This window comes from Serratia sp. 201, assembly GCF_037027545.1.
Classification (GTDB): Bacteria; Pseudomonadota; Gammaproteobacteria; order Enterobacterales; family Enterobacteriaceae; genus Serratia; species Serratia bockelmannii.
The window spans coordinates 163609-220317 of record NZ_JAXCHC010000001.1; the positions used below are offsets into that span (position 1 = coordinate 163609).

At 59.4% G+C, this 56709-nt stretch carries 54 protein-coding genes and 1 other RNA gene (2 of these 55 cut by a window edge); 31 read left to right on the top strand and 24 right to left on the bottom strand.

Annotation, left to right across the window (positions count from 1 at the left end; all coding sequences use genetic code 11):
• Window positions 1–1357, top strand: the 3' portion of a protein-coding gene (gene malZ / locus WA302_RS00950; RefSeq protein WP_142590749.1) for a maltodextrin glucosidase. The gene continues 467 nt to the left of window position 1, outside the view; 1357 of the gene's 1824 nt are visible here — the last part of the coding sequence; its start codon lies off the left edge, out of view; the stop codon is at window positions 1355–1357.
• Window positions 1358–1410: 53 nt separating this feature from the next.
• On the opposite strand, the gene ggt is transcribed toward malZ, so the two are convergent.
• The 3 genes from ggt to WA302_RS00965 all read right to left on the bottom strand — a co-directional run bounded on the left by ggt (window position 1411) and on the right by WA302_RS00965 (window position 4823).
• Window positions 1411–3174 carry a gamma-glutamyltransferase gene (ggt, locus tag WA302_RS00955; RefSeq protein WP_089180597.1) on the bottom strand — a complete coding sequence of 588 codons (1764 nt, stop codon included), beginning with the start codon at window positions 3172–3174 and terminating at the stop codon, window positions 1411–1413.
• Between the two features lie 235 nt (window positions 3175–3409).
• Entirely contained in the window at window positions 3410–4012 is a 603-nt protein-coding gene (locus WA302_RS00960) for a peroxiredoxin C (protein WP_004940403.1), read from the bottom strand.
• 229 nt (window positions 4013–4241) lie between these two features.
• Complete coding sequence (locus WA302_RS00965; RefSeq protein ID WP_025301748.1) at window positions 4242–4823, bottom strand: ACP phosphodiesterase; 582 nt, start codon at window positions 4821–4823, stop codon at window positions 4242–4244.
• Between the two features lie 120 nt (window positions 4824–4943).
• Between WA302_RS00965 and queA the strand changes: the two genes are divergently transcribed.
• From queA to secF, 5 genes are all read left to right on the top strand, one after another.
• Window positions 4944–6014, top strand: coding sequence for a tRNA preQ1(34) S-adenosylmethionine ribosyltransferase-isomerase QueA (queA, locus tag WA302_RS00970; protein ID WP_004940394.1), 1071 nt, complete (start codon window positions 4944–4946; stop codon window positions 6012–6014).
• Between the two features lie 72 nt (window positions 6015–6086).
• A complete protein-coding gene (gene tgt / locus WA302_RS00975) occupies window positions 6087–7211 on the top strand; it encodes a tRNA guanosine(34) transglycosylase Tgt (RefSeq protein ID WP_016928877.1) in 1125 nt (374 codons plus the stop codon).
• A 33-nt stretch (window positions 7212–7244) separates the two neighbouring features.
• Window positions 7245–7577 carry a preprotein translocase subunit YajC gene (gene yajC, locus WA302_RS00980; RefSeq protein ID WP_004940391.1) on the top strand — a complete coding sequence of 111 codons (333 nt, stop codon included), beginning with the start codon at window positions 7245–7247 and terminating at the stop codon, window positions 7575–7577.
• Window positions 7578–7601: 24 nt separating this feature from the next.
• Window positions 7602–9449, top strand: coding sequence for a protein translocase subunit SecD (gene secD / locus WA302_RS00985; RefSeq protein ID WP_004940390.1), 1848 nt, complete (start codon window positions 7602–7604; stop codon window positions 9447–9449).
• 10 nt (window positions 9450–9459) lie between these two features.
• A complete protein-coding gene (secF, locus tag WA302_RS00990) occupies window positions 9460–10428 on the top strand; it encodes a protein translocase subunit SecF (RefSeq protein WP_004940389.1) in 969 nt (322 codons plus the stop codon).
• Between the two features lie 64 nt (window positions 10429–10492).
• Here secF and WA302_RS00995 read toward each other — a convergent pair whose 3' ends face one another.
• A complete protein-coding gene (locus tag WA302_RS00995) occupies window positions 10493–11053 on the bottom strand; it encodes a DUF3251 domain-containing protein (protein WP_025301749.1) in 561 nt (186 codons plus the stop codon).
• 176 nt (window positions 11054–11229) lie between these two features.
• Here WA302_RS00995 and nrdR point away from each other — a divergent pair, with 176 nt between their 5' ends.
• From nrdR to pgpA, 6 genes are all read left to right on the top strand, one after another.
• The gene (gene nrdR, locus WA302_RS01000; RefSeq protein WP_004940387.1) at window positions 11230–11679 is read left to right on the top strand and encodes a transcriptional regulator NrdR; all 450 of its coding nucleotides are present in this window, start codon (window positions 11230–11232) and stop codon (window positions 11677–11679) included.
• A gap of 10 nt (window positions 11680–11689) precedes the next feature.
• Complete coding sequence (gene ribD / locus WA302_RS01005; RefSeq protein ID WP_025301750.1) at window positions 11690–12799, top strand: bifunctional diaminohydroxyphosphoribosylaminopyrimidine deaminase/5-amino-6-(5-phosphoribosylamino)uracil reductase RibD; 1110 nt, start codon at window positions 11690–11692, stop codon at window positions 12797–12799.
• 107 nt (window positions 12800–12906) lie between these two features.
• Entirely contained in the window at window positions 12907–13377 is a 471-nt protein-coding gene (ribH, locus tag WA302_RS01010) for a 6,7-dimethyl-8-ribityllumazine synthase (protein WP_004940385.1), read from the top strand.
• Window positions 13378–13397: 20 nt separating this feature from the next.
• Window positions 13398–13814: a transcription antitermination factor NusB gene (nusB, locus tag WA302_RS01015; RefSeq protein ID WP_004940384.1), complete on the top strand. Its 417-nt coding sequence runs from the start codon at window positions 13398–13400 to the stop codon at window positions 13812–13814.
• Between the two features lie 51 nt (window positions 13815–13865).
• On the top strand, window positions 13866–14858 hold the full coding sequence (gene thiL / locus WA302_RS01020) for a thiamine-phosphate kinase (protein WP_043135634.1): 993 nt from the start codon (window positions 13866–13868) through the stop codon (window positions 14856–14858).
• Window positions 14851–15345 (top strand): phosphatidylglycerophosphatase A, encoded by a 495-nt coding sequence (pgpA, locus tag WA302_RS01025; protein ID WP_004940382.1) that lies wholly within the window; start codon window positions 14851–14853, stop codon window positions 15343–15345. The genes thiL and pgpA overlap by 8 nt, the downstream gene beginning before the upstream one ends.
• 33 nt (window positions 15346–15378) lie before the next feature.
• Here pgpA and WA302_RS01030 read toward each other — a convergent pair whose 3' ends face one another.
• From WA302_RS01030 to xseB, 4 genes are all read right to left on the bottom strand, one after another.
• A complete protein-coding gene (locus WA302_RS01030; RefSeq protein WP_147823674.1) occupies window positions 15379–16353 on the bottom strand; it encodes an aldo/keto reductase in 975 nt (324 codons plus the stop codon).
• A gap of 107 nt (window positions 16354–16460) precedes the next feature.
• On the bottom strand, window positions 16461–18326 hold the full coding sequence (gene dxs, locus WA302_RS01035; protein WP_261456719.1) for a 1-deoxy-D-xylulose-5-phosphate synthase: 1866 nt from the start codon (window positions 18324–18326) through the stop codon (window positions 16461–16463).
• 34 nt (window positions 18327–18360) lie between these two features.
• On the bottom strand, window positions 18361–19281 hold the full coding sequence (ispA, locus tag WA302_RS01040) for a (2E,6E)-farnesyl diphosphate synthase (RefSeq protein WP_043135638.1): 921 nt from the start codon (window positions 19279–19281) through the stop codon (window positions 18361–18363).
• 5 nt (window positions 19282–19286) lie between these two features.
• On the bottom strand, window positions 19287–19550 hold the full coding sequence (gene xseB / locus WA302_RS01045) for an exodeoxyribonuclease VII small subunit (RefSeq protein ID WP_261456720.1): 264 nt from the start codon (window positions 19548–19550) through the stop codon (window positions 19287–19289).
• 160 nt (window positions 19551–19710) lie between these two features.
• On the opposite strand from xseB, the gene thiI reads away from it, so the two are divergent.
• Entirely contained in the window at window positions 19711–21159 is a 1449-nt protein-coding gene (thiI, locus tag WA302_RS01050) for a tRNA uracil 4-sulfurtransferase ThiI (protein ID WP_025301756.1), read from the top strand.
• Between the two features lie 66 nt (window positions 21160–21225).
• Here the strand turns inward: thiI and yajL are convergent, their stop codons facing one another.
• Both yajL and panE read right to left on the bottom strand, forming a co-directional pair.
• A complete protein-coding gene (gene yajL, locus WA302_RS01055) occupies window positions 21226–21816 on the bottom strand; it encodes a protein deglycase YajL (RefSeq protein ID WP_043135643.1) in 591 nt (196 codons plus the stop codon).
• Window positions 21779–22690, bottom strand: a complete 912-nt coding sequence (gene panE, locus WA302_RS01060; RefSeq protein WP_049295137.1) for a 2-dehydropantoate 2-reductase — start codon at window positions 22688–22690, stop codon at window positions 21779–21781. The genes yajL and panE overlap by 38 nt, the downstream gene beginning before the upstream one ends.
• Before the next feature lie 182 nt (window positions 22691–22872).
• On the opposite strand from panE, the gene WA302_RS01065 reads away from it, so the two are divergent.
• Window positions 22873–23364 (top strand): YajQ family cyclic di-GMP-binding protein, encoded by a 492-nt coding sequence (locus WA302_RS01065; RefSeq protein WP_025301759.1) that lies wholly within the window; start codon window positions 22873–22875, stop codon window positions 23362–23364.
• Between the two features lie 34 nt (window positions 23365–23398).
• On the opposite strand, the gene WA302_RS01070 is transcribed toward WA302_RS01065, so the two are convergent.
• From WA302_RS01070 to WA302_RS01105, 8 genes are all read right to left on the bottom strand, one after another.
• Window positions 23399–24763 (bottom strand): MFS transporter, encoded by a 1365-nt coding sequence (locus WA302_RS01070; protein WP_325977920.1) that lies wholly within the window; start codon window positions 24761–24763, stop codon window positions 23399–23401.
• 198 nt (window positions 24764–24961) lie between these two features.
• Window positions 24962–25852 carry a heme o synthase gene (cyoE, locus tag WA302_RS01075; protein ID WP_025301761.1) on the bottom strand — a complete coding sequence of 297 codons (891 nt, stop codon included), beginning with the start codon at window positions 25850–25852 and terminating at the stop codon, window positions 24962–24964.
• A 17-nt stretch (window positions 25853–25869) separates the two neighbouring features.
• Window positions 25870–26208 (bottom strand): cytochrome o ubiquinol oxidase subunit IV, encoded by a 339-nt coding sequence (locus WA302_RS01080; protein WP_016928864.1) that lies wholly within the window; start codon window positions 26206–26208, stop codon window positions 25870–25872.
• The gene (locus tag WA302_RS01085; RefSeq protein WP_004940367.1) at window positions 26208–26822 is read right to left on the bottom strand and encodes a cytochrome o ubiquinol oxidase subunit III; all 615 of its coding nucleotides are present in this window, start codon (window positions 26820–26822) and stop codon (window positions 26208–26210) included. The genes WA302_RS01080 and WA302_RS01085 overlap by 1 nt, the downstream gene beginning before the upstream one ends.
• A complete protein-coding gene (gene cyoB, locus WA302_RS01090; protein ID WP_025301762.1) occupies window positions 26812–28803 on the bottom strand; it encodes a cytochrome o ubiquinol oxidase subunit I in 1992 nt (663 codons plus the stop codon). The genes WA302_RS01085 and cyoB overlap by 11 nt, the downstream gene beginning before the upstream one ends.
• Before the next feature lie 3 nt (window positions 28804–28806).
• Window positions 28807–29757, bottom strand: coding sequence for a cytochrome o ubiquinol oxidase subunit II (gene cyoA, locus WA302_RS01095; protein ID WP_025301763.1), 951 nt, complete (start codon window positions 29755–29757; stop codon window positions 28807–28809).
• Window positions 29758–30197: 440 nt separating this feature from the next.
• Entirely contained in the window at window positions 30198–31676 is a 1479-nt protein-coding gene (gene ampG, locus WA302_RS01100; protein WP_025301764.1) for a muropeptide MFS transporter AmpG, read from the bottom strand.
• A 51-nt stretch (window positions 31677–31727) separates the two neighbouring features.
• Window positions 31728–32306, bottom strand: coding sequence for a lipoprotein (locus WA302_RS01105; protein WP_033634001.1), 579 nt, complete (start codon window positions 32304–32306; stop codon window positions 31728–31730).
• Between the two features lie 314 nt (window positions 32307–32620).
• Between WA302_RS01105 and bolA the strand changes: the two genes are divergently transcribed.
• The 9 genes from bolA (at window position 32621) to WA302_RS01150 (ending at window position 43271) form a co-directional block, all read left to right on the top strand.
• Window positions 32621–32935 carry a transcriptional regulator BolA gene (gene bolA / locus WA302_RS01110; RefSeq protein ID WP_004940361.1) on the top strand — a complete coding sequence of 105 codons (315 nt, stop codon included), beginning with the start codon at window positions 32621–32623 and terminating at the stop codon, window positions 32933–32935.
• A gap of 367 nt (window positions 32936–33302) precedes the next feature.
• On the top strand, window positions 33303–34607 hold the full coding sequence (tig, locus tag WA302_RS01115) for a trigger factor (protein WP_004940358.1): 1305 nt from the start codon (window positions 33303–33305) through the stop codon (window positions 34605–34607).
• 438 nt (window positions 34608–35045) lie between these two features.
• Window positions 35046–35669, top strand: coding sequence for an ATP-dependent Clp endopeptidase proteolytic subunit ClpP (clpP, locus tag WA302_RS01120; protein WP_004940356.1), 624 nt, complete (start codon window positions 35046–35048; stop codon window positions 35667–35669).
• 143 nt (window positions 35670–35812) lie between these two features.
• The gene (gene clpX, locus WA302_RS01125; protein ID WP_004940354.1) at window positions 35813–37084 is read left to right on the top strand and encodes an ATP-dependent protease ATP-binding subunit ClpX; all 1272 of its coding nucleotides are present in this window, start codon (window positions 35813–35815) and stop codon (window positions 37082–37084) included.
• Between the two features lie 194 nt (window positions 37085–37278).
• A complete protein-coding gene (gene lon / locus WA302_RS01130) occupies window positions 37279–39633 on the top strand; it encodes an endopeptidase La (RefSeq protein WP_025301766.1) in 2355 nt (784 codons plus the stop codon).
• Window positions 39634–39849: 216 nt separating this feature from the next.
• Window positions 39850–40122 (top strand): nucleoid-associated protein HU-beta, encoded by a 273-nt coding sequence (gene hupB, locus WA302_RS01135; RefSeq protein WP_004940351.1) that lies wholly within the window; start codon window positions 39850–39852, stop codon window positions 40120–40122.
• 178 nt (window positions 40123–40300) lie between these two features.
• Window positions 40301–42184, top strand: a complete 1884-nt coding sequence (ppiD, locus tag WA302_RS01140) for a peptidylprolyl isomerase (protein ID WP_025301767.1) — start codon at window positions 40301–40303, stop codon at window positions 42182–42184.
• Between the two features lie 138 nt (window positions 42185–42322).
• Entirely contained in the window at window positions 42323–42703 is a 381-nt protein-coding gene (locus WA302_RS01145) for a ComEA family DNA-binding protein (protein ID WP_089180601.1), read from the top strand.
• A gap of 154 nt (window positions 42704–42857) precedes the next feature.
• Entirely contained in the window at window positions 42858–43271 is a 414-nt protein-coding gene (locus WA302_RS01150) for an acyl-CoA thioesterase (protein ID WP_049206198.1), read from the top strand.
• A 35-nt stretch (window positions 43272–43306) separates the two neighbouring features.
• Here the strand turns inward: WA302_RS01150 and queC are convergent, their stop codons facing one another.
• Window positions 43307–44005 (bottom strand): 7-cyano-7-deazaguanine synthase QueC, encoded by a 699-nt coding sequence (gene queC, locus WA302_RS01155; protein WP_025301770.1) that lies wholly within the window; start codon window positions 44003–44005, stop codon window positions 43307–43309.
• A gap of 115 nt (window positions 44006–44120) precedes the next feature.
• Window positions 44121–45836: an SgrR family transcriptional regulator gene (locus WA302_RS01160; RefSeq protein ID WP_260515490.1), complete on the bottom strand. Its 1716-nt coding sequence runs from the start codon at window positions 45834–45836 to the stop codon at window positions 44121–44123.
• Between the two features lie 103 nt (window positions 45837–45939).
• Here WA302_RS01160 and cof point away from each other — a divergent pair, with 103 nt between their 5' ends.
• Window positions 45940–46764 (top strand): HMP-PP phosphatase, encoded by an 825-nt coding sequence (cof, locus tag WA302_RS01165; RefSeq protein WP_260515489.1) that lies wholly within the window; start codon window positions 45940–45942, stop codon window positions 46762–46764.
• Window positions 46765–46825: 61 nt separating this feature from the next.
• Here cof and WA302_RS01170 read toward each other — a convergent pair whose 3' ends face one another.
• Complete coding sequence (locus WA302_RS01170) at window positions 46826–47866, bottom strand: PLP-dependent cysteine synthase family protein (protein ID WP_025301773.1); 1041 nt, start codon at window positions 47864–47866, stop codon at window positions 46826–46828.
• A gap of 122 nt (window positions 47867–47988) precedes the next feature.
• Between WA302_RS01170 and WA302_RS01175 the strand changes: the two genes are divergently transcribed.
• The 5 genes from WA302_RS01175 to amtB all read left to right on the top strand — a co-directional run bounded on the left by WA302_RS01175 (window position 47989) and on the right by amtB (window position 54031).
• Window positions 47989–48450 (top strand): Lrp/AsnC family transcriptional regulator, encoded by a 462-nt coding sequence (locus WA302_RS01175; RefSeq protein WP_004940330.1) that lies wholly within the window; start codon window positions 47989–47991, stop codon window positions 48448–48450.
• A gap of 92 nt (window positions 48451–48542) precedes the next feature.
• Entirely contained in the window at window positions 48543–50318 is a 1776-nt protein-coding gene (gene smdA / locus WA302_RS01180) for a multidrug efflux ABC transporter permease/ATP-binding subunit SmdA (protein WP_336062346.1), read from the top strand.
• Window positions 50311–52089, top strand: a complete 1779-nt coding sequence (gene smdB, locus WA302_RS01185) for a multidrug efflux ABC transporter permease/ATP-binding subunit SmdB (RefSeq protein WP_260515488.1) — start codon at window positions 50311–50313, stop codon at window positions 52087–52089. The genes smdA and smdB overlap by 8 nt, the downstream gene beginning before the upstream one ends.
• A 280-nt stretch (window positions 52090–52369) precedes the next feature.
• On the top strand, window positions 52370–52708 hold the full coding sequence (gene glnK, locus WA302_RS01190; protein ID WP_004940327.1) for a P-II family nitrogen regulator: 339 nt from the start codon (window positions 52370–52372) through the stop codon (window positions 52706–52708).
• Between the two features lie 36 nt (window positions 52709–52744).
• Complete coding sequence (gene amtB, locus WA302_RS01195) at window positions 52745–54031, top strand: ammonium transporter AmtB (RefSeq protein ID WP_144334749.1); 1287 nt, start codon at window positions 52745–52747, stop codon at window positions 54029–54031.
• A 90-nt stretch (window positions 54032–54121) separates the two neighbouring features.
• Here amtB and tesB read toward each other — a convergent pair whose 3' ends face one another.
• Window positions 54122–54985, bottom strand: a complete 864-nt coding sequence (tesB, locus tag WA302_RS01200; RefSeq protein WP_016928847.1) for an acyl-CoA thioesterase II — start codon at window positions 54983–54985, stop codon at window positions 54122–54124.
• A gap of 231 nt (window positions 54986–55216) precedes the next feature.
• Between tesB and WA302_RS01205 the strand changes: the two genes are divergently transcribed.
• A complete protein-coding gene (locus tag WA302_RS01205; RefSeq protein WP_025301777.1) occupies window positions 55217–55708 on the top strand; it encodes a YbaY family lipoprotein in 492 nt (163 codons plus the stop codon).
• Between the two features lie 64 nt (window positions 55709–55772).
• On the opposite strand, the gene WA302_RS01210 is transcribed toward WA302_RS01205, so the two are convergent.
• Window positions 55773–56087 (bottom strand): MGMT family protein, encoded by a 315-nt coding sequence (locus WA302_RS01210; protein WP_025301778.1) that lies wholly within the window; start codon window positions 56085–56087, stop codon window positions 55773–55775.
• A gap of 156 nt (window positions 56088–56243) precedes the next feature.
• Between WA302_RS01210 and ffs the strand changes: the two genes are divergently transcribed.
• Window positions 56244–56340: signal recognition particle sRNA small type (gene ffs, locus WA302_RS01215), an RNA gene on the top strand.
• A gap of 330 nt (window positions 56341–56670) precedes the next feature.
• Here ffs and WA302_RS01220 read toward each other — a convergent pair.
• On the bottom strand, window positions 56671–56709 hold the 3' portion of the coding sequence (locus tag WA302_RS01220; RefSeq protein WP_004940313.1) for an HHA domain-containing protein. The gene runs 165 nt beyond the window's last position; the window shows 39 of its 204 coding nt (coding positions 166–204); its start codon lies beyond the right edge, outside the window; its stop codon occupies window positions 56671–56673.

The window sequence follows — 56709 nt, forward strand, 5'->3', positions numbered from 1 at the left end:
CGACTGGCAGCATCCGCTGGAGGATCGTCACGCCGCCTCGACCTTTTACGGCGGCGATCTGGACGGCATCTGCGCCAAACTGCCGTATTTGCAGCAGCTGGGCGTGACCGCGCTGTATCTGAACCCGATTTTTACCGCGCCGAGCGTGCATAAGTACGATACCGAGGACTATTACCAGGTCGATCCGCACTTTGGCGGCAACGCGGCGCTGCAGCGTTTGCGAGTGAGCACTCACAAGGTGGGCATGAAACTGGTGCTGGACGGGGTATTCAACCACACCGGTGACTCGCATCCGTGGTTCGACCGCCATCGCCAGGGCGAAAACGGCGCCTGTCACCACCCCGATTCACCGTATCGCGGCTGGTTCAACTTTTACCCGGACGGCCGCGCGCTCGACTGGAAGGGCAACGCCAGCCTGCCGAAGCTCAACTTCGCCGAGCCGCAGGTGGCGGAAGCGATCTATCGCGGGGAAGGCAGCGTGGTGCGCCACTGGCTGCGCCCGCCGTACAGCATCGACGGTTGGCGGCTGGACGTGGTGCACATGCTAGGGGAGAACGGCGGTGCCACCGGCAACCTGCACCACCTGGCTGGCATCTATCAGGCGGTGAAGCAGGAGAATCCGCAGGCCTACGTCTTGGGCGAGCACTTCGGCGACGCGCGCCGCTGGCTGCACGCCGGCGTGGAGGATGCGGCGATGAACTACATGGGCTTTGCGCTGCCAGTGCGGGCGTTCTTGGCGGGGCTGGACGTGGCCTATCACCCGGTGCGGCTGGACGCCGCCGGGTGCGCGCAGTGGATGGACGGCTACCGCGCGGGGCTGCCGCACGGCCGCCAGCTGATCCAGTTCAATCAGCTGGACAGCCACGATACCGCGCGTTTCCTCACGCTGTTGCAGGGGAACGCGGCGCGCATGCAGATGGCGGCGGTGTGGTTGCTGAGCTGGATCGGCGTGCCTTGTCTCTATTACGGCGATGAGATTGGCCTGGACGGCGGCAACGATCCGTTCTGCCGCAAGCCGTTCCCGTGGGACGTCGGTGACTGGGAGCGGCCGCTGCTGGCGCTGTTCCAGCGTATGGCGGCGCTGCGTAAACAGAGCCTGGCGCTGCGTCGCGGCGGCTGTCAGGTGCTGTACGCCAGCGGAGAAACGCTGGTGTTCGTGCGCCTGTATCAGCAGGAGCAGGTGTTGGTGGCGCTGCAGCGCGACGGCAGCGGCCAGGCGCAGCTGCCGCACAACCCGCTGTTGGCCCGTGGCCCGTGGCGGCGTGTGGAAGGGCGGGGAGAGTTGAGCGAAACGGCCGGCGGGCTGCGCCTGCAGCTGGCGGAAGAGTCGGCCACCGTGTGGCGGTATGAAGGCTAAGGGAACTGCGGGGGCCGAAGGGCCCCCGCGATCAAGGTGAGTGGGCGTTTACATCAGTAACCGACCGCGGAGCCTGCCGGGCGACGCACGTCGTTGGCGCCGTACAGGTAGCCTTCACGCACTTTACCGGAAACCGCCGAATCGTTGCCGGAGTTGGCCGGGCTGACGCCCGCCGCGCCCGGCAAACCGACCAGAATCAGTTCGGCGGCGCCCCACGGCGTTTGCTCGACCATCTTATAGCCCATGCCGCTCAGCAGCTTCAGCGTATCGGCGGAAACGCCGCGCTGTTCGTAGTACACCTCATCCGGCAACCATTGGTGATGGATGCGCGGTGCGTCCACCGCTTCCTGCGGCGCCATACCGTGGTCGATCACGTTCAACGCGGTCTGCAGGGTGATGGTGATGATGCGTGAGCCGCCCGGCGAGCCCAGCACCATAAAAATCTTGTTGTCCTTGGTCACCAGCGTCGGGCTCATCGACGATAGTGGGCGCTTACCGGGGGCAATGCTGTTGGCGGTGCCTTGCACCAGCCCGTACAGGTTTTTCTCGCCCACTTTCACCGTGAAGTCGTCCATCTCGTCGTTGAGGAAGAAGCCGGTGCCCGGTGCGATCACCACGGCGCCGAAGCGGCCGTTGACGGTATAGGTGGTGGAGACCGCGTTGCCGTCGTGGTCGACGATCGAATAATGGGTGGTTTCCGGCTTCTCATGCGGTTCCATGCCGGGCTGTACGTTTTCCGACGGCGTGGCCTTGTCCGCGACGATTTTCTTGCGGATCTGCTCGGCGTAGCTCTTGCTCACCAGCCGGTCGATCGGGTTCTTGATGAATTCCGGGTCGCCGAGGTAGGTGTTGCGATCCATGTAGGCATGGCGCATCGCTTCGGTCATGGTGTGAATGGCCGCCGCCGAGTTGAAGCCCATGCTTTTCAGGTCATAGCCTTCCACCACGTTGAGGATTTCGCACAGCGTGACGCCACCTGAGCTGGGAGGCGGCGCCGACACGAACTTGTAGCCGCGATAGCTGCAGGTGATCGGCGGCGTTTCGGTGACCTTGTAGTCGGCGAAGTCGGCGGCGGTCAAAATGCCGCCGCCCTGTTTGGCCGCCGCCTCCACCGCCTGTGGGATCTTGCCTTTGTAGAAGGCGTCGGTTCCCCCTTTGGCGATGGCTTCCAGCGTATTGGCCAGATCGGTTTGCACCAGTTTGTCCCCCGGCTGCAGCGGGCTGCCGTCCGGGCGCAGGAAGATTTTGGCCGACTCGGGATCCTGTTTGAAGCGCGCGATGGTGGTGTCGAGGATATCGGTATCGGCGCGGGTCAGCACAAAGCCTTCGCGCGCCAGCCTGATCGCCGGCGCCAGCACCTGTTCGCGGCTCAGTTTGCCGTACTTCTCACGCGCGGTTTCCATTCCCAGCACGGTGCCCGGCACGCCCGCCGCCAGATAGCCGTACAGGCTGGCGTCTTTCTTCACCTTGCCGTCGGCGTCCAGATACATGTTGGCGCTGGCCGCCGCCGGCGCGGTTTCGCGGAAGTTGATGAAGGTGTCGGTGCCGTCCGCCAGGTGGACGGTCATAAAGCCGCCGCCGCCGATGTTGCCGCAGCAGGGGTTCACCACCGCCTGCGCGTAGCCGACCGCCACGGCGGCGTCGATGGCGTTGCCGCCCATCTTCAGGATATCCACCCCGACCTGCGAAGCCAGATGCTGCGAGGTGACCACCATGCCGTTTTTGGCTTCCACCGCTGGGTTGGATGCCGCATGCAGGCTGCCGCTGACCAGCAGCGCCGCCATGGTCAGGGGTTTGCTCCATTTCTGTAAAAACATAGTTATTCCTACCCTGTCAGTTTTTTATTGTGTTGTGTTTGCTTGGCTGTTGTTCACTTGCAAAGCGCGAGCCAGCGTTATTGATAGTAGCCGCAGATGGGCGCACACGCGGCGAGCAGGGTGGAAAATGTGAGCGGAAACAGGGAAATAAAGCACTGAAGGCGGGCGGTCTGCCCCAAAAAGGGGCATAAAAAAACCGGCCGCGTGGGCCGGTTGATTCACTATCAGGCTGAAATTACAGCTTGGCAGCGTTTTCAGACAGGTATTTTGCCACGCCGTCTGGAGAAGCGCCCATACCTGCTTTGCCTTTTTCCCACTGAGCCGGGCACACTTCACCGTGCTCTTCGTGGAATTGCAGCGCGTCAACGGTACGGATCATTTCGTCGATGTTACGGCCGATTGGCAGGTCGTTAACAACCTGAGCACGTACGATGCCGTCTTTGTCGATCAGGAAGGAGCCGCGCAGCGCAACGCCAGCTTCCGGGTGTTCGATGCCGTAAGCTTTCTGGATTTCACGCTTAACGTCAGCAACCATTGCGTATTTCACTTCACCGATGCCGCCTTTGTCGACAGGGGTTTTACGCCATGCGTTGTGGACGAATTCTGAGTCGAAGGAAACGCCAACCACTTCAACGCCACGCTTCTGGAACTCTTCATAGCGGTGATCGAAAGCGATCAGCTCGGAAGGGCATACGAAGGTGAAGTCCATTGGCCAGAAGAACAGCACGGCTGGTTTGCCGTTCAGGTGCTTCTTCAGGTTGAAGTTTTCAACGATTTCGCCGCTACCCAGTACGGCAGCTGCAGTGAAGTCAGGGGCTTGACGAGTTACCAGGACCATAATTACTCCTGTAATAGGTGTTAAAGGGTGGATGTAAAAACAAGGGCCAGTATAGGGGCCACGACTTGGCGAATAAAGGGCAAAAGACCAATCGATGAGATAGCTTTTACCTATTAAATTCATTAATTAAATTTGACAGGCTTTAAAAATAACCTTTTCCCACAAAAGGGCAAGCGGCAAAGCGTAAATTCTTGCAAGGCGCTGCAATTTCAAACGCTTGAGCTTGACCTCAGAGCGTTTTTTCCTTCGCCTGCTGCATCATTTGCGGATAAAACTGCCAGAATTGTGTTTCAAGCTGATGATAATGTCGCTCGACGTCGGCGAACGAGCCTGCCAGGGCATCGAGGCGCGGACGGCGGCTGGCCATGCCCTGCAGCACCCGGGCGATGAACGGCAATTCGGCGTAGCGTTCCAGCCAGCGTTCCGGCCACAGATAGCCGTTCAGGTTCTGAAAGCGTGGCGGCGTGAGCGGCAGGTAAGGTTCGATCTGGCTGCGGGCTTCCTGGGTAAACTGGTGCAGGTCGCGTGAGGGCTCCAACTGCTGCCAGTGGCGCGCCAAAAAATGGTCCCACACCACGTCGAGGGTGATCGGCGCCACGCGGCGGTAGGGGGCGCTGAAATAGTCGCGGCAGGCTTTGACCTGCGGCAGGCTGTCGGTCAGCACGTCGACGCGACGGTGCATCATGATGCCGGCCACCACGTCGGGCTGGTAGTCGGCGGCGGGGTTGCCACGCACGAAATCGGCCAGCAGGTTGCCCAGCAGCGAGCTGTCCGCCAGCATGGCCAGGTGAAGATGAGCGAGAAAATTCATCCCTCAACTATACCCGAAGTCAGGCAAATCCTCCTTATTTCTTGCCGCTGACCGCCCCCGGCTTTAGACTAGGCCGCCTGTTTTTTACCAACCAGCCATAAATTGAAGAAGTGAATACCCATGCGCGTCGCTGATTTTTCGTTTGAACTTCCCGAATCCCTGATTGCCCACTATCCCCAGGCCGAGCGCAGCGCATGCCGCCTGCTGCAGCTGGACGGGCCGAGCGGGGCGCTGACGCACGGCGTATTCACCGATCTGCTGGATAAGCTGGAAGCCGGCGACCTGCTGGTGTTCAACAATACCCGCGTGATCCCGGCGCGCATGTTCGGCCGCAAGGTCAGCGGTGGCAAGATAGAAGTGCTGGTGGAGCGCGTGCTGGACGACCATCGCGTGCTGGCGCACGTGCGCGCGTCGAAAGCGCCCAAGCCGGGGGCCGAGCTGCTGTTGGGGGATGATGAGAGCATCGCCGCCACCATGGTGGCGCGCCACGAGACGCTGTTCGAGCTGCGCTTCAACGACGAACGCGATGTATTCACCATTCTCAACGCGGCCGGCCACATGCCGCTGCCGCCTTATATCGCTCGCCCGGATGAAGACGCCGACCGTGAGCTGTATCAGACGGTCTACAGCGAGAAACCGGGCGCGGTCGCCGCGCCGACCGCCGGCCTGCACTTCGACGAACCGCTGCTGGCGGCGCTGCGCGCCAAAGGCGTGGAAATGGCGTTCGTGACGCTGCACGTCGGCGCCGGCACCTTCCAGCCGGTGCGCGTGGAAACCATCGAAGATCACGTGATGCACGCCGAATACGCTGAAGTGCCGCAGGAGGTGGTGGATGCGGTGCTGGCCTGCAAAGCGCGCGGCAAGCGCGTCGTGGCGGTGGGCACCACCTCGGTGCGTTCGCTGGAAAGCGCCGCGGCGGCCAGCAAAGAGGCGCTGATTGCGCCGTTCTTCGGCGACACCAGCATCTTTATCTATCCGGGCTATCACTACCAGGTGATCGACGCGCTGGTGACCAATTTCCACCTGCCGGAATCGACCTTGATCATGCTGGTGTCGGCCTTCGCCGGCTACAAAAATACCATGAACGCCTATCAGCAGGCGGTGGCCGAGCAGTACCGCTTTTTCAGCTATGGCGATGCGATGTTCATCAGCCGTAATCCGCAGGCGGAAAACGAGTCCGTCGGCGGTTAATTTCCCGGGCTGCGCCCACGGCGCGGCCCCGTTTCAACGACATCAGACTGTTTCTCTGATGCTGGAGGCTTTGTGAAGTACGAACTACAAACTACCGATGGCCGCGCACGCCGCGGCCGCCTGATTTTCGACCGCGGCGTGGTGGAAACCCCGGCCTTTATGCCGGTCGGCACCTACGGCACGGTCAAGGGCATGACGCCGGAAGAAGTGAAAGAAACCGGCGCGCAGATCCTGCTGGGCAACACCTTCCACCTGTGGCTGCGCCCTGGCCAGGAGATCATGAAGCTGCACGGCGATCTGCATGATTTCATGCAGTGGCCGGGCCCGATCCTCACCGACTCCGGCGGTTTTCAGGTGTTCAGCCTGGGGGCGATGCGCAAGATCAAAGAGGAAGGCGTGTACTTCCGCAACCCGATCAACGGCGACAAGGTGTTCCTGAGCCCGGAAAAATCGATGGAAATCCAGTATGACCTGGGTTCCGACATCGTGATGATCTTCGACGAATGCACGCCGTACCCGGCCGACTGGGACTACGCCAAGCGTTCGATGGAAATGTCGCTGCGTTGGGCGCAGCGCAGCCGCCAGCGTTTCGACGAGCTGGAAAATAAAAATGCGCTGTTCGGCATCATTCAGGGCGGCGTTTACGAAGATTTACGTGATGTTTCCGTCAAAGGGCTGGTGGATATCGGCTTTGACGGGTACGCTGTGGGCGGCTTGGCTGTAGGCGAGCCGAAAGAGGATATGCATCGCATTCTTGAACACGTTTGCCCGCAAATTCCGGAAGATAAGCCACGCTATTTGATGGGCGTCGGCAAGCCGGAAGATTTGGTGGAAGGCGTGCGCCGCGGCATCGACATGTTCGACTGCGTCATGCCGACCCGCAACGCCCGCAACGGCCATTTGTTCGTGACTGACGGTGTGGTAAAAATCCGTAATGCCAAGCACAAGGATGATACGTCTCCGCTGGATAAGGACTGTGATTGCTACACGTGTCGCCATTACAGCCGCGCCTACTTGCACCATCTCGACCGTTGCAACGAAATATTGGGTGCTCGACTGAACACAATTCATAACCTGCGTCACTACCAGCGCCTGATGGCGGGTTTACGCCAGGCTATCGAAGAGGGTAAATTAGAGCAGTTTGTTGCGGATTTCTATGGTCGGATCGGCAAGCCGATTCCGCCTTTAAACGCTTGATCTAATAATTGATAACTTAATGAGGGAATTTCAATGAGCTTTTTCATTTCTGACGCCGTCGCATCCGCAGGGGCTCCGGCTCAGGGAAGCCCGTACTCTCTGATCATTATGCTGGTGGTGTTCGGCCTGATCTTCTACTTCATGATCCTGCGCCCACAGCAGAAACGCGCGAAAGATCACAAGAAGCTGATGGACTCCATCGGTAAAGGCGACGAAGTGCTGACCACCGGCGGCCTGATCGGTCGTGTGACCAAAGTGGCCGACACCGGCATCATCGCCATCGCGCTGAACGACACCACGGAAGTGATGATCAAGCGTGACTTCGTGGCGGCCGTTCTGCCGAAAGGTACCATGAAGGCCCTGTAATCTTTTTTCCCGAAGGGAATTGCCGTGCTAAACCGTTATCCTTTGTGGAAGTATCTGATGTTGATCGTCGTGATCCTCGTCGGTCTGCTTTATGCGCTTCCCAACATCTACGGTGAGGATCCGGCCGTACAAATCACTGGCGCGCGCGGTGTCGCCGCCAGTGAAACTACGCTGGACCAGGTCCGTACCGTATTAGAAAAAGACAACATCGCGAGCAAGTCGATTGCGCTGGAAAATGGCGCTATCCTGGCTCGCTTTAAAGATCCTGACGTTCAGCTGCGCGCCCGCGAAGCGCTGGTGACCGAGCTGGGTGACAAATTCGTCGTGGCGCTGAACCTGGCGCCGGCCACGCCGACCTGGCTGGCCATGCTGGGCGCAGAACCGATGAAACTCGGCCTGGACCTGCGCGGCGGCGTGCACTTCCTGATGGAAGTGGACATGGACACCGCGTTGAGCAAGCTGCAGGAACAGACCATGGATACCCTGCGCAGCGAGCTGCGCGAGAAGGGCATTCCTTACGCGTCTATCCGCAAGCTGGACAACAACGGCGTGGAAGTTCGCTTCCGTGACGATGCGGCTCGCGACCAGGCCATCAGCTACATCGGCCCGCGTCAGCGCGATCTGGTGCTGTCCGCCAACGGCGCTAACACCATGAAAGCCAACCTGACGGACGCCCGTCTGAGCGAAGCGCGTGAATACGCCGTCCAGCAGAACATCACTATCCTGCGTAACCGCGTCAACCAGCTCGGCGTCGCCGAACCGCTGGTGCAGCGCCAGGGCGCTGACCGCATCGTGGTCGAGCTGCCGGGCATTCAGGACACCGCGCGCGCCAAAGAAATTCTGGGCGCCACCGCGACCCTGGAGTTCCGTCTGGTGAACACCAATGCGGACGCCACCGCGGCGGCCAATGGCCGCGTGCCGGGCGATTCCGAGGTGAAATATACCCGCGACGGCCAGCCGATCGTGCTGTACAAGCGCGTGATCCTGACCGGTGACCACATCACCGACTCCACCTCGAGCACCGACGAATACAACCAGCCGCAGGTTAACATCTCGCTGGATAGCGCCGGCGGCACGTCGATGTCCAACTTCACCAAGGACAACATCGGCAAGCCGATGGCGACCCTGTTCGTGGAATATAAGGACAGCGGCAAGAAAGACGCCAATGGCCGCGCTGTGCTGGTGAAACAGGAAGAAGTGATCAACGTGGCGAACATTCAGTCGCGTCTGGGCAACAGCTTCCGCATCACCGGTATCGGCAACCCGAACGAAGCGCGTCAGCTTTCGCTGCTGTTGCGTGCGGGTGCGCTGATCGCGCCGATTCAGATCGTTGAAGAGCGCACCATCGGTCCAACCCTGGGTCAGCAGAACATTACCCAAGGTCTGGAAGCCTGTCTGTGGGGCCTGGTGGCGTCCATCGTCTTCATGGTGGTCTGGTACCGTAAGTTCGGCGTGATCGCCACCACGGCGCTGGTCGCCAACCTGGTGCTGATCGTCGGCGTGATGTCCCTGTTGCCGGGGGCGACGCTGACCATGCCGGGCATTGCCGGGATCGTGTTGACGCTGGCGGTGGCGGTTGACGCCAACGTACTGATTAACGAACGTATCAAGGAAGAGCTGAAGAACGGCAGGTCCGTTCAGCAGGCGATCCATGAGGGCTATAAAGGCGCGTTCTCCAGTATCGTCGACGCCAACATCACCACGCTGATCACCGCGGTCATCCTGTACGCAGTCGGCACCGGTTCGATCAAAGGCTTTGCGATCACCACCGCGATCGGTGTGGCGACGTCCATGTTCACCGCGATTGTCGGTACCCGTGCCATCGTCAACCTGCTTTACGGCGGCAAACGCATTAACAAGCTGTCTATCTGAGGAGTGCGTTGTGGCACAGGATTATACTGTTGAGCAACTCAACTACGGCCGTAAAGTCTACGACTTTATGCGCTGGGACTATTTGGCCTTCGGCATCTCGTTGCTGCTGTTGGTCGCGTCGATCGTCACCATGTCGGTGCGCGGGTTTAACTGGGGTCTGGATTTCACCGGCGGTACGGTGATTGAAATCAACCTGGAGAAGCCGGCTAACCTTGACCTGATGCGCGACACGCTGGAGAAGGCCGGGTTCCAGGATCCGATCATCCAGAACTTCGGCAGCAGCCGCGACGTGATGGTGCGCATGCCACCGGCGACCGGCACCGCAGGCCAGGAACTGGGCAACAAGGTGATCGGCGTGATCAACGACTCGGTGGATAAAAACGCCACCGTGAAGCGCATCGAGTTCGTCGGCCCGAGCGTGGGCAGCGAGCTGGCGCAAACCGGCGGCATGGCGCTGCTGGTGGCGTTGATCTGTATCCTGATCTACGTCGGTTTCCGCTTCGAATGGCGCCTGGCGCTGGGGGCGGTTATCGCGCTAGCGCACGACGTGATCATCACGCTGGGCGTGCTGTCGCTGTTCCACATCGAGATTGACCTGACCATCGTCGCTTCCCTGATGTCGGTTATCGGTTACTCGCTGAACGACAGCATCGTGGTCTCCGACCGTATTCGTGAGAACTTCCGCAAGATCCGCCGCGGTACGCCTTACGAGATCATGAACGTGTCGTTGACCCAGACGCTGAGCCGTACGCTGATGACTTCCGGTACTACCCTGATGGTGGTGCTGATGCTGTACATCTTCGGTGGCGCGATGCTGCAAGGCTTCTCGCTGGCGATGCTGATCGGCGTGTCGATCGGTACCGTTTCCTCCATCTACGTCGCGTCCGCGCTGGCGTTGAAGCTGGGGATGAAACGCGAGCACATGCTGCAGCAAAAAGTGGAAAAAGAGGGCGCGGATCAGCCTTCGATTCTGCCTTAACCGCCGCAGTATTCAGCGAAATGAGAAGGAGCGCCAATGGCGCTCCTTTTTTTTGCTTTGGGTTTCAGCGTTGCTGCACCACCGCCGGTTGGGCGGTGGCCACCAGGCTGTGCAGACGGATATAGCCGAGCTGTTCCGGCGTCAGGCCGCTGAAGCGTAGCTCGAAGTCCTGACCGGGTTTCGGCAGCAGCGAGTCGGCGCTGGCGATCGGTTGCGACAGTGCTTCGGCGGTCAGCGGCCGGCCGGTGGCCTCATCCAGTTGACCCCATTCCACCACCGCGTTGAACGGCGGCAGCGTAGCCTGTGAGAGGATGCGCACATGCAGCTGCGCCTGCGTGCCGTTGGCTTCGCTCTTGATGTGGCTCAGCGAAACGCTCAGTTCGCCGATGCTGCTCTGCAAACGGGCAGCGCTTCGAGCCGCCGGCAGCAGGTAGACGCCATTGTCGGAGTGCTGATTGAGCAAATTCTGCCGCTCCAGTGCGGTGGTTTGGTCGGTCAGTACGCTCACTTTCTGGTTCAGCGCGGCGACCTGATGGCGCAGCTGAGGCACGGCGGTGTTGTGCGCGCAGCCCGCCAGCAAAATGGCGGCGGCGAGCAGGGCGATTTTAGGGTAACAGGTTGTCATGACGGCGATTTCCTATGCTGAGTCTCCTGCTATCAAGCTTAGTCCGCATAGTGGTGAAAGTCATATCGCTGCCACCTTCCCGCCGCCTGTCGCAACAAATGGCCGCCGCCCTTTGTTGTGGCTGCACTTCGGGTTAAACTGCATTTATCTATAAAAAACGTTTATCAGGACGTGTTATGCATTGCCCTTTCTGCGCCGCCGTTGATACCAAAGTCATCGATTCCCGCCTGGTGGGGGACGGTTCGCAAGTGCGCCGCCGCCGCCAGTGTCTGGTATGCAATGAACGCTTCACCACCTTCGAGGTGGCCGAGCTGGTGATGCCGCGAGTGATTAAAAGCGATGAGGTGCGCGAGCCGTTCAACGAAGACAAACTGCGTCGCGGCATGCTGAAAGCGCTGGAAAAGCGCCCGGTCAGCTCGGACGATGTGGAAAACGCCCTTAATCATATCAAATCCCAACTGCGCGCCACCGGCGAACGCGAAGTGCCGACCAAGTTAGTCGGCAATCTGGTGATGGATGCGCTGAAAAAGCTGGATAAGGTGGCCTACATTCGCTTCGCGTCGGTGTACCGCAGCTTCGAAGACGTGCGCGAGTTCGGTGAAGAGATTGCCCGCCTGCAAGACTAAAGGATCTTTCATGCATCACGACGAATTTTACATGGCGCGCGCCTTCGAACTGGCGCGGCTGGGGCGTTTCACCACCGCGCCCAATCCGAACGTCGGCTGCGTTATCGTGCGCGACGGCGAAATTGTCGGTGAAGGCTATCATCTGCGCGCCGGCGAGCCGCATGCGGAAGTGCACGCGCTGCGCATGGCGGGCGACAAGGCGCGCGGCGCCACTGCCTATGTCACGCTCGAACCGTGCAGTCACCACGGCCGCACGCCGCCCTGCGCCGATGCGCTGGTGGCCGCCGGCGTGACGCGGGTGGTCGCGGCGATGCAAGATCCCAATCCTCAGGTGGCGGGGCGCGGCTTGTACAAGCTGCAGCAAGCCGGCGTCGAAGTCCGTCATGGCCTGATGCTGGCCGAGGCCGAAGCGGTCAACCTGGGCTTCCTCAAACGCATGCGCACCGGTTTCCCCTATGTGCAGCTGAAGCTGGGCGCGTCGCTGGACGGCCGCACGGCGATGGCCTCCGGCGAAAGCCAGTGGATCACCTCACCCGAAGCGCGTCAGGACGTGCAGCGCCTGCGCGCGCAGAGCGCCGCCATTCTCAGCACCAGCGCCACCGTGCTGGCGGACGATCCGTCGCTGACGGTGCGTTGGGATGAGCTGGACGCCGAGACGCAGCGCCTCTATCCGCGCGAAAATCTGCGCCAGCCGCTGCGCATCCTGCTCGACAGCCAAAATCGCATTACCCCGCAGCACCGCGTGGTGCAGCAGCCGGGCGCTACCTGGCTGGCGCGCCTGCAGGCGGATGAACAGGCCTGGCCGCAAGAGGTCGAACAGTTTATCTGCCCGGCGCACGGCGGCGGCATCGATCTGGTGGTGATGATGATGCTGTTGGCCAAGCGCCAGGTGAATTCAATCTGGGTAGAGGCGGGCGCAACGCTGGCCGGCGCGCTGCTGCAGGCTGGCCTGGTGGATGAGCTCATTTTGTACATCGCGCCGAAACTGTTGGGCGATAATGGCCGTGGCCTGTGTCATCTGCCGGGCCTGGAACGGCTGGCCGACGCGCCGGAATTCGTCTTTAGTGACGTGCGTCAGGTTGGCCCCGATCTGCGTTTGCGCCTGCGGGCGAAACACTGAATCTCGCGCCCGCGCGCCGGTTTTACAAAAGCGCCGCGCAGGCGATGAAAGAATATGATAGAATCCGCCCCCCTGCGGGGTATTGAACCCATTTTTAAGGAAAGCCCATGAAAGTTATCGAAGGTGTTGTTGCTACTCCAAATGCCCGTGTGGCGATCGCAATTGCACGTTTTAACAATTTCATCAACGACAGCCTGCTGGAAGGTGCTATCGACGCGCTGAAACGCATTGGTCAGGTTGCTGACGACAACATCACCGTTGTCTGGGTCCCGGGCGCTTACGAGCTGCCGCTGACGGCGAGCGTATTGGCCAAAACCGGCAAATACGACGCGGTTATCGCGCTGGGCACCGTTATCCGTGGGGGCACCGCGCACTTCGAATATGTAGCGGGCGAAGCCAGCTCCGGCATCGGCAACGTTGCGATGAATGCCGAAATCCCGGTTGCCTTTGGCGTGCTGACCACCGAAAGCATCGAACAGGCGATCGAACGCGCCGGCACCAAAGCGGGCAACAAGGGCGCTGAAGCCGCGCTGACCGCACTTGAAATGATTAATGTTATCAAAGCTATTAAAGCCTGAATTTAGTTAAGGGGAATTCCGTGAAACCTGCTGCTCGTCGCCGCGCTCGTGAGTGCGCTGTTCAAGCGCTTTACTCTTGGCAGTTGTCTAAAAACGACCTTGCCGATGTTGAACACCAGTTCCTGACGGAGCAGGATGTCAAAGATGTTGACGTCGCCTATTTTCGCGAGTTGCTGTCCGGCGCGGCAGTGAATGCAGGTATGCTGGACGAACTGATGGCGCCTTACCTGTCGCGTCAGCTCGAAGAGCTGGGCCAGGTGGAGCGCGCGGTGCTGCGCGTCGCGCTGTTTGAACTGAAAATGCGCGAGGATGTCCCTTATAAGGTGGCGATTAACGAAGCGATCGAGCTGGCGAAAACCTTCGGCGCGGAAGACAGCCACAAGTTTGTGAATGGGGTGCTGGATAAAGTGGCGCCAACCCTTCGCAAGAAAAAGTAAAACATTAAGGCCGGCATTCCCGGCCTTAATTTCTTCTAGTGGAATATCGATATGGCATGCGGCGAATTTGACCTCATTGCCCGCTATTTTGACCGGTTTAAGCGCGTGCGCCGGGATGTACAGTTGGGCATTGGAGATGACTGCGCACTGCTGGCAGTGCCGGAAAAACAGCTGGTGGCCGTCAGTACCGATACACTGGTGGCGGGCATTCACTTCCTGCCGGACATCGATCCGGCCGATCTCGGTTACAAGGCGCTGGCGGTCAATCTGAGCGATCTGGCGGCGATGGGCGCCGATCCTGCGTGGCTCTCGCTGGCCCTGACCCTGCCGGAGGTGAACGAGCCGTGGCTGAAGGCCTTCAGCGACAGCCTGTTCGATCAGCTCAACTATTACGGCATGCAGCTGATTGGCGGCGATACCACGCGCGGCCCGCTGAGCATGACGTTGACCATTCAGGGGCTGATCCCGGCCGGCCGGGCGCTGACCCGCAGCGGCGCGCGCATCGGCGACTGGATCTATGTGACCGGCACGCTGGGCGACAGCGCCGCCGGTCTGGCGATCCTGCAGGATCGCCTGGCGGTGACGGATGCGGCGGCGCGCGATTATCTGGTCGCGCGTCATCTGCGGCCGCAGCCGCGGGTGTTGCAGGGGCAGGCGCTGCGCGATCTGGCCAGCTCGGCGATCGACATCTCCGATGGCCTGATTTCCGATCTGAAGCATATCCTGAAGGCCAGCGACTGTGGCGCACGCATCGTACTGGACGAGCTGCCGATGTCGCAGGCGCTGAGCAGCCACGCCGATGCCGAGCAGGCGCTGCGTTGGGCGCTGGCGGGCGGCGAAGATTATGAGCTGTGCTTCACCGTGCCGGAGATCAACCGCGGCGCGCTGGAAGTGGCGCTGAGCCACCTTGGAGCCGACTACACCTGTATCGGCCAAATTGGCCCGCTGTCTGAAGGTATTCGCTATTATCGCGACGATGAGGCGGTAGAGCTGGACTGGGCCGGCTTCGATCATTTCAACGCGGAGCCGGGCACCGATGGATGAAGCCAAGCGCCGGCTGCGGATGAGCAATCCGTGGCACCTGCTGGCCACCGGTTTTGGCAGCGGTTTGTCGCCGGTGATGCCGGGCACCATGGGATCGCTGGCGGCGATCCCGTTCTGGCTGCTGCTGATCCAACTGCCGTGGCAGCTTTACTCGCTGGCGGTGATGTTCAGCATTTGCATCGGCGTCTATATTTGCCATCGCACGGCAAAAGACATGAAGGTGCACGATCACGGCAGCATCGTCTGGGACGAGTTCGTCGGCATGTGGATCACGCTGATGGCGTTGCCGGTCAACGATTGGCGCTGGGTCGCCGCCGGTTTCGTCATCTTCCGCATTCTGGATATGTGGAAGCCGTGGCCGATCCGCTGGTTCGACCGCAACGTGCATGGCGGCATGGGTATTATGGTCGACGATATTATCGCCGGCGTGCTGTCCGCCGGCATCATCTACCTGATTGGGCACCACTGGCCGATCGGGCTGTTCTGACAGACGGGCGCGCTGTTTCGCGCCCGCTTCTCTTTATTCAAACCCTGTCACCCGGTGCGGCACGTAAGCCGTCTCCAGTTCCGCCACCTCTTGTGGCGACAAACTCAAATCGACTGCGGCGATGGCGTCGTCCAGCTGTTCGCTGCGCGAAGCGCCGACGATCGGCGCGCTGACTGCCGGCTTGTTCAGCAGCCAGGCCAGCGCGATCTGCGCGCGTGGCACGCCGCGTTCGTCGGCGAGGCTGGCGACGCGCTCGGCGATAATGGCGTCAATGCCTTCGGTTTCCTCGTACAGGCTCTTGCCGAACTGGTCGGAAACCAGCCGCGCGGTGGTTTCGCCCCAGGGGCGGGTCAGGCGGCCGCGCGCCAGCGGGCTCCACGGCAGCACGGCGATGCCTTCGGCGGCGCACAGCGGGTGCATCTCGCGCTCTTCTTCGCGCTGGATCAGGTTGTATTGATCCTGCATGCTGACGAAGCGCGTCCAGCCGTGCAGATCGGCGGTATACAGCGCTTTGGCGAACTGCCAGGCGTACATCGAGGAGGCGCCGATGTATCGCGCCTTACCGGCTTTCACCACGTCGTGCAGCGCTTCCAGCGTCTCTTCCAGCGGCGTTTCGTAATCCCAGCGATGGATTTGCAGCAAATCGACATAGTCGGTGCCCAGACGCCGCAGGCTGTCGTCGATGGATTGCATGATCTTGGCGCGCGACAAACCGCGCTCCAGGTTGCTCAGCGGGAAATACACCTTGGTGGCGATCACCACCTCCTCGCGGCGCGCATAGTCGCGCAGCGCCCGGCCGAGGATCTCCTCGCTGCTGCCGTCGGAATAGCTGTTGGCGGTGTCGAAAAAGTTGATGCCGGCTTCCAGCGCCTGTTTCAGCAGCGGACGGCTACTCTCTTCAGGCAGCGTCCAGGCGTGATTGCCGCGGTTCGGTTCGCCGTAGGTCATGCAACCCAGGCAGATGCGCGAGACGTTCAGATCGGTGTTGCCCAGTTTCAGGTACTTCATGCTTGCCTCCCATTCACAGCTCAGACAGTAACTGTAGCGCGGATCCCGAAGGGCGGAAACGAAAACGCCCCCGAGAGCGGAGGCGTTTTTTCAGGCGCGGGGGCTGATTACTGCGCCAGCCAGGTTTCGATTTGGCGCTGAATGCCGGCGGCGTCCAGCCCCAGATCGGCGCGCAGCTCTTCCTGGCTGCCCTGCGAGACGAAGCTGTCCGGCAGGCCGAGGTTCAGCACCGGCACCGGGCGGCGTTTGGCCATCAGCAGTTCGTTAACGCCGCTACCGGCGCCGCCCATGATCGAGTTCTCTTCCAGCGTGACCAGCGTTTCATGGCTGGTGGCCAGTTCGAGCACCAACTGCTCGTCCAGCGGTTTGACGAAGCGCATGTCGACCAGTGTGGCGTTGAGCGCCTCCGCCGCTTGCGCGGCCTCCGGCAGCAGGGTGCCGAAGTTGAGAATGGCGATCTTTTCCCCCTGACGGCGCACCACGCCTTTGCCGATCGGCAGCAGGCTGAGCGGCTCCAGCGCAGCGCCGGTGCCGGTGCCGCGCGGATAGCGCACGGCGCTCGGGCCATCGTTATAGTGATAGCCGGTATACAGCATCTGCCGGCATTCGTTCTCGTCGCTTGGCGTCATGATCACCATGGTCGGGATGCAGCGCATGAACGACAGATCGAACGCCCCCTGATGGGTCTGGCCGTCGGCGCCGACGATGCCGCCGCGATCGATGGCGAACATCACCGGCAGGTTTTGGATCGCCACATCATGGATCAGCTGATCGTAGGCGCGTTGCAGGAAGGTGGAATAGATCGCCACCACCGGCTTGTAGCCGCCGATCGCCAGCCCGGCGGCGAAAGTGACCGCGTGCTGCTCGGCGATCGCAACGTCGAAATATTGCTGCGGGTAGTCGCGAGAGAACTGCACCATGCCGGAGCCTTCGCGCATCGCCGGCGTGATCGCCATCAGCGAGCTGTCTTTGGCGGCGGTTTCACACAGCCAGTCGCCGAAGATTTTCGAATAGGTCGGCAGACCTCCGGCGCTTTTCGGCAGCGTGCCGCTGGCGGGATCGAACTTCGGCACCGCGTGGAAGCTGATCGGATCCTTCTCCGCCGGCGCGTAACCACGGCCTTTCTTGGTCATGATGTGCAACAGCTGTGGGCCTTTCAGATCGCGCATGTTTTTCAACGTGGCGACCAGGCCCTGTACGTCGTGCCCGTCTACCGGGCCGATGTAGTTGAAGCCCAGCTCTTCGAACAGCGTACCCGGCACCACCATGCCTTTCAGGTGCTCTTCGGTGCGTTTCACCAGCTCCTTGATCGGCGGCACGCCGGCCAGCACTTTCTTGCCGCCTTCGCGCAGGGTGGAGTAAAGCTTACCGGACAGCAGCTGCGCCAGATGATTGTTCAGCGCGCCGACGTTTTCCGAGATCGACATCTCGTTGTCGTTCAGCACCACCAGCATGTCCGGGTTGATGTCGCCGGCGTGGTTCATCGCTTCGAACGCCATGCCGGCGGTGATGGCGCCGTCGCCGATCACACACACCGTGCGGCGGCCTTTGCCTTCACGCTCTGCCGCCACCGCCATGCCGAGGCCGGCGCTGATCGAGGTCGATGAGTGGCCGACCGACAGCACGTCGTATTCGCTTTCGGCGCGCCACGGGAAGGGGTGCAAGCCGTTCTTTTGCCGAATGGTGGCGATGCGGTCGCGACGGCCGGTCAGAATTTTGTGCGGGTAGGCCTGGTGGCCGACGTCCCACACCAGATGATCGAACGGCGTGTTGTAGACGAAATGCAACGCCACCGTCAGTTCGACGGTACCCAGCCCGGAGGCAAAGTGGCCGCTGGAACGACTGACGCTGTTCAGCAGGTATTGCCGCAGCTCATCGCACAGCTTCGGCAAGCTCTCTTTGGGCAGCGAGCGGAGTTCCTCGGGGTTTTCCGCTAGCGCCAGGGTTGGGTATTTGGCTATATCAAGACTCATTCGATACTCATATCAGAGGAGTTAACGTCACACGTTAATTGTCGCGTTCAATAATGAAGCTGGCTAACGCTCGCAATGGCGCTGTGTTATAAGATTGCGCTGCCAAAGTGTCCAATGCAGCTAATGCTTCCTGATAGAGATCCCACGCTTTTGCTTTCGCGCTGTCAAGCCCGAGTAACGCCGGGTAGGTACTCTTTCCGTGTTGTTGGTCCGCTCCCTGGCGCTTGCCGATTTTCTCAGTCTCGCCGACAACGTCCAAAATGTCATCCTGAACCTGGAACGCCAGGCCGACCGCGGCAGCGTAACGATCCAGCTGCGGCAGCGCCGCTCGCCCGGCTTCGCCGGCGCTCAGCGCGCCCAAGCGCACCGCCGCGCGGATCAGCGCGCCGGTTTTGTGGCGGTGGATCTGCTCTAGCGCCTGCAGATCGACGCGCTTGCCTTCGGCTTCCAGATCCAGTGATTGGCCGCCGCACATGCCGGCTACGCCGCTGGCGGTCGCCAGTTCGGAGACCATCGCCAGCCGATCGCGCAACGCCACGTCAGGCATTTCGGCATCGGCCAGGATCGAAAACGCCAGCGTTTGCAGCGCATCGCCGGCCAGGATCGCGTTGGCTTCGCCGAATTTAATGTGGCAGGTCGGCTGGCCGCGGCGCAGATCGTCGTCGTCCATCGCCGGCAGATCGTCGTGGATCAGCGAGTAGGCATGAATGCATTCTACCGCTGCCGCCGGCGCATCCAGGTTGCTCAGCGACACGCCGAACATCTGGCCGGTGGTGTAGACCAGGAATGGCCTCAGGCGCTTGCCGCCCAGCAAGGCGCCGTGACGCATCGCCGCCACCATGTTGCCGTCGTTGAACGGCAGCGGGGCGATGAAGTCCAACAGCGCGCGATCGGCACGCTGGCGGAAAATCTGCATTTGATCGGCAAAAGCGGCCGATGGGGCGATCTCAGACATGTCGGTTACTCGGTATCCGGTGTAAAAGGCGTCAGCGCCGCATCGTCGGCGCTGTCGTTAAGGAGTATCTGCACACGCTGTTCCGCCTGTTGCAGTTTCTGCTGGCCTTGACGCGCCAGCTGTACGCCACGTTCGAACTCGTTCAGCGCGTCTTCCAGCGGCAATTCGCCTGACTCCAGACGCGTCACGATGCTTTCCAGCTCGCCGAAGGCGCTTTCAAAGCTGGCAGTTTGCTCTGTACTGGCTGATTGTGCTGGTTTTTTCGGCATAATTTTCTTTTTACGTCATCATGTGAACCGTGGCGCCAGAGCCTATCCTAGCGGATCTTGATTAGCAAATCATGGCGCTCATGTGTGGTTTTGTGCGCAGAGCACGGCGATATGGTGATATACTCCGCGCCGTAATTCTTATCTGACAACAAAGACCGCCATGAAGTTTATCATTAAATTGTTCCCGGAAATCACCATCAAGAGCCAATCTGTGCGCTTGCGCTTTATCAAGATTCTCTCGACCAATATTCGCAACGTCCTGAAGCAGTATGATGAAACGCTGGCGGTCGTCCGTCACTGGGATCATATCGAAGTTCGCGCCAAAGATGAAAACCAGCGGCCGATCATCGCCGACGCCCTGACGCGCATTCCCGGCATCCACCATATTTTGGAAGTGGAAGACCGCGCTTATACCGACATCCACCACATCTTCGAGCAGACGCTGGAAGCCTACCGCGCCCAGTTGGAAGGCAAAACCTTCTGCGTGCGCGTCAAGCGCCGCGGCAAGCAGGCGTTCAATTCGCAGGACGTGGAGCGCTACGTCGGCGGCGGCCTGAACCAGCATATCGAGAGCGCGCGCGTTAACCTGACCCGCCCGCAGGTCACGGTAAATCTGGAGATTGAAGACGACAAGCTGATGCTGGTCAAACGCCGCCTCGAAGGCATCGGTGGTTACCCGGTCGGCACCCAGGAAGACGTACTGTCGTTGATTTCCGGCGGTTTCGACTCGGGCGTCTCCAGCTATATGTTGATGCGTCGCGGTTGCCGCGTGCACTTCTGCTTCTTCAACCTGGGCGGCGCTGCGCACGAGATCGGCGTGAAGCAGGTGGCACATTATCTCTGGAATCGCTTCGCCAGTTCGCACAAGGTGCGCTTCGTCGCTATCGACTTCGAGCCGGTGGTGGGCGAGATCCTGGAGAAGGTCGACGACGGCCAGATGGGCGTGGTGCTCAAGCGCATGATGGTGCGCGCCGCTTCGCAAGTGGCCGAACGCTACGGCGTGCAGGCGCTGGTGACCGGTGAGGCGCTGGGGCAGGTCTCCAGCCAGACGCTGACCAACCTGCGCTTGATCGACAATGCGTCCGATACCTTGATCCTGCGTCCGCTGATCTCGCACGATAAAGAGCACATCATCAAGCTGGCGCGCGAAATCGGCACTGAAGACTTCGCCAAAACCATGCCGGAATATTGCGGTGTGATTTCGAAGAGCCCGACGGTAAAAGCCGTCAAGGCCAAGATTGAAGAGGAAGAGAGCCACTTCGATTTCAGCATTCTTGACCGCGTGGTGAGCGAGGCGAAGAACGTTGATATCCGCTCTATCGCCGAACAGACGCAGGAACAGGTGACCGAGGTGGAAACCGTCGCGGCCTTCGGCGCCGACGAGGTGATCCTGGATATCCGCTCCAACGACGAGCAGGAAGAGAAACCGCTGCAGCTGGAACAGGTTGAAGTGAAAGCGCTGCCGTTCTACAAGCTGAGCACCCAGTTTGGTAATCTGGACCAGAGCAAAACCTACCTGCTGTACTGCGAACGCGGCGTGATGAGCCGCCTGCAGGCGCTGTACCTGTTGGAGCAGGGCTTCAACAACGTGAAGGTTTATCGCCCGTAACGCACGGAGCGGCATCAACGAGAAGGGCTGAACCGATGTTCAGCCCTTTTTTTATCGGCAAGCCGCTCAGTCGCGGAAGTCGTACATCCCCGGGATCAGCACCAGCTGCGCGGCGATCTCCGCCGCCTTGGCTTTACCAAGCAGCAGGTCTATCAGCTTCAGCGCGAACTCCATCGCGGTGCCCGGCCCCTGGCTGGTGAGCAGGTTGACGCGGGCGTCGTACACCACGCGGCGCTCCATCCATTTATCCGCCGGTATCTGGTCTTTCAGGCCCGGGAAGCCGGTCATGTTGCCGATCGGGAACAGATCGTGGTGTTGCAGCACCAGCGCCGGCGCCGCGCAGATGGCGGCGACGATGTTGCCCTGCAGATGCATCTGCCGCACCTTCTCCACCAGCAGCGGGCTGTCGCGGAAGCATTCCGCGCCTTTCAGGCCGCCGGGCAGCACGATGGCGTCGAACGGTTCATCGACGATCGCCACCAGCGGCGCGTCGGCCAGCAGCTTGACGCCGCGCGAACAGACGATAGTCAGCTCGCCGTCGCCGGCAACGCTGGCGGTAGTGACTTTTACGCCCGCCCGCACCAGCAGATCGATGGTGGTGACGGCTTCGGTTTCTTCGCTACCAGGTGCCAGGCAGACCAGCGCCGATACGCTCATATTCATTTTCCTTTCGTTTAATCAATTCAAACAGCCGCGCATTCTCCGGCAGCGTGAGGCCGTGGCTGCGCGCGCGGCGCAGCAGGTAACCGGTGATGTAGTCGATCTCGGTGTGCCGCTGGCTGCGGATGTCCTGCAGCATCGACGAAATGTTGTCGGCGGTGCTGTGGATCACGTCCATCACGTATTGCATCAGGCCTTCACAGGAGGTGTGGTAGCCCTCCATCGCCATCACGCTAGCGACTTCACGGCACAGCGTTTCGATCTGTTCCGGGTAACGCTGCAGGTCGCCGTTGCGGCAGCCGTACAGCGCCGTCAGCGGGTTGATCACGCAGTTGACCGCCAGCTTGCGCCAGTTGGCCGAGGCGATATTGTTGTGCCAGGCGACGTCAGGCAGCGCCTGATGCAGCACTTCCGCCAGGTGGCTGAGGTGTTGGGCGGCCGGCGAGGTTGGGCCGATGTGAGTGATGCCGGTGGCGACGTGGATAATGGTGCTGCCTTCGTGGCGCGCAGCGTGGGTGGTGGTGCCCTGCAGGATGGGCTGGCCGTTCGGCGGCAGCTCTTCCTGGGTGCCCATACCGTTGTGCAGCAGCAAAATAGCACAGTGGGGGTTCAGCTTCGGCAGCAGCGCGCTGACCGCGCTGGACACCTGCCAGGCTTTTAGCGTCACCAGCAGCAGCTCGCTTTGCGCAAGATGCTCCGGATCGTTGGTGGGCAAATTGCGATTGAACGAGACGCCTTCCGGCTCTATCACGTTCACTGCGCAAAAAGGCTGTGGCACTCTTAGCCATCCCTGTACATCGTGGCCCTGCTGATACAGCCGGGAGAGCCACAGTTGTCCGAGCGCGCCGCAACCAAGAATGGTTATTTTCATTCAGTCTCCTTGGAAACACGGGAATACCGCTCAATTACCGTGAATTAACTATAGGCTTTATGGCAGCCCGAAGCGCTATCCCTGCGTGCGTTCAGCAGATTTTGTCTGAGGCGGCAAAGCGGTTATCATGCTCGGCATCAAAATCGCCTAAGCTATTAGGCACTCATTCAGGAGGAAGAAGTATGCCATCTTTCGACATCGTTTCCGAAATTGATATGCAGGAAGTGCGTAACGCCGTTGAGAACGCTACCCGCGATCTCGGTACCCGCTGGGATTTTCGCAACGTGCCGGCCAGCTTTGAGCTAAACGAGAAAGACCAAAGCATCAAGGTTGCCACCGAGTCTGATTTCCAGGTGCAACAGCTGCTCGACATTCTGCGCGAAAAGCTGAGCAAGCGCAGCATCGACGGCGCTGCGCTGGAGATCCCGGAAGAGTTTACCCACAGCGGCAAAACCTACAGCGTGGAAGCCAAGCTGAAGCAGGGGATTGAAACCTCTGTGGCGAAGAAAATCGTCAAGCTGATCAAAGACAGCAAGCTGAAGGTGCAGGCGCAGATCCAGGGTGAAGAAGTACGGGTGACCGGCAAGTCACGCGACGATTTGCAGAGCGTGATGGCGCTGGTGCGCGGCGGCGATCTGGGGCAGCCGTTCCAGTTCAAGAACTTCCGCGATTAATCTCTACGGGGCCGGCATTGCCGGCCCTGATTCTTTACAGCGAATTGACCAGCGCTTCCAGCTGACCGCGATTGGTCTGCTTAGTATCCACCTTGACGTAGGCGCTGCGCTCTTCCGGCACGACTATCGCCTCGGCCACACCGGGCTGTGCCTTCAGGCGGCTTTCCAGCGCCGAATCCTTCACCGCCAGTTCCGACAGCGTAATGCGCAGGCTGCTGACATACGGCGGCTCTTTCATGGTGCTGCTGACCAGGAACCAGACTGCGGCCAGCACGGCGCCGGCGATAAACACCAAGCCCGCCCCCTGCAAACCGTACAGCCAGCCTCCGAGGCTGCCGCCGATCGCCACGCCGATAAACTGGCTGGTGGAGTAGACCCCCATCGCGGTGCCCTTGTAGCCGGCCGGTGATTCTTTGCTGATCAGTGAAGGCAGAATGGCTTCCATCACGTTGAAGGCCATGAAGAACAGCTGCACGCCGGCGATGATGCCCCATAGATGAGCGCCGGAGAGCCACAGCAGCACTTCGGCGCAAAACAGCACCGCCACGCAGCCCATAAACACCTGCTTCATGCGGCGATATTTTTCGGCATAGATGATGAACGGCACCACGGCGGCGAACGACACCAGCATGGTCACCAGGTAGACGATCCAGTGTTCGCTGGCCGCCAGCCCGGCTTTCTCCATCGCTAGCGGCAGCGCCACGAAGCTCGACATCAGCAGGATATGCAGGCACATGATGCCGAAGTTGAGCTTCAGCAGGCGCGAGTTGCTCAGCACTTTGCGGAAGCTGCCGCGCACGATGCTGGACTCGCGGTTCAGCAGATGGGTATCGGCGGAAGGTACTACTGCCAGAGTGATGATGATGCCGGCCAGCGCCAGCACGGCGATCATCCAGAACAACGCATGCAGGCCCAAGGCATGGGTGATGATGGGGCCCAGAACCATGGCGATGGCGAAGGTGATACCGAAGCTGACGCCGATGAACGCCATCGCTTTGGTGCGGTTCTGCTCGCGGGTCAGATCGGAGAGCAGCGCCATTACCGCGGCGGCGATGGCGCCGGAGCCTTGCAACGCGCGGCCGAGGATCACGCCCCAGATAGAGTCAGTGACGGCGGCGATCACGCTGCCGAGGGCAAAGATCAGTAGGCCGCCGACGATCAGCGGCTTGCGGCCGATGCGATCGGACACCAGGCCGAACGGGATCTGAAATACCGCCTGTGCCAGGCCGTAAATGCCGATGGCGATGCCGATCAGCGCTTCGCTGGCGCCGTTGAGCGCCATGCCGTAGGTGGTCAGCACCGGCAGTACCATAAACATGCCGAGCATGCGCAGGGAGAATACGGTGCCCAATCCCCAGGTGGCGCGGCGCTCCTGCGGGGTCATTGAATTATCGTTCACATCAAACCTCGGTAAAAACCATGCCATCAGACGTTGCGACAGCGCCTGATGGCATGATTTCTGTAAAGCTGCGTCATTTTAGTGTGCAGGGCAGGGGGGGTAAATCGAATGTTGTTTAACAGATATTACAGTTTGGCCGCTTTTCGGCGTGACAAATAAAATGGGCCGCAAAAGCGGCCCATTCACAGATGATTTGGCTTACCAAACGTAGGTCACCAGCGCTTCAGGCGCCGCCGTGGCGCTGAAGTCGATCGACATCATCACGCTCAGCGAGGTGATGGCGACGATGGAGAACACGAACAGTTTACGCGCCCAGACGCTGTCGTTTTCGGTCTTGTAACCGCGCAGCGCCATGCCCAGCCACCATACGCTCACCGCCGCAGCGACGATCAGGTACTTGTAGCCGGCATAACCAACCAGGGTCAGCATCAGCGTGGCGATCATAAATGCCAGGATGTAGACCGTGATGTGGTTCTTGGCGACGGAAATGCCTTTCACCACCGGCAGCACCGGAATGTTGGCCGCCTGGTAATCTTTAAAGCGGAAGATAGCGATCGCATAAGAATGCGGCATCTGCCACAGGCTAAAGATAGCCAGCAGGATCAACGCGCCGGCGTCGAACTCGTTGGTCACCGCGCAGTAGCCGATAACCGGCGGCGCGGCGCCCGACAGGCTGCCGATCAGCGTGCCGTAGACCGAGTGGCGTTTCATGTACAGGCTGTAAACGCCGACATAAACCACGAAGCCCATCACCGCCAGCCACATGGCCAGCGGGTTGGCTGCGATATACAGCAACGCAAAGCCCACAATACCCAAAGCGGTCGCATAAACCAGGGTGACACTCGGCGCGATCAGGCCTTTTACCAGCACCCGATTCTTCGTTCTCTCCATTTTCTTGTCGATGTCGCGGTCGATGTAGTTGTTAAACACACAGCCCGACGCGACCACCAACGAGACACCCACCAGGGTGGCGAGAAACAGGGGATAGTCGATGCTCCCTTTGGAAGCGAGCAGGAATCCCCCGACGACAGAAATTAAATTGCCGAAAATAATTCCTGGTTTAGTGACTTGCAGGTATTGCTTAATCATCACGTGCAGCTCAGCTCTTAATCGACCATCATATTGATGTTGAGGTTGTACATAATCCAGAGTGAACCTACAACAACGATACCGATGATCATAGCGGTGAACAGCAATGCCACCAGGTTCCAGCGCTCTTCCGATGAGGTGTTCATGTGCAGGAAGTAAACCAGGTGAACAATCACCTGGATAACCGCCATACCGACAACAACCGCCAGGATGGTGGAATGAGAGGCGGAGCCGTTCATTACCATCGCAAATGGAATTACCGTCAGGATGATCGACAGGATAAAGCCGATCAGGTATGACTTCACGCTGCCGTGGCTTGCGCCGCCGTGAGAGGTTTCATGGGATGAATGGCTCATTACATAACCCCCAGCAGGTAGACAACGGTAAATACGCAGATCCAGACCACGTCCAGGAAGTGCCAGAACAGGCTCAGGCACATCAGGCGGGTTTTGTTGGTCGCGGTCAGGCCGAACTTGCTCACCTGAATCATCAGCACGATGATCCAAATCAGGCCAGAAGTCACGTGCAGACCGTGGGTGCCGACCAGCGCGAAGAAGCTGGACAAGAACGCGCTGCGATCCGGACCGAAGCCTTCGGCGATCAGGTGATGGAATTCATAGATTTCCATCGCCACGAAGCCCAGACCAAACAGGAAGGTCAGGAACAACCAGGTGTTTACACCGCCAACTTTACCTTTGTTCATGGCGATCATCGCCATGCCGTAGGTGATGGAGCTGAACAACAGCAGGAAAGTTTCGACCAGGACAAACTTCAGGTCGAAGATGTCTTTGCCTGAGGGACCGCCAGCGGTCCCGTTCACCAGGACTGCATAAGTCGCGAACAAGCTCGCAAACAAAATACAGTCGCTCATCAGGTAGATCCAGAATCCGAAGACTTTGGTCTCTCCTGCGTCGTGGTGCCCATGCTCTGCATGGGCTGCGTTATGATTGGTCAGAGTTTCAGTTGACATGGTTCACGCCTGCTTTACGGATTTGTTCGTAGTGTTGGTTCTCAATGCGCTCGATTTCATCAACCTGCACATAGTAGTCAACATCGTGATCGAAGCTCTTGCCGATCCAGACAACGATCATACCGATGAAGCCGGCCAGAGCCATCCACCAGATTTCCCAAATCATTGCGAAACCGAATACCAGGCTGAAGAAGGCGATGATAACGCCGGCGCCGGTATTCTTAGGCATATGAATCGGTTCGTATTTAGCCGGTTTCTTATACGCTTCGCCTTTTTCTTTCATGTCCCAGAACTCATCACGGTCATGGATCTGTGGCACTACGGCAAAGTTATAGAACGGCGGTGGAGACGAGGTTGACCACTCCAGAGTACGAGCACCCCATGGGTCACCGGTCAGATCGCGGTTCTGTTCGCGGTCACGGATACTGACGAAGATCTGGGTCAGCTGGCACAGGATGCCGCAGGCGATCAGTGCCGCACCGCCGGCTGCAACCAGCAGCAGAGGGTGGAACTCAGGGTTGATGTTCTGGCTGATACGACGGGTCATGCCCATAAAGCCCAATGCGTACAGCGGCATGAAGGCGGTGAAGAAGCCGATGATCCAGAACCAGAACGCGCGGATGCCCCATTTTTCGTTCAGCGTGAAGCCGAAGGATTTCGGGAACCAGTAGGTCAGGCCCGCGAAGCAACCGAACACCACGCCGCCGATGATGACGTTGTGGAAGTGAGCGATCAGGAACAGGCTGTTGTGCAGCACGAAGTTCGCGCCCGGTACCGCCAGCAGAACGCCGGTCATACCACCCACGGAGAAGGTGATGATGAAGCCAACGGTCCACAGCATCGCGGAGTTGAGCTTGATACGGCCCTGATACATGGTGAACAGCCAGTTGAAGATTTTCACCCCGGTCGGGATGGAAATGATCATGGTGGCGATACCGAAGAAGGCGTTAACGTTCGCGCCGGACCCCATGGTGAAGAAGTGGTGCAGCCAGACGATGAACGACAGAACGGTAATCGCGATGGTTGCCCATACCAGTGAGGTATAGCCGAACAGGCGTTTTCTGGAGAAGGTTGCGGTGACTTCGGAGAACACGCCGAACACCGGCAGAACCAGGATATACACCTCTGGGTGACCCCAGGCCCAAATCAGGTTGATGTACATCATCATGTTGCCGCCCATATCATTGGTGAAGAAATGGGTGCCCAGATAGCGATCCAGGGTCAGCAGCGCGATGGTGACGGTCAGAATTGGGAAAGAAACGATGATCAGGACGTTAGTACACAGTGCCGCCCAGGTGAACACCGGCATCTTCATCAGAGGCATGCCAGGGGCGCGCATCTTCAGAATGGTGGCGAAGAAGTTCACGCCGGTCAGCAGGGTACCCAGACCGGAAATCTGCAGACTCCAGATCCAGTAATCGACCCCGACGCCAGGACTGTACTCTTTACCCGACAGCGGCGGATACGCCAGCCAACCGGTCTGAGCGAACTCACCGACCCCCAGGGAGATGTTGATCAGCACAACGCCCACCACGAAGAACCAGAAGCTCAGGGAGTTCAGGAACGGGAAGGCAACGTCGCGCGCACCGATTTGCAGCGGTACCACGACGTTCATCAGGCCGACCACGAAAGGCATCGCCATGAAGAAGATCATGATAACGCCGTGCGCGGTGAAGATCTGGTCGTAGTGGTGCGGCGGCAGGAACCCGGCTTCGCCGGCGGACGCCAACGCCTGCTGGCTACGCATCATGATGGCGTCGGCGAAGCCGCGCAGCAGCATGACCATCGCCACGACGATGTACATGATACCAATTTTTTTATGGTCGACCGAAGTCAGCCATTCGCTCCACAGCCACTTCCATTTGCCGAAATAGGTCAGCAGCGCCAGCACTGCCAGGCCCCCGACAATAATTGCGGCTACGGTGACCATGATGATCGGTTCGTGGTACGGAACCGCATCAAGTGTTAATTTTCCCAACATCAGTTATTCCTCGGCTCCGGCGTGAGCAGCATGTTCACCCATGTCCATACCTTGGCTCATGTCCATGCCTTCGTGCGCGCCAGCGCCCTTGTGCATATCCATGTCGCCCATGAATTTGGCAATTGTTTCTTTGAACAAATTCGGTTTGACAGCGGCAAAGTACTCAACCGGGTTGTTTTCACTCGGCTCTGCCAGTTTGTTAAAGTCGTCGGTGGTGTTCAGGTTTTTAGACGATGCCTTCACCTTGGCCACCCACTGATCGAAGTCGCCTTCGGTCGGGGTAACGATCGCGGTGAATTTCATACCGGAGAAGCCTGCGCCGCTGTAGCTGCTGGAGATGCCCTTGTAGGCACCGGCTTCGTTGCCGATCAGGTGCAGTTTGGTCTGCATGCCGGCCATCGCATAAATCTGTCCACCCAACTGCGGGATAAAGAACGAGTTCATTACCGAGTTAGAGGTGATCTTGAATTCGACTGGAACATCTTTCGGGAAAGCCAGCTCATTAACGGTCGCAATGCCTTGTTCCGGGTAGATGAACAGCCATTTCCAGTCGAGCGACACCACTTCGATCGTCATCGGCTTCTTGTCGGTGACAATCGGCTTGAACGGGTCGAGTTCGTGGGTAGTCTTCCAGGTAATGGTGCCAAGGATGGCGATGATAATGATAGGAATGGTCCAGACGACCGCTTCGATCTTGTTGGAGTGGGCCCAGTTCGGACTGTACTTGGCGTCTTTGTTGGAAGCGCGATACTTCCAGGCAAAGGCGAACGCCATGAAGATAACTGGCACCACCACGATCAACATCAACGCGATTGCAGTGATAATCAGTGTCCGTTGCTCAACACCAATTGCTCCTTTGGGATTCATCAAAACCATATCGCAACCACTGAGCAATACAGTGGCTGCGATTAATGACAGCATCCCAATACTTTTATTGTATTTCTTAAGTCTCATCTAACGACCTCAATAACAAAGGCTCAATTGTCGTTTCATGTGTGCGGGCATTTTACGGGAAGGTTGCAGTACTGTAAACATGCTTAAGGGAGTGTCAGCGGCTTGTTGACACTTTCTGTTAAGGGGGTCACAGATGTAACCCTGCGTGACAATTTACTAATGACAACAACGCGTTGGCACGCTGAATCGTGACGAGCAGCCTGTATGTTAAGGAAAACTAAAGGTATGATGAATTTGGCGAAGAAATGCGCGGCGGGGAAATACGCAGAAAAGGTTTATTTAATGTAAAATAATTGTGTCTTAAAGGTGAATTTAATTTTATTTCCGAGCGCCGCAGTCGGATAAAAAAATAATTTCCGCGCCGATTATCTTTTTTTAGCGAAATAAATATATCCTCGGATCGCTTTTTTTTCGGCCGGCGAAATCGCCGGCCGGTCAGGTTATGCCAAACGGGTGCGGCGCAACGCCAGGTAATCCAGCGTGCTGCCCATTGCGACGCCGAGCAGGCTCAGCGCGGCGCCGACCTGCAGCAGCCGATCGGCCAACAGCGGTGCCTGTGCCCAGTCCAGCGCATTGGCGATCAGCAACAGCAACCACAGACCCAGCAACGAACAGCCTAGCGTCAGCAAGCGCAGAGCCCAACGGTAAGATTCTGAAAACTCGGTGCGCGGCATAAAGTCGCCATGCTGCTGGGTGTGTTCCAGCGTCTGGCGGCAGATGCCGAGCAACAGCAAGCCCGGCAGGGCGGCGGCGATCGAGAACAGATAGAACAGCGGCCAACCATGGGCTTCGACGAACCAGCCGGCGATCGGGCCGACATAGACGCGTCCTACGGCGGACAACGCCGACAGCAGCGCGAACTGAGTGGCGGAGAACGAGCGGTTGCACAGCGTCATCAGCAGTGCCACGAAGGCCGCGGTGCCCATACCGCCACACAGGTTTTCGAGGAAGATGGCGCTGCCCATGGTGAGCAGACTCTTGTCGGTCACCGCCAGGATCCAATACCCGAGGTTGGAGACTGCTTGCAGGACGCCGAACAGCATGAGCGCACGGAACAGGCTGAGACGCTGCATCAGCACACCGCCGAACAGGGCGCCGACGATGGTAGCGAACAGGCCGAGGGTTTTGTTCACCAGCCCGACTTCACCGGCGTCGAACCCCACGCCGCGGATCAGGAACGTGGTGCTCAGGCTGCCGGCGAAGGCGTCGCCCATTTTGTACATCACGATCAGCAGCAGGATCAGCCAGGCGTTGTTGCGGCCGAAGAAATCGCGCAGCGGCGCGACGACCGCCTGTTCCATAGTGCGCGGCGCCGGGATGCTTTCGTCCGGCTCCGGCGCCAGCAGCGTGGCCGCCACGCCGATCAGCATCAACCCGGCCATCAGCCAGTAGGTGGCTTGCCAGCCGAAATAGCGATCCGCCAGCCACAGCGCCAGGCCGCCGGAAACCAGCATCGCCAGCCGGTATCCCAGCACCGATATCGCCGCGCCCGTCCCGCGCTCTTCGGCTTTCAGCAGGTCGGTTTTATAGGCGTCGAACACGATATCTTGCGAAGCGGAGCAAAACGCCACCAGCACCGCCAACGCCGCCAACCACCACAGGTGCTGCGCGGGCTGCATGAAGCCCATCGCCACGATCGCGACCACCAGCAGCAGCTGGCTGATCAGCAGCCAACCGCGGCGCCGTCCAAGGAACGGCGGGGTATAGCGGTCCATGAACGGCGACCAGAGGAATTTGAAGACATAGGCCTGGCCCACCAGCGAGAAGATGCCGATGGTTTTCAGATCGATATTTTCGACGGTCATCCAGGCTTGCAGCGTGCCGGAGGTCAATGCCAGCGGCAGACCCGACGCGAAGCCCAGCAGCAGCAGAATGGCGGAGTTACGCTGGGTGAAGATGTTCAGATAGTGTTTCGACATGAGTTCCCTGTCTGTGCCGCCCGATCCGCCGGGCGGCGCAAGGTGCGGTGATTAGCGCGCGTTTTGCTTGATGAAATCGTTGACGCTGGTGTCCTGTGCCATGTCGGCGATCACGTCGCCCAGCACGGAGTTGACGGCGTCGGTGATCTTCTCGTTGGTCGCCGTGAAGGCGCCCTGCACGTTATAGGTCGAGCGGTAATTCTTCACCTGCTTGTTGCCGTTCTTCGCCTGGGCGATGATCGAGATGTCGGCTTTGGTGGTGATGTTGTAGCGCAGGTTGCCTTCGGAGACGTCCGCGTACAGGTTATTGACGACAATCTGCAGCGCCACCGGGCCGTCGGCGCCGATCATGTAGCCGCGTGCGCCCATCTGTTTCTCCAGCACTTCCTGCAGCAGGAAACGCAGATCGCGCGATGGCGTCAGCGTGACCAACTGGCCGTCGCGGTTTACCTTGGCCAGCGCCTGGTCGGTACGCTGATCCGCACCGTTGATGCTGACGGTGATGCCCTGCAGGGTAGGATCCTGCTGCGGCAGAACGATTTTCGGCGTGACGTTCAGGGTGTTGCTGCTGGTTGCGCAGCCGGCCAGCAGCAGGGCGGCCAGCAAAGGAAGACAAAGTTTCTTTAACATGTTTTCTGTCTCATTCTCGATGGATTTAGCAATAATCAGAGTGGGATAGCCGACAACAAATTGCCGACATCATAGCATCGCCGCCGTGCGGTGGAAGCGCGGAAGGCGCCAGAGTGACAAATTTTTACCTGCCGTTGATAAAAACACGCTTTTTTGTCCCGCTCAATCGGATAATCCCCCAAGCGACGGGGATAGCGCTCATCATTTGACCGCAGAAAAGAGAAATTTGTCCCTGCGATGGTCTAAACGGGGGAAAACCGGCTAATATTGAACTAGATGGGCACGGTCCTCTGCCGGTGTTGTAAGGAGATCCTATGATTCGCGAGCAAATAGAAGCAAAGTTAAGGGCGGCGTTTGAGCCCGCGTATCTGGAAGTCGTTGATGAAAGCTATCGTCATAACGTTCCGGCGGGTTCAGAAAGCCATTTCAAAGTGGTATTGGTCAGCGATCGCTTCGTCGGCGAACGTTTTTTGACGCGTCACCGCTCCATCTACGGGGTATTGTCGGAAGAGTTGGCCGATGGCGTACACGCGCTGGCGCTGCACACCTATACGCTCAAGGAGTGGGAAGGGTTGCAGGATACCGTGCCGGCCTCGCCGCCGTGCCGCGGCGCTGGGACGCTGGCCTGAGGGGGAAATTTTCAGGTATCAGTGGAACTTTGCCCTTGAATTAGGGTATTACTACTGACGAATTTTGAAACGGCCTGCGGGCCGTTTCTGTTTTTGACGACGACACGGCCGACGCGCAATGTGGCCAACGTTCGGTCTGTTTTGGCGACCTTTTGGCGATCGAATCGGCAAAAGTGTGAGTTTTAGCGCGCCTGCGCCGCCTAGCTTTCCTCGACTCGCCACGCATGCGCCGCTATAATGTCGCGTCTTATTTTTCCGGAATGGTTTCGGGACGCTTCTGTCATCAGGGAACTCGGTTCTTATCTGTAGCCGTCCTGGTTCTTGGAACGGAGTTGACCGAGCACTGTGATTTTTTTGAGGTAACAAGATGCAAGTTTCAGTAGAAACCACTCAAGGCCTTGGGCGCCGTCTCTCTATTACTGTACCGGCTGATACTATCAAGCAGGCGGTGAAGAAAGAGCTGATCAACGCAGCGAAAAGCGTGCGTATCGACGGCTTCCGCAAAGGCAAAGTGCCGATGAACATCGTGGAACAGCGTTACGGCGCTTCTGTTCGTCAGGACGTGCTGGGCGAAGCGATGCAGCGCAGCTTCGTTGATGCGATCATCAAAGAAAAGATTAATCCGGCCGGCGCACCAAACTACGTGCCGGGCGAGTACAAAGAAGGTGAAGACTTCACTTTCGCCGTTGAATTCGAAGTGTATCCAGAAGTTGAGCTGAAAGGCCTGGAAAACATCGAAGTTGAAAAACCTGTGGTCGAAGTGAACGACGAAGACGTCGACGCGATGCTGGACACCCTGCGCAAGCAGCAGGCGACCTGGAAAGAAACCGATCGCGCAGCGGAAGCTGAAGATCGCGTGACCGTTGACTTCACCGGTTCTATCGACGGTGAAGAGTTCGAAGGCGGCAAAGCGTCTGACTTCGTGCTGGCAATGGGCCAGGGCCGCATGATCCCAGGCTTCGAAGAAGGTCTGGTCGGTCACAAAGCGGGCGAAGAGTTCTCCATCGACGTGAACTTCCCGGAAGATTACCACGCGGAAAACCTGAAGGGCAAAGCGGCCAAATTCGCTATCGTGCTGAAGAAAGTTGAAGAGCGCGAACTGCCGGAACTGACCGAAGAGTTCATCAAACGTTTCGGCGTGGCGGACGGTTCCGTTGCCGGCCTGCGCACCGAAGTTCGCAAGAACATGGAGCGCGAGCTGAAAGGCGCCGTGCGTAACCGTATCAAGTCTCAGGCGATCGATGGCCTGGTGAGCGCGAACGAAATCGACGTGCCAGCTGCCCTGATCGACGGCGAAATCGACGTACTGCGTCGTCAGGCTGCACAGCGTTTCGGCGGCAACGAGAAGCAAGCGCTGGAACTGCCACGCGAGCTGTTCGAAGAGCAAGCGAAACGCCGCGTAGTGGTTGGCCTGCTGCTGGGCGAAGTGATCAGCACCAACGATCTGAAAGCTGACGAAGACCGCGTGAAGACGCTGATCGAAGAAATGGCTTCTGCCTACGAAGATCCAAGCGAAGTCATCGAGTTCTACAGCAAAAACAAAGAGCTGATGAACAACATGCGTAACGTGGCTCTGGAAGAGCAAGCGGTTGAAGCCCTGCTGGCAAAAGCGAAAGTGACAGAAAAAGCCACTACCTTCAGCGAGCTGATGAACCAGACTCAACAGGCGTAATGCCGGCGTGCCGGGCGCAATGAACGGCGCCCCCGGTTTCGCCTGGCGAACCGGCGCACGATGAAAAAGCCCGCAACCTCAGGTTGCGGGCTTTTCTTTTTGCCACGTTGCTGATTAATCTCAGGTTAAACGGGGCAATATGCACTATATTTACCCTGTTGCCTGGGGAACTGGCTGGCATGATAACGGTCAGATTAACGGCATCGTTTTCGGCGCGCGGAGAAAATCGGCCTCTGGGCTTGAAATCGCGCCGGGCTCCCCCAATCTGTAAAGAATAATTCTGGGGCTGTTTGCCAAAGTGCGCGGGATGAAATAACCGTCGGGTACGTGTGGCGCGGGTCGAATGCTTGAGCATAGTCATCATGGCCGTTCTCAAGTAGAATCGGCGTATTAGGGTGACACCCTGGCCGCCAAGGCAATTTCTATTAGGAGACGGTAATGTCATACAGTGGCGAACGAGATCAATTTGCACCGAACATGGCGCTGGTGCCGATGGTGGTAGAGCAGACTTCACGCGGGGAGCGTTCTTACGACATCTATTCCCGCCTGCTGAAAGAGCGCATCATTTTCCTGACCGGCCAGGTGGAAGATCACATGGCCAACCTGATCGTGGCGCAAATGCTGTTCCTCGAAGCGGAAAGCCCGGAAAAAGACATTTACCTCTACATCAACTCGCCGGGTGGGGTAATTACCGCGGGCATGTCGATTTACGACACCATGAAGTTCATCAAGCCGGACGTCAGCACCATCTGTATGGGCCAGGCGTGCTCGATGGGCTCCTTCCTGCTGACCGCCGGCGCCAAAGGCAAGCGTTTCTGCCTGCCGAACTCGCGCGTGATGATTCACCAGCCGCTGGGCGGCTACCAGGGCCAGGCGACGGACATCGAAATCCACGCGCGTGAAATCCTCAAGGTGAAAGCGCGCATGAACGAACTGATGGCCGAGCATACTGGCCAGCCGCTGGAGCAGATCGAACGCGACACCGAGCGCGATCGCTTTATGACCGCGGAAGAAGCCGTGGAATACGGCCTGGTTGACGGCATTCTGACACACCGCAGCTAGAACCACGCGGCGCCAATGGACTATAGTAATCAGAGTGGGCAGGGGCTCGCTCTGTTGTAGCCCCTCGGCGTTCCCGATATGAGTTTGGGCGCACTGCCGCCGTGATTTTCCTGCGGGACAAGACTAAAGAAGAGGTTTGACTGATGACAGATAAGCGCAAAGACGGTTCAGGAAAGCTGCTGTACTGCTCTTTTTGCGGCAAAAGCCAGCATGAAGTGCGTAAGCTGATTGCCGGGCCGTCAGTGTATATCTGCGATGAATGTGTCGATCTGTGTAACGACATTATTCGCGAAGAGATTAAAGAAGTTGCCCCGCATCGTGAGCGCAGTGCGCTGCCGACGCCGCACGAGATCCGCCACCACCTGGATGACTACGTCATCGGCCAGGAGCAGGCGAAGAAAGTGCTGGCGGTTGCGGTGTACAACCACTACAAACGCCTGCGCAACGGCGATACCAGCAACGGTATCGAGTTGGGCAAGAGCAACATCTTGCTGATCGGCCCGACCGGCAGCGGTAAAACCCTGCTGGCGGAAACGCTGGCGCGTTTCCTGGACGTGCCGTTCACCATGGCCGACGCCACCACGCTGACCGAAGCTGGTTACGTGGGCGAGGACGTGGAAAATATTATCCAGAAGCTGTTGCAAAAATGTGACTATGACGTGCAAAAAGCGCAGCGCGGCATCGTTTATATCGATGAAATCGATAAGATTTCCCGCAAGTCCGACAACCCGTCGATCACGCGTGACGTCTCGGGTGAAGGCGTGCAGCAGGCGCTGCTGAAGCTGATTGAAGGCACCATCGCCGCGGTTCCGCCGCAGGGCGGGCGCAAGCATCCGCAGCAGGAGTTCCTGCAGGTCGATACCTCCAAGATCCTGTTTATCTGCGGCGGCGCATTTGCCGGCCTGGATAAGGTGATCGGTCAGCGCGTCAACACCGGCTCCGGCATCGGCTTCGGCGCGACCGTCAAGGGCGAGTCCGAGAAGGCGACCGAAGGCGAACTGCTGCTGCAGGCCGAACCGGAAGACCTGATCAAATTCGGGCTGATCCCTGAGTTCATCGGCCGTTTGCCAGTCGTGGCGACCCTGAGCGAACTGAGCGAAGACGCGCTGATTCAGATCCTGAAAGAGCCGAAGAACGCCCTGACCAAGCAGTATCAGGCGCTGTTCAACCTGGAAGGCGTGGAGCTGGAGTTCCGTGACGAAGCGCTGAACGCCATTGCCAAGAAAGCCATGGCGCGCAAAACCGGCGCCCGCGGCCTGCGTTCCATCGTGGAAGGCGCGCTGCTCGACACCATGTACGATCTGCCGTCGATGGACAGCGTAGACAAAGTGGTGATCGACGAGTCGGTGATCGCCGGCCAATCCAAGCCGCTGCTGATTTACGGCAAGCCGGAAGCCCAGGCATCTGGCGAATAATTAGCCAGTCAAACCAGAGCGTTATCAGCAAAATGGGGGATTTCATCCCCCATTTCTTTTTCCTGCATTCTTGCCGTTGAATGTAAGAGATTCATCCCCATATACTCATTAACCAGATTTTATGAAACGTTAGATGCTTGCGTCTCATGAGATTCCCCCTCAACCTGGCGGAAATTAAACTAAGAGAGAGCTCTATGAACCCTGAGCGTTCCGAACGCATTGAAATCCCCGTCCTGCCATTGCGCGACGTGGTGGTTTATCCGCACATGGTGATCCCGTTATTTGTTGGCCGGGAAAAATCGATTCGGTGCCTCGAAGCCGCAATGGATCACGATAAGAAGATCATGCTGGTGGCACAGAAAGAGGCCTCAACGGATGAACCTGGCATTAACGACTTGTTCTCGGTTGGCACCGTAGCGTCGATCCTGCAGATGCTGAAGCTGCCGGACGGCACGGTAAAAGTGCTGGTCGAGGGGCTGCAGCGCGCGCGCATCACTACGCTGTCCGACAGCGGTGAGCATTTCGCCGCGCAGGCGGAATACCTGGAGTCGCCATCGATCGACGAGCGCGAGCAGGAAGTGCTGGTGCGCACCGCGATCAATCAGTTTGAAGGCTATATCAAGCTGAACAAAAAAATCCCGCCGGAGGTGCTGACCTCACTGAACAGCATCGACGACGCCGCGCGCCTGGCGGACACCATCGCTGCCCACATGCCGCTGAAACTCAGCGACAAGCAGTCGGTGCTCGAGATGTCCGACATCACCGAGCGTCTGGAATACCTGATGGCGATGATGGAATCGGAGATCGACCTGCTGCAGGTTGAGAAACGTATCCGCAACCGCGTCAAGAAGCAGATGGAGAAGAGCCAGCGCGAGTACTATCTGAATGAGCAGATGAAGGCGATTCAGAAAGAACTGGGCGAAATGGACGACGCGCCGGACGAGCACGAAGCGCTGAAGCGCAAGATCGATGCGGCGAAAATGCCGAAAGAGGCGCGCGAGAAAACCGAAGCGGAACTGCAAAAGCTGAAGATGATGTCGCCGATGTCGGCGGAAGCGACCGTGGTGCGCGGCTACATCGACTGGATGCTGCAGGTGCCGTGGAATGCGCGCAGCAAGGTGAAAAAAGACCTGAACAAGGCGCAGGAAGTGCTCGATACCGATCACTACGGCCTTGAGCGCGTCAAGGATCGCATCCTCGAGTACCTCGCGGTTCAGAGCCGCGTCAGCAAAATCAAGGGGCCGATCCTGTGTCTGGTGGGGCCACCGGGCGTGGGTAAAACCTCACTGGGGCAGTCGATCGCCAAAGCGACCGGTCGCCAGTACGTGCGCATGGCGCTGGGCGGCGTGCGTGACGAAGCGGAAATCCGCGGTCACCGTCGTACCTACATCGGTTCGATGCCAGGTAAACTGATCCAGAAGATGGCTAAGGTTGGGGTGAAGAACCCGCTGTTCCTGCTGGATGAGATCGACAAGATGTCTTCCGACATGCGCGGCGATCCGGCTTCCGCTCTGCTGGAGGTGCTGGATCCGGAACAGAACGTGGCGTTCAACGACCACTACCTGGAAGTCGATTACGATCTGTCCGACGTGATGTTCGTTGCCACCTCTAACTCGATGAACATTCCTGCGCCGCTGCTGGACCGTATGGAAGTGATCCGCCTGTCGGGTTACACCGAGGACGAGAAGCTCAACATCGCCAAGCAGCACCTGCTGCCGAAGCAGCTTGAGCGCAACGCGCTGAAAAAAGGCGAGCTGACGGTCGACGACAGCGCCATCATCGGCATCATTCGCTTCTACACCCGCGAAGCCGGGGTGCGTAGCCTGGAGCGTGAAATCTCCAAGCTGTGCCGTAAAGCGGTGAAAACGTTGCTGATGGACAAGAAGCTCAAGCATATCGAGATCAACGGCGACAACCTGAAGGATTACCTGGGCGTGCAGCGCGTCGATTACGGCCGTGCGGATACCGAAAACCGCGTGGGCGAAGTCACCGGGCTGGCGTGGACGGAAGTGGGCGGCGATCTGCTGACCATCGAAACCGCCTGCGTGCCGGGCAAAGGCAAGCTGACCTACACCGGTTCCCTGGGTGAGGTGATGCAGGAATCGATTCAGGCGGCGCTGACCGTGGTGCGTGCGCGCGCGGAGAAATTGGGCATCAACGCCGATTTCTACGAGAAACGCGACATCCACGTGCACGTGCCGGAAGGGGCGACGCCGAAAGACGGCCCGAGCGCCGGTATCGCGATGTGCACCGCGCTGGTCTCCTGCCTGACCGGTAACCCGGTACGCGCCGATGTGGCGATGACCGGCGAGATCACGCTGCGCGGCCAGGTGTTGCCGATCGGCGGCCTGAAAGAGAAGCTGTTGGCGGCGCATCGCGGTGGCATCAAAACCGTGCTGATCCCTTACGAGAACAAGCGCGATCTGGAAGAGATCCCGGACAATGTTATCGCCGATCTGGAGATTCATCCGGTGCAGCGAATCGATGAAGTTTTGAACATTGCGTTGCAAAACCCGGCCTTCGGCGCACTGCCGGTAGCGGCAAAATAGTGACGAATCGCAAAAACCATTGATAAAACTTATACTGGCAAGCCATTTCGGACTTGCCAGTATTTTTTTGTACCGCTAAGTTAGATCTCTGTCGGCCCGCGTTTTGCCACCCAGTCGGTGGCTTGCCAAGGTTCGATGGGATTGATATAACAGCTGCGCTGTCGCAACCGTAGGGATTTTTCGGTGCGACGATAGAATTCTAGAGGGGATGATAGAGTGAATAAGTCACAACTGATCGACAAGATTGCCGCAGGTGCTGATATTTCCAAAGCGGCAGCGGGACGTGCTTTAGACGCAGTAATCGCTTCCGTTACCGACTCTCTGAAAGCAGGGGATGACGTGGCTCTGGTAGGTTTCGGTTCCTTCACCGTGCGTGAACGTTCGGCTCGTACCGGCCGCAACCCGCAGACCGGTAAAGAGATCAAAATCGCGGCAGCCAAAGTACCGGCCTTCCGTGCAGGGAAAGCGCTGAAAGACGCTGTAAACTGATTTAGCGTCTAACCGTTTAGCGTAACAGGGTTTTGTAATAAACAATCACCTGACGCAGCGGTGCTGGTAAGGTAAGATACAAGGCGCATCGGACTGATGCGCTTTTTTTATTTTTGTCGCAGGGAACGCGCCTGCACAAGGGTTGTTAATCCACATCACAGCGGAGTGTTGTCACACTATGATGGACAATTTACGCGCGGCTGCCAATCACGTCGTGCTCAAAATCATCCTGGCCCTGATCATCCTGTCATTCGTTCTGACCGGGGTGGGTAACTACCTGATCGGCGGCTCCGGCGATTATGCTGCGAAAGTAAATGGTCAGACGATCGAACGCGCTCAGCTGGAACAGGCTTTCCAAAGCGAGCGTAGCCGCATGCAGCAGCAACTGGGTGACCAGTTCTCCGCGCTGGCCGGCAACGAAGGCTACATGCAGCAGATGCGCCGTCAGGTGTTGTCCCAGTTGATCGACAACATGCTGCTCGACCAGTACGCCAAGAAACTGGGCCTGACGGTCAGCGACGATCAGATCAAGGACGCCATCCGCAAGGCGCCTTACTTCCAGACCAACGGCCAGTTTGATAACGCCAAATACCTCGACCTGATCGGCCGCATGGGCTACACCGCCGACAATTTCGCGCAGTCGATGCGTCAGCAATTGGTCAATCAGCAGGTGATCCAGGCCTTCGGCGATTCCGGCTTTGTGCTGCCGTCCGAATCGCAAGCCATGGCGGCGTTGGTGCTGCAGGAGCGCGACGTGCGCCTGGCGACCATCGATTTGAAAGCGCTGCAGGCGAAACAGAGCGCCGGCGACGACGAACTGAAGGCGTATTACGATCAGAATAAAAACAGCTTCATCGCTCCGGAGCAGGTGAAGGTGAGCTATATCCCGCTGGATGCCGCGTCCATGCAGGACAAGGTGAAAGTGAGCGAAGAGGACATCAGCGCTTACTATGACCAGCACAAGAGCAGCTATGGCCAGCCGGAGCGTAAAAACTACAGCGTGATCCAGCTGAAATCCGAGGCGGAAGCCAACGCGGCGCTGGACGAGCTGAAGAAGGGTGCCGATTTCGCCACCCTGGCGAAAGAGAAATCCACCGACATCATCTCACGCCGTACCGGCGGTGAGCTGGGTTGGCTGGAGCCGGAAACCACCGCCGACGAGCTGAAACAGGCTAACCTGACCGAGAAAGGGCAGCTGTCCGGCGTGGTGAAATCCTCTGTCGGCTTCCTGATCGTGCGTTTGAACGACATCGAACCTGAGAAACTGAAACCGCTGAGCGAAGTGCATGATGCTATCGCCAAGCAGGTGCAGCAGGAGAAAGCGGTAGACGCGTATTACGCGCTGCAGCAGAAGGTGAGCGAAGCGGCGACCAGCGACAACGAATCACTGGCCTCGGCTGAAGAAGCGGCCGGCGTGAAAGCGGCGCAAAGCGACTGGTTCACCCGCGACAACATTCCCGCCGCGCTGAACTTCAAGCCGGTCGTGCAGGCGATCTTCGACGGCTCGCTGATCGGCGAGAACGGCGCGCCGGGCAGCAACTCTGACGTTATCACCGTAGACGGCGACCGCGCCTTCGTGGTGCGCGTGAGTGGCCACAAGCCGGAAGGCATCGAGCCGTTCGACCAGGTCAAAGACCGCGTGGCAGATCTGGTGAAGCGCAACAAGGCGCTGCAGGCAGCGAAGCTGCAGGGTGAGAAGCTGCTGGTTGAGCTGAAGCAGGGCAAGGGCGACGAGGCGATGAAAGCCGCCGGCCTGAGCTTTGGCGCCGTGCAGAAGATGGCGCGCGCGCCGGAAGACAGCCAGCTGGTGGAGAGCGTGTTCGCGCTGCCGCACCCGCAGGACGGCAAACCGGTGTACGGCATGTCGCAGGATCGCCAGGACAACGTGGTGCTGATCGCACTCGATGCGGTGAAGCCAGGCACGCTGCCGGAAGACGAAATGAAAACCTTCGTCGGCAAGATGGAAGAGGGCGCGACCGGCGTTTCCTTCGATTCGCTGCTGGCGAGCCTGCGTAAAGAAGCCAAAATCAAAATGGGCGCCGCTGAGCAACAGCCGCAGTAATCGCCGCATTTTTCTGCAACGCAGTGCAACAAACAAAGGCCGCTTTCGCGGCCTTTTCCACATCTGATATCCGCCGATTGCTGAATATCCGCCACCGCGGCAAGGTAGCCGTGCTGTCACACACAAGGAGGATACAGCATGCAACATACAGAGAAAAAAGCGTTATCAGGTTACCGTCATCACGTCAAAGCGGCGCTGACCGCGCTGTTGTTATGCCTCGCGGGGCCAGCCGCCGCGACGGATAAAGCCGATGCGCCGGCGCCGATGCTCTCAACACCGGCGGGCAATGGCGGGCAACAGGTGATGACCAAGGCGGCCGAAGAGACGGCGGTCAGCATCAATCAGGCCACCGCCGAACAGCTCGCAGCGGCTCTGAGCGGTGTCGGTCTGAAGAAGGCGGAAGGCATCGTGCGCTACCGCGAACAGAACGGGCCGTTCACCCAGGTTGAGCAGTTGCAGGAGGTGCCGGGCATCGGGCCGGCGCTGTTCGAGAAGAACCGCACCCGACTGAAAATGTGATCCCGGTCGCGGCTGCGTGGCAAAATGCCGCTGAGGCCGTGACTCCTCTGCTACATTTTACAGGTCTTACCAGTTTGGCGCGTTGACCAAACGGGCGAGGGAGCCTCTGCGGCTCCCTCTTTCTGTAATCACCAGGCAGGAGCGATCGTTCCCTATGCAAACCTTTATCAAAGTTCGCGGTTATCACCTTGATGTTTACCAGCACGTTAACAACGCCCGCTATCTGGAGTTTCTGGAAGAGGCGCGCTGGGAGTGGCTGGAAAACGAGGCCGGGTTCCGCTGGATGACGGAAAACAACATCGCTTTCATCGTGGTGAACATCAATATCAATTACCGCAGCCCGGCAGTATTGGGGGATAAGCTGCGTATCGACAGCCAGATGGTGCAGCTCAACGGCAAGAGCGGGGTGCTGAGCCAAAAGGTGACGCAGGATCCGGCGGGGACGTCGGTGGCCGACGCGCTGCTGACTTTCGTGTGCGTCGATCTGAAAACGCAGCGGGCGCTGCCTATTGAAGGCGAATTGCGCGAGCACCTGGAGGCGCTCACGCTGAAGGAAAACCCGCAGTAAACTCACGGGCGGCAGAGGTTGCCGCCGTCACTGCCTCAGGCCAGAGCGGCCTTCTGTTTCAACGCCGCCATCACTTCCGCCTGGTTGGCCCGGTACTGCATCAGGCCATTGGCGCGCAGGTTGCAGGCAGCGCATTCACCACAGCCGTCACCCTTGATGCCGTTGTAACAGGTCAGCGTATCCTGCCGCACGCGATCCAACTGGTGGTAATAATCCGCCAGCGCCCAGGTCTCGGCCTTGTTCAGCCACATCAGCGGCGTTTCGAAGCGGATATCGCGGGCGATGCCCAGCGTCACCGCTTTGTTCAGCGCTTTAACGAACTCGTCGCGGCAATCCGGGTAGCCGGAGAAGTCGGTTTCACACACGCCCGTGATCACCGCTTCCGCTTCCACCTGGTAGGCGTAGATCGCCGCCAGCGTCAGGAACAGGATATTGCGGCCCGGCACGAAGGTGCTCGGCAGCGCGTTTTTCTGGTTGGGATCGTAGGCGGGAACCGGAATATTGTCGCGCGTCAGGCTGCTGACGGCCAGCTCATTGAGCAGCGTTACGTCCAGCACCTTGTGCGCTTTGGCGCCGAGGGCCACCGACAGCTCTTGAGCCACTTCAATCTCGGCGCGATGGCGCTGGCCATAATCGAACGTGACGCAGTGAACTTCGTCATACTGTTGCAATGCCTGGATCAAGCAGGTCGTGGAGTCTTGTCCACCGCTGAAAACGACAACCGCGCGCTTCATAAAATCACCTTTTTGGACTTTGGCCATTCCCGATACACATTCGGGCGGCAGGATAAATATTGCGTTGCGGCGACAATAGTAGCAGAAAGGGCCGCCAGGCGCAGGGCGGTTCGGCTCAGATCGGTGCGTCGTCCACCGGCGGCGGCAGCCACGCCTGGCAAAAATCGAACCAGCCGTGCGCGGTCAGCGTCACGCCATGCATGCGCGGCGGCGCGCTGATCTGATACTGGTAGTGGAACAGCGGCGTGATGATGGCGGCGGCCATCAGCCGTTGGTAATAGGCCTGCAGCCGCTCGAAGCGCGGTTGCTGCGCCTGCAGCTGCTGGATCTGCTGCAGCGTCTCCTGTTGCTGTTGCCAGCGGCTTTCCGTCAGGATGCCGCGCCACAGCGTATCCTGCCGCAGCCAGCTCTCCAGCGTCGCCTCAGGCGCTTCGCCGATCAGGTTGTCCGCCAACAGCAGGTCGGCCTGGGCGATCTGTTCCTCGCTTTGCCAGCGCTTGCCGGCGTAGTAGCGCACCTCCAGCTCGCAGCCGTGCTGCGCCAACAGCTGTTGCAGCGCGACCGTCACTGTTTCCAGCTCGACCGGCGGCCGATACAGCAGCGTCAGCCGGGCAGGCAGGGGGACATCTTCTTCAATCTGTTGGCTGGGAATGCGCCAGCCGGGCAGCATTTCATGGCTGGGGGTGATCACGCTGTTGGGGATCGGCAGATGGTTCAGCAGGCCTGACTGCTGGATCAGCATCAGCAGCTTTTGCCCCTGGGCTTCGCTCAGCACGCCGTGGCGCAGGTTCAGCGCCAAATAACACCAGCCCAGGCTCATGCTGCGCTGTACCGGCCGGGCCTGCGCCAAATCGTCTTGCTGACCGATGGTGATGCGCACCGGATGCTGGCAGCTGGCGTCGGCGCCGGCGGTGGGCAGATCGGGGGTGATCCAGTATTCGATGGTGTCCAGATACGGATGCTGCAGATGGTAACCGGCGTGCTGTTCTAGCCGCACCAGCTGCGGTTCATTCAACGTCAGTTTGAACGGGCCGGCGCCGATGGCCGGCAGCTCCGGATGGGTCATCAGACAAGGCAGCTCCGCCAGCCGGTGGGCCAGCCAATAGTCCGGCAACTGCAGATCAAACTGAATGCACAGCGGATGCGGCAGGCTGATGTTCGCGACGTTGGCCAAGCTGGGTTGGCTACGCGGGTGGCGCTGCAGTTTTTCCAGCGTTTGCAGCAGCTGGTGGCCGGTCAGCGGTTCACCGTTGTGCCAGCGCAGCTGGCTGCGCAGAAAGAAGCGCCAGCGCAGGCCGCGATCGTCAATCTGCCAGTGGTGCGCCAGATCGGGCTGCGGTTCCGGGTTACCGGTCACCAGGCGCGTCAGCCCGGCGTGCAGGGTCGACACCAGATGTTGTTCGGCGCGGCCGGTCAGCGTGAGCGGATCGAGCGCTTCCAGCGTGCGGTAATAGGGAATGCGCAGCGTCGGGCTGCCGGCCTGCCATTGCCCGCCGAGGTGCGGGCTGAGCAGATCCTGCAGGTGTTGCGGATCGAGTTGCGCCATCTCCAGCGCCCCCTGATGGTTGCCCTGTTGCAGTAGCTGTTGCAGTAGCTGCGCGCGCAGTTCATCCGGGGTTTTCAGGCAGTGCAGGCGAGCGCGTTTGCCGCGGCCGGGCTGCGAATGCCAGCTCAACCAGCCTTGATCCTGCAGCTGTTGCACCAGCGTGCGGGCGTGTCGCTCGCTGCAATAGAACATCGCCGCCAGTTCGCCGATGGTCACGGCGACCGGCGCGCTGCCGAGCTGATGGTACAGGCGTTGATATTGGCTGAGACGGTGAACCAGGCGCATGAGTAGAAATCCGGAACAGTTTTCTCAAATTGTTCACTATTACTTCCGCAAATGCCATCCCATACTGCAGTGATTGTAATCGCGTTCACATTCAGAGGTCTCTATGTATCGCCTGGCAGCTTTCGATATGGACGGCACGCTGTTGATGCCGGATCACCGGGTTGGCCCGGAAACGCTGGCGGTGCTGAACCAGCTGGTGGAACGGGAGATGGTGGTGACGTTCGCCACCGGACGGCACTACCTCGATGCGCAACCGATCATGGCGCAGCTGGGGCTGCAGGGCTACTTGATCACCGGCAATGGCACGCGGGTGTATGACAACCGCGGCCAGCAGCTGCATGCCACCGATCTGCCGGCGGCGGTCGCCGAAGAGGTGCTGCATCATCATTGGCGCACCTGCGCCAGCATGCATGTGTTCCGCGACGAAGGTTGGCTGACCGAATTCCCCGTGCCGGAAGAGATGCTGCGGGCGCATCACCTGAGCGGCTTTCGTTTTCAGTTGGCCGACGTGCGCCGCCTGCCGGCGTTCGGCAACAGCAAGGTGTGTTTTGTCGCGCCGCATGAGGAATTGCTGGCCTTGCAGGTGCAGCTGCGGGCACAGCTGGGTGGTGAGGCCGATCTGTGCTTTTCCGCCTACGACTGCCTGGAGGTGTTGCCGCTCGGTTGCAACAAGGGTACGGCGCTGGACCGGCTGAGCCGCCATCTGGGGCTGACGATGGCCGACTGCATGGCGTTCGGCGACGCAATGAACGACAAAGAGATGCTGGGGGCGGTGGGGCACGGCGTGGTGATGGGCAACGCCCTGCCGCAGCTGAAATCCCTGCTGCCGCAGCTACCGGTTATCGGCTATTGCCAGCAACAGGCGGTGGCCCACTATTTACAACATTGGCTGCGTTCACCTTGCCTCACCTATTCCCCCGAAGAATGAGGTTCTCCTTACAGCCGGCCGGGTATGACTACCCGGCTTTTTTTTTACCTAACGCCTGGCGTTACAAATCCGCCAACTGCGCCAGATACGGCTGCAGATCGCCGATGTTGTTGCTGACCCATTCCGGGTTGTAATAGGTATCCAGGTAACGCTCGCCGCTGTCGCACAGCAGGGTGACGATCGATCCTTGCTCGCCGTTTTCCCGCATCTGCTTCGCCAACTGCAGCGCACCCCAAACGTTGGTGCCGGTAGAGGCGCCAACCTTGCGGCCCAGCACGCCTTCCAGCCAGTGAATAGTAGCGACGCTGGCAGCATCCGGCACGCGCAGCATGTTGTCGACCACCGATGGGATGAACGACGGCTCGGCGCGTGGGCGGCCGATGCCTTCGATACGGCTGCCGCAGCTGCCGATCAGGGTGCGATCGCCGTGGTGGAAGCAGTCATAGAACACCGAGTTTTCCGGATCGACCACCGTCAACCGGGTGTCGTGCCCCTGATAGCGGATGTAGCGCCCCAGCGTGGCGGAGGTGCCGCCGGTGCCGGCGCTCATTACGATGTGTTTCGGCACCGGGAAGGGTTCGCGCGCCATCTGGCGGAAGATGCTGTCGGCGATGTTGTTGTTGCCGCGCCAGTCGGTGGCGCGCTCGGCGTAGGTGAACTGATCCATATAGTGGCCGTTCAGCTCTTTCGCCAGCTGTTCGGAGGCGGCGTAGATCTGGGCGGCGTGATCGACGAAGTGACAGCGGCCGCCGTAAAAGGCGATCTGTTCCACCTTGCGGCGCGCGGTGCAGGACGGCATCACCGCGATGAACGGCAGGCCGATCAGGCGAGCGAAGTAGGCTTCGGACACCGCGGTGCTGCCGGAAGAGGCCTCGATGATGGTGGTGTTCTCGGTGATCCAGCCGTTGCACAGGCCGTAAAGGAACAGCGAGCGCGCCAGGCGGTGTTTCAGGCTGCCGGTCGGGTGGGTGCTCTCATCTTTCAGGTACAGGCAGATGCCGGGAAACGCCGGCAGGTTCAGGCGAATTAGGTGCGTATCGGCGGAGCGTTGAAAATCCGCTTCTATTTCACCGATAGCATATTTTACCCAAGAGTTTGTCATGATTTGGCCTCAGAATAGGGGGCTGATTTATGGCGTAGCATAGCCTGTCGGCGGGAAAAAAGGATTGCCATTTTTCCTGTTTAATCGCCTAATGAGAGAAAATTTTTCTCCTGGTGGCCGCTATGTTAGATAAAACAGACCGTAAGCTGCTGTGCATGCTGCAGCAAGATTGCACCCAGTCGCTGCAGGCGCTGGCGGATGCGGTCAATTTGACCTCGACGCCGTGCTGGAAACGCCTGAAGCGTCTGGAAGACGAGGGCTATATCCGCGGTCGGGTGGCCTTGCTGGATAATGAAAAGCTCGGCCTGGGGCTGACGGCGTTCGTGCTGATCAAAACCCAGCAGCACAGCAGCGAGTGGTATCAGGCTTTTGTGCAGCTGACCAGCCAGATGCCCGAGGTGCTGGCGTTTTACCGCATGGCGGGAGAGTACGACTACCTGATGCAGGTCGAAGTGGCGGACATGAAAAGCTACGACGGCTTTTATAAGCGTCTGGTGAACGGCGTACCGGGCCTCATCGACGTCACCTCGAGCTTTGCCATGGAAAAAATCAAATACACCACCGCGCTGCCGGTGCCGGAGTGAAAAGTTCACCGGACGGGCGGCTCAACGGTGGTATCCTGCTCTGCTGAAGCAGAAAAAGAGACAAATCCCATAAAACCCTGGAATCAAACTGCGTGAGATTATTTGCTCAAATCGGCTGGTACTTCCGCCGGGAGTGGCGCCGCTACCTCGGGGCGGTGGTGGTGCTGATCGTCATCGCCATCCTGCAACTGCTGCCGCCTAAGCTGGTCGGCATCATCGTGGACGGCGTCACCGAAAAACAGATGTCCACCGGCGTGCTGATGGCCTGGCTCGGGTTGATGATCGGTACCGCGATCGTCGTTTACCTGCTGCGCTATGTGTGGCGGGTGTTGCTGTTCGGCGCGTCCTACCAGCTCGCGGTCGAGCTGCGCGAAAACTTTTACCGTCAGCTCAGCCGGCAAAACCCCGCGTTTTACCTGCGTCACCGCACTGGCGATCTGATGGCGCGCGCCACCAACGACGTGGATCGCGTGGTATTCGCCGCCGGTGAAGGCGTGCTGACGCTGGTGGATTCGCTGGTGATGGGGTTGGTGGTGTTGGTGGTGATGAGCACCCAAATCAGCTGGCAACTGACAGTGCTGGCGTTGATCCCGATGCCGTTGATGGCGATCGCCATCAAATATTACGGCGATCAGCTGCACCAGCGCTTTAAATCGGCACAGGCGGCGTTTTCCAGCCTGAACGATCAGGCGCAGGAAAGCATGACCAGCATCCGCATGATCAAGGCCTTCGGGCTGGAAGATCACCAATCCAACCGCTTCGCCGAGGTGGCGGCGCAGACCGGGGCCAAGAACATGCACGTGGCGCGGGTGGATGCGCGCTTCGATCCGACCATTTATATCGCCATCGGTGCGTCTAACCTGCTGGCCATTGGCGGCGGCAGCTGGATGGTGGTGAACGGTTCGCTGACGCTCGGGCAACTGACCAGCTTTGTGATGTATCTCGGCCTGATGATCTGGCCGATGCTGGCACTGGCCTGGATGTTCAACATCGTCGAACGCGGCAGCGCGGCCTACAGCCGCATCCGCAGCCTGCTTGATGAGGCGCCGGCGGTGCAGGATGGCCCACAGGCGCTGCCGGCCGGGCGCGGCGTGCTGGACGTAGATATCCGCGCGTTCCACTACCCGGAAAACCCACATCCGGCGCTGCACGATGTGGCGGTGACGCTGAAACCAGGGCAAATGCTGGGGCTGTGCGGGCCGACCGGGGCCGGTAAATCGACGCTGTTGTCGCTGATCCAGCGTCAGTTCGACGTCGACCAAGGGCAGATCCGCTATCACGGCCTGCCGTTGCCGCAGGTCAAACTTGACGACTGGCGTTCGCGACTGTCGGTGGTGAGCCAAACGCCGTTCCTGTTCTCCGATACCGTGGCGAACAACATCGCGCTGGGCCATCCGGGCGCGACGCAGGCGCAGATCGAACAGGCAGCGCGGCTGGCCAGCGTCCATGAGGACATTTTGCGGTTGCCGCAGGGCTATGACACCGAGGTGGGCGAACGCGGCGTGATGTTGTCGGGCGGGCAGAAACAGCGCATCTCCATTGCGCGTGCGCTGCTGCTGGATGCAGAGATCTTGATCCTCGACGACGCGCTGTCGGCGGTGGACGGCCGTACCGAACACCAAATCCTGCACAACCTGCGCAGCTGGGGGCAAGATCGCACGGTGATCATCAGCGCGCACCGGCTGTCGGCATTGACCGAAGCCAGCGAAATCCTGGTGATGCAGCACGGTGGCGTTGCACAGCGCGGCGATCCGGCGGCGCTGGCGGCGCAGCCGGGCTGGTATCGCGATATGTACCGTTATCAGCAGCTGGAAGCGGCGCTGGACGAAGCGCCGGAAAACGGCGAGGAGGCGTTGGCCAATGAATAAAGTGCAAAAGCTGTGGCCGACGCTGAAGCGGCTGCTGGCCTACGGCTCGCCGTACCGCAAACCGCTGGGGCTGGCGGTGCTGATGCTGTGGATAGCGGCGGCGGCGGAAGTCGCCGGGCCGATCCTGGTCAGCTATTTTATCGATAATTACGTCGCCAAAGGGCAACTGCCGCTGGTGATTGTCGGCGGGCTGGCGGCGGCCTACATTCTGCTGGAGTTGCTGGCGGCGGCGCTGCACTACTTCCAGGCGCTGTTGTTCAACCAGGCGGCGGTGGGCGTGGTGCAGCGGCTGCGTACCGACGTGATGGACGCCGCGCTGCGCCAACCGCTCAGCGCCTTTGACACACAACCGGTCGGGCAATTGATCTCGCGCGTTACCAACGACACCGAAGTGATCAAGGATCTGTACGTGATGGTGGTCTCCACGGTGCTGAAAAGCGCCGCGCTGATCGGCGCCATGCTGGTGGCGATGTTCAGCCTCGACTGGCGCATGGCGCTGGTGGCTATCTGCATCTTCCCGGCGGTGTTCGTGGTGATGGGCATCTATCAATACTACAGCACGCCGATTGTGCGCCGGGTGCGCAGTTATCTGGCGGACATCAACGACGGTTTCAACGAAGTGATCAACGGCATGGGCGTGATTCAGCAGTTCCGCCAGCAGGTGCGCTTCGGCGAGCGCATGAGCGCCGCCAGCCAGTCGCATTATCTTGCGCGTATGCAGACCCTGCGGCTCGACGGTTTTCTGCTGCGGCCGCTGCTCAGCCTGTTTTCAGCGCTGGTGCTGTGCGGCCTGTTGATGCTGTTCGGCTTCAGCGGCGAGGGCGTGATTGGCGTCGGCGTCCTCTACGCCTTCATCAACTACCTGGGGCGCCTGAATGAACCGCTGATCGAGCTGACGTCACAGCAGTCGATCCTGCAGCAGGCGGTGGTGGCCGGCGAACGCATTTTCGAGCTGATGGATCGCAGCCAGCAGAGTTACGGTGCCGACGATCGTCCTCTGGCCGGTGGCCGCATCGACATCACCGATCTGAGCTTCGCTTACCGTGCGGACAAAAAGGTGCTGCAGCATATTTCGCTGGCGGTGCCCTCACGCGGCTTCGTGGCGCTGGTCGGACATACCGGCAGCGGCAAGAGCACCTTGGCCAACTTGCTGATGGGCTATTACCCGGTCAGCGAGGGGGAAGTGCGTCTCGATGGACGCCCGATATCCAGCCTGTCGCACCGCACGCTGCGTCAGGGTGTAGCGATGGTGCAGCAGGATCCGGTGGTGATCGCCGATTCGGTACTGGCCAACGTCACGTTGGGGCGTAACATCGAGGAAGACGCCGTTTGGCGGGCGCTGGAAACGGTGCAGTTGGCGAGTCTGGTGCGCGGCTTCCCGCAGGGTATCCACACCCGCCTGGGGGAGCAGGGCAATAACCTGTCGGTCGGGCAGAAACAGCTGCTGGCGATGGCGCGGGTCTTGGTGCAGGCGCCGCAGATTTTGATTCTCGACGAGGCGACTGCCAATATCGACTCGGGCACCGAACAGGCGATCCAGCGGGCGCTGCGTGCGATCCGCGAGCACACCACGCTGGTGGTGATCGCCCACCGGCTGTCGACCATCGTCGATGCCGACTCCATCCTGGTGCTGCATCGCGGCCAGGCAGTGGAGCAGGGCAACCATCAACAGCTGCTGGCGCAGCAGGGGCGCTACTACCAGATGTATCAGCTGCAGCTGGCGGGCGAGCAGTTGGCGGAAGCGGTGCGCGAGGAGAGTCAACCCGCCTGATCCCAGGGGCCGCGATCGCGGCCCTTGTTTCTTTCCCACGCACCACAAGCAGGCAACCCGCCTGTGCCATGCCCCCTTTCTGCACTTTTTCGACGCGATGTGCACCAAATCAGTGCGCATTATTTAACCCATTCAAGGTATCGGCGCTGCGCTGCGTCGCGGCGGCGCCCGCGTGTGCGCTAATCCGCTGAATCGTCATGCAAAATTAAATTTGGCACAGCCCTTGCTACATATGACGCGTACCAGGGGTGAGTTTGGGCTTAATTCGTGGAGGGGCAATATGAAGCTGGTGACCGTGGTAATCAAACCGTTCAAGCTGGAGGATGTGCGCGAGGCTCTGTCCTCCGTGGGCATTCAGGGGTTGACCGTAACCGAAGTGAAGGGCTTTGGCCGCCAGAAGGGGCATGCCGAGCTGTATCGCGGCGCCGAATATAACGTCAACTTCCTGCCCAAGGTCAAAATCGATATCGCTATCGCCGACGATCAGTTGGATGAAGTGGTTGATGTGATTAGCAAAGCCGCCTATACCGGCAAAATCGGCGACGGCAAAATTTTCGTTGCCGAATTGCAACGCGTGATCCGCATTCGCACCGGCGAAACCGACGAATCGGCACTGTAACCACGAACTCAGTTAAGCAATGGGGATGGATTGATAATGAAAAGACTGTTATCCATGTTGGGCCTGAGTTCGGTAACCCTGGTTCCTTCTTTGGCCCTGGCCGCCCCGGCGGTCGCCGATAAGGCCGACAACGCCTTTATGATGATCTGCACCGCGTTGGTGCTGTTCATGACGCTGCCGGGCATCGCGCTGTTTTACGGCGGCCTGCTGCGCGGCAAAAACGTGCTGTCGATGCTGACGCAGGTCACCGTCACCTTCGCGCTGGTCTGCGTGCTGTGGGTGCTGTATGGCTACAGCCTGGCGTTCAGCGAAGGCAATGCGGTGTTCGGCGGATTCGAGACGGCGATGCTGAAAGGCATCGGCATCGACAGCGTCACTGGCAGCATCAGCCAGATGATCCACGTCGCTTTCCAAGCCTCCTTCGCCTGCATTACTGTGGCGCTGGTGGTGGGGGGCTTCGCCGAACGCATTCGCTTCTCGGCGGTGCTGATCTTCGCGATCCTGTGGTTCACCCTGTCTTACCTGCCGATCGCGCACATGGTGTGGGGCGGTGGCTATCTGGCCACCGACGGCGCGCTGGACTTCGCCGGCGGCACCGTGGTACACATCAACGCCGCCAGCGCGGGGCTGATCGGCGCCTATCTGCTCGGCAAACGCGCCGGCTTCGGTAAAGAGGCGTTCAAACCGCACAACCTGCCGATGGTGTTTACCGGGGCGTCCATCCTGTATATCGGCTGGTTCGGTTTCAACGCCGGTTCCGCCAGCGCGGCCAACGGCATCGCGGCCCTGGCATTCCTCAACACGGTGGTGGCTACCGCGGGCGCCATTCTCTCCTGGACCTTCGCAGAGTGGGTGCTGCGCGGCAAGCCTTCGCTGCTGGGCGCCTGCTCCGGCATGATCGCCGGGCTGGTTGCGGTGACGCCGGCGGCGGGCACCGTCGGCGTGGGCGGCGCGTTGATCATCGGCCTGGTGGGCGGTGTCGCCGGCCTGTGGGGCGTCGTGACGTTGAAGAAATGGCTGAAAGTGGACGACACCTGCGACGTGTTCGGCGTGCACGGCGTGTGCGGCATCGTCGGCTGTCTGCTGACCGGCGTGTTCACCGCTTCTTCCCTCGGCGGCACCGGCTATGCCGAAGGGGTGACGATGGGGCATCAGGTGTGGATCCAGCTGCTGAGCGTCGTGATTACGCTGGTGTGGTCAAGCATCGCCGCCTTTATCGCCTTCAAGATTGCGGGCGCGATGGTGGGGCTGAGAGTGCCGGAAGAGCAGGAGCGCGAAGGGCTGGATGTCAACAGCCACGGCGAGAGCGCCTACAACCAATAAGACTCGAAGCAGGGCAGTGCGCGAAAGACTAAAATAATGATGAAGCAAAAAGGGGCGATGGAAACATCGCCCCTTACTTTATATTGCGGATTAGGCGTCGCGCTGGCGAATCACCCCTTCCTGCACGGTGGTGGCGACCAGTACGCCGTCGCGAGTGTAGATCTGGCCGCGCACAAAGCCCCGTGCGCCGGAGGCGGAGGAGCTCTCCACCGCGTACAGCAACCAGTCATCCATACGGAACGGACGGTGGAACCACATTGAGTGGTCAATGGTGGCCACCTGCATGCCCGGCTCGAGGAAGCCGACGCCGTGTGGCTGCAGCGCCGTCGGCAGGAAGTTAAAGTCCGACGCGTAGCCCAGCAGATATTGATGGATGCGCTGATCGTCCGGCATGCTGCCGTTGGCACGGAACCACACGTAGCGATGCGGCTCTTCCACGCTGCCTTTCAACGGATTGTGGAATTTCACCGGGCGCATTTCGATCGGCTTCTGGCCGATAAATTTTTCGCGCACTTTTTCCGGCAGCATATGCGCCAGCTTCTGGGCGATCTCTGACTCGGACAGCAGCCCTTCTGGAGGCGGCACGTCCGGCATCAGGTTCTGGTGCTCGAAACCGGTTTCCGGGCTTTGGAAAGAGGCGGTCATATAGAAAATAGGTTTGCCGTGCTGAATAGCGCTGACGCGACGGGCGCTGAAGCTGTTGCCGTCGCGCAGGGTTTCTACGTCGTAAACGATGGGTTTGCTGCTGTCGCCCGGGCGCAGGAAGTAGCTGTGGAACGAGTGCACGCTGCGCTCGTCCGGCACCGTCTGCTTGGCGGCGTAGAGCGCCTGGCCGACAACCTGTCCACCGAACACCTGGCGCAGCCCCAGATCTTCGCTTTGGCCGCGGAACAGCCCTTCTTCGATTTTCTCCAGATCCAGCAGATCAAGGAGGTTTTGCAATGCCTGGCTCATAAAATTGTTACCTTTCTAATAATCATTTTGCGCAGTGTGCGGAATATCACGGTGTGGCGTCAACATTTTGCATTACAGGGCCGATGAGAATGCTCTTAATCGTGGGCGCCCTGGGCTGTTTAAGTGATTAATAGGCGGGGTAAAGTGGATTTATCAGTGTTTTGTGCTAGGTTTAATAAGTGCGGTGGTGAAAGCCACCAACATGTTGATAATAAAAAAGGAGACCGATCCATGAAACTCTGGCAAATCGTAGGCGGTGCCGCGGCACTGACGATCACGCTGGCAGGATGCGCGCAAAAGAGTGCTGATGTGCCTACACAGGCAGCCGGTAATCCGGCGGCTGCGCAAACGCAGATTCAAGGCCCGGCGGTGACAGGTTCGGTTAATATACGTCAGCGTATTGCGCTGCCGCCGGACGCCGTACTGACGGTCACCCTCTCTGACGCCTCGCTGGCGGATGCACCGTCCAAAGTGATTGCACAGCGCGCGATACGTACTGAAGGGCAACAGGCGCCATTCAACTTTACGCTACCGTACAATCCGTCCGACATCCAACCGAATGCGCGTATCATTCTGAGCGCGGCGGTGACGGTCAACGGGCGACTGATGTTTATTACCGACACTATCCAGGAAGTGGTTAACCGCAACGGTACCCGCGCCGATCTGCTGCTGGTTCCGGTTCAGGGTGTGCCGATTCAGGCTGCGCCAACCGCCATGCAGTAAATTTCCTGCGGTACAGCAAGATGAAATCAACAGCCTTTGCGCTTCGGCCAAAGGCTGTTTTGTTTTACCAGCGCCAGCCGTAGCGCTCGAAATCGACCGTGCTGTGCGGGCCGAAAATAATCCCTTCCGCCAGCAGTGCCTGCCGTTGCCGTTGAAAATCCTCCCCCTGCTGCGAGATCTGTCCGTGCCGGTTGATCACCCGGTGCCAGGGCAGCGCGCTGCCTTCCGGCAAACGCCGCAGCACGCCGCCAACCTGGCGCGCGGCGCGCGGTGAACCGGCCAGCCGGGCGACTTCGCCGTAGGTGGTGACTTTGCCGTAAGGAATGGCGGCCACGATGTGGAATACCCGCTGGCTGAAAGAGGCGTCTTCTGGTTGCATATTGCTGTTCCTGCGCGAGTCAAAATCCAGGCGAAGAGTGTGCCACAGTGCAGGTGGGTAAGAAAACAGCGGTTAGCCCCGGTTGGCTTGCTATTTGGCGGGGCATCGCCGATAATGCCCACCGCTTCAGAGTACAGAAGCCGTCAATGGGGGCCCTGTTGGTTCTCCCGCAACACTAACTTGTGAACTCGGTCAGGTCCGGAAGGAAGCAGCCGCAGCAGGTGACGTGTGTGCCGGGATGTAGCTGGCAGGGTCCCCACCCATTTGGCCTTCGCCAATCCGCACTTTTGCCGTCTCTCTTCTACTCATCGATTATCCCTTTCTGCCATCAGGCAGAGCGACAAGGCATTTCTTTTCTTCCCGCCCTCAATTCTTTTGGATAATGAATTAGCGGTTCTGGATGCAAGCATAATGAGGGGGCGATGGCGTAACCTGTCTCGATTTAAAAAGAAAATTGCTTCCAGGCAATATTATTATTGAAAGGGGGAGTGCAAATGAAGTTTTACTGTCAATAGGAAAAGTACGTATTCAGCTTGAACATTGAAGCCGATAAAAGCATCGGCTCAACGCGTTGGGGGTCTGATTATCTGACATATTTCCAAACGGAGGTGGGGATTTTGTC

Excerpts from the sequence above, each read along its gene's own strand:
- ggt (WP_089180597.1), bottom strand. The coding sequence starts at position 3,174 with ATGTTTTTACAGAAATGGAGCAAACCCCTGACCATGGCGGCGCTGCTG.
- WA302_RS00960 (WP_004940403.1), bottom strand. The coding sequence starts at position 4,012 with ATGGTCCTGGTAACTCGTCAAGCCCCTGACTTCACTGCAGCTGCCGTA.
- WA302_RS00965 (WP_025301748.1), bottom strand. The coding sequence starts at position 4,823 with ATGAATTTTCTCGCTCATCTTCACCTGGCCATGCTGGCGGACAGCTCG.
- queA (WP_004940394.1), top strand. The coding sequence starts at position 4,944 with ATGCGCGTCGCTGATTTTTCGTTTGAACTTCCCGAATCCCTGATTGCC.
- yajC (WP_004940391.1), top strand. The coding sequence starts at position 7,245 with ATGAGCTTTTTCATTTCTGACGCCGTCGCATCCGCAGGGGCTCCGGCT.
- WA302_RS00995 (WP_025301749.1), bottom strand. The coding sequence starts at position 11,053 with ATGACAACCTGTTACCCTAAAATCGCCCTGCTCGCCGCCGCCATTTTG.
- nrdR (WP_004940387.1), top strand. The coding sequence starts at position 11,230 with ATGCATTGCCCTTTCTGCGCCGCCGTTGATACCAAAGTCATCGATTCC.
- ribD (WP_025301750.1), top strand. The coding sequence starts at position 11,690 with ATGCATCACGACGAATTTTACATGGCGCGCGCCTTCGAACTGGCGCGG.
- ribH (WP_004940385.1), top strand. The coding sequence starts at position 12,907 with ATGAAAGTTATCGAAGGTGTTGTTGCTACTCCAAATGCCCGTGTGGCG.
- thiL (WP_043135634.1), top strand. The coding sequence starts at position 13,866 with ATGGCATGCGGCGAATTTGACCTCATTGCCCGCTATTTTGACCGGTTT.
- pgpA (WP_004940382.1), top strand. The coding sequence starts at position 14,851 with ATGGATGAAGCCAAGCGCCGGCTGCGGATGAGCAATCCGTGGCACCTG.
- WA302_RS01030 (WP_147823674.1), bottom strand. The coding sequence starts at position 16,353 with ATGAAGTACCTGAAACTGGGCAACACCGATCTGAACGTCTCGCGCATC.
- dxs (WP_261456719.1), bottom strand. The coding sequence starts at position 18,326 with ATGAGTCTTGATATAGCCAAATACCCAACCCTGGCGCTAGCGGAAAAC.
- ispA (WP_043135638.1), bottom strand. The coding sequence starts at position 19,281 with ATGTCTGAGATCGCCCCATCGGCCGCTTTTGCCGATCAAATGCAGATT.
- xseB (WP_261456720.1), bottom strand. The coding sequence starts at position 19,550 with ATGCCGAAAAAACCAGCACAATCAGCCAGTACAGAGCAAACTGCCAGC.
- thiI (WP_025301756.1), top strand. The coding sequence starts at position 19,711 with ATGAAGTTTATCATTAAATTGTTCCCGGAAATCACCATCAAGAGCCAA.
- yajL (WP_043135643.1), bottom strand. The coding sequence starts at position 21,816 with ATGAGCGTATCGGCGCTGGTCTGCCTGGCACCTGGTAGCGAAGAAACC.
- panE (WP_049295137.1), bottom strand. The coding sequence starts at position 22,690 with ATGAAAATAACCATTCTTGGTTGCGGCGCGCTCGGACAACTGTGGCTC.
- WA302_RS01065 (WP_025301759.1), top strand. The coding sequence starts at position 22,873 with ATGCCATCTTTCGACATCGTTTCCGAAATTGATATGCAGGAAGTGCGT.
- cyoE (WP_025301761.1), bottom strand. The coding sequence starts at position 25,852 with ATGATTAAGCAATACCTGCAAGTCACTAAACCAGGAATTATTTTCGGC.
- WA302_RS01080 (WP_016928864.1), bottom strand. The coding sequence starts at position 26,208 with ATGAGCCATTCATCCCATGAAACCTCTCACGGCGGCGCAAGCCACGGC.
- WA302_RS01085 (WP_004940367.1), bottom strand. The coding sequence starts at position 26,822 with ATGTCAACTGAAACTCTGACCAATCATAACGCAGCCCATGCAGAGCAT.
- cyoB (WP_025301762.1), bottom strand. The coding sequence starts at position 28,803 with ATGTTGGGAAAATTAACACTTGATGCGGTTCCGTACCACGAACCGATC.
- cyoA (WP_025301763.1), bottom strand. The coding sequence starts at position 29,757 with ATGAGACTTAAGAAATACAATAAAAGTATTGGGATGCTGTCATTAATC.
- ampG (WP_025301764.1), bottom strand. The coding sequence starts at position 31,676 with ATGTCGAAACACTATCTGAACATCTTCACCCAGCGTAACTCCGCCATT.
- WA302_RS01105 (WP_033634001.1), bottom strand. The coding sequence starts at position 32,306 with ATGTTAAAGAAACTTTGTCTTCCTTTGCTGGCCGCCCTGCTGCTGGCC.
- bolA (WP_004940361.1), top strand. The coding sequence starts at position 32,621 with ATGATTCGCGAGCAAATAGAAGCAAAGTTAAGGGCGGCGTTTGAGCCC.
- tig (WP_004940358.1), top strand. The coding sequence starts at position 33,303 with ATGCAAGTTTCAGTAGAAACCACTCAAGGCCTTGGGCGCCGTCTCTCT.
- clpP (WP_004940356.1), top strand. The coding sequence starts at position 35,046 with ATGTCATACAGTGGCGAACGAGATCAATTTGCACCGAACATGGCGCTG.
- clpX (WP_004940354.1), top strand. The coding sequence starts at position 35,813 with ATGACAGATAAGCGCAAAGACGGTTCAGGAAAGCTGCTGTACTGCTCT.
- lon (WP_025301766.1), top strand. The coding sequence starts at position 37,279 with ATGAACCCTGAGCGTTCCGAACGCATTGAAATCCCCGTCCTGCCATTG.
- ppiD (WP_025301767.1), top strand. The coding sequence starts at position 40,301 with ATGATGGACAATTTACGCGCGGCTGCCAATCACGTCGTGCTCAAAATC.
- WA302_RS01145 (WP_089180601.1), top strand. The coding sequence starts at position 42,323 with ATGCAACATACAGAGAAAAAAGCGTTATCAGGTTACCGTCATCACGTC.
- WA302_RS01150 (WP_049206198.1), top strand. The coding sequence starts at position 42,858 with ATGCAAACCTTTATCAAAGTTCGCGGTTATCACCTTGATGTTTACCAG.
- queC (WP_025301770.1), bottom strand. The coding sequence starts at position 44,005 with ATGAAGCGCGCGGTTGTCGTTTTCAGCGGTGGACAAGACTCCACGACC.
- WA302_RS01160 (WP_260515490.1), bottom strand. The coding sequence starts at position 45,836 with ATGCGCCTGGTTCACCGTCTCAGCCAATATCAACGCCTGTACCATCAG.
- cof (WP_260515489.1), top strand. The coding sequence starts at position 45,940 with ATGTATCGCCTGGCAGCTTTCGATATGGACGGCACGCTGTTGATGCCG.
- WA302_RS01170 (WP_025301773.1), bottom strand. The coding sequence starts at position 47,866 with ATGACAAACTCTTGGGTAAAATATGCTATCGGTGAAATAGAAGCGGAT.
- WA302_RS01175 (WP_004940330.1), top strand. The coding sequence starts at position 47,989 with ATGTTAGATAAAACAGACCGTAAGCTGCTGTGCATGCTGCAGCAAGAT.
- smdB (WP_260515488.1), top strand. The coding sequence starts at position 50,311 with ATGAATAAAGTGCAAAAGCTGTGGCCGACGCTGAAGCGGCTGCTGGCC.
- glnK (WP_004940327.1), top strand. The coding sequence starts at position 52,370 with ATGAAGCTGGTGACCGTGGTAATCAAACCGTTCAAGCTGGAGGATGTG.
- amtB (WP_144334749.1), top strand. The coding sequence starts at position 52,745 with ATGAAAAGACTGTTATCCATGTTGGGCCTGAGTTCGGTAACCCTGGTT.
- tesB (WP_016928847.1), bottom strand. The coding sequence starts at position 54,985 with ATGAGCCAGGCATTGCAAAACCTCCTTGATCTGCTGGATCTGGAGAAA.
- WA302_RS01205 (WP_025301777.1), top strand. The coding sequence starts at position 55,217 with ATGAAACTCTGGCAAATCGTAGGCGGTGCCGCGGCACTGACGATCACG.
- WA302_RS01210 (WP_025301778.1), bottom strand. The coding sequence starts at position 56,087 with ATGCAACCAGAAGACGCCTCTTTCAGCCAGCGGGTATTCCACATCGTG.